General features: G+C 61.7%; 51 protein-coding genes and 9 pseudogenes (2 of these 60 only partly in view). 28 read left to right on the top strand and 32 right to left on the bottom strand.

From position 1 onward, the window contains the following. From MRBLPB4O_RS15650 to MRBLPB4O_RS15725, 16 genes and pseudogenes are all read right to left on the bottom strand, one after another. A protein-coding gene (locus MRBLPB4O_RS15650; RefSeq protein ID WP_020192855.1) for an outer membrane lipoprotein-sorting protein crosses the window boundary here: on the bottom strand, window positions 1-200 show its beginning. The gene continues 637 nt to the left of window position 1, outside the view; 200 of the gene's 837 nt are visible here — the first part of the coding sequence; the start codon lies at window positions 198-200; its stop codon lies beyond the left edge, outside the window. 50 nt (window positions 201-250) lie between these two features. After that, window positions 251-1,534: a hypothetical protein gene (locus MRBLPB4O_RS15655; RefSeq protein ID WP_341795797.1), complete on the bottom strand. Its 1,284-nt coding sequence runs from the start codon at window positions 1,532-1,534 to the stop codon at window positions 251-253. Between the two features lie 2 nt (window positions 1,535-1,536). Then, a complete protein-coding gene (locus MRBLPB4O_RS15660; RefSeq protein WP_341795798.1) occupies window positions 1,537-2,301 on the bottom strand; it encodes an SDR family NAD(P)-dependent oxidoreductase in 765 nt (254 codons plus the stop codon). Further along, complete coding sequence (locus tag MRBLPB4O_RS15665) at window positions 2,298-3,035, bottom strand: 3-oxoacyl-ACP reductase family protein (protein WP_341795799.1); 738 nt, start codon at window positions 3,033-3,035, stop codon at window positions 2,298-2,300. Before MRBLPB4O_RS15665 ends, MRBLPB4O_RS15660 begins: the two co-directional genes overlap by 4 nt. A gap of 9 nt (window positions 3,036-3,044) precedes the next feature. After that, window positions 3,045-5,915, bottom strand: a complete 2,871-nt coding sequence (locus MRBLPB4O_RS15670; protein WP_341795800.1) for an aminotransferase class III-fold pyridoxal phosphate-dependent enzyme — start codon at window positions 5,913-5,915, stop codon at window positions 3,045-3,047. Window positions 5,916-5,953: 38 nt separating this feature from the next. Next, on the bottom strand, window positions 5,954-7,165 hold the full coding sequence (locus tag MRBLPB4O_RS15675) for a beta-ketoacyl synthase N-terminal-like domain-containing protein (protein ID WP_341795801.1): 1,212 nt from the start codon (window positions 7,163-7,165) through the stop codon (window positions 5,954-5,956). Continuing rightward, window positions 7,162-8,460 carry a beta-ketoacyl-[acyl-carrier-protein] synthase family protein gene (locus tag MRBLPB4O_RS15680; protein ID WP_341795802.1) on the bottom strand — a complete coding sequence of 433 codons (1,299 nt, stop codon included), beginning with the start codon at window positions 8,458-8,460 and terminating at the stop codon, window positions 7,162-7,164. Before MRBLPB4O_RS15680 ends, MRBLPB4O_RS15675 begins: the two co-directional genes overlap by 4 nt. Next, window positions 8,457-9,371, bottom strand: coding sequence for a beta-ketoacyl synthase (locus MRBLPB4O_RS15685; protein ID WP_341798893.1), 915 nt, complete (start codon window positions 9,369-9,371; stop codon window positions 8,457-8,459). The genes MRBLPB4O_RS15680 and MRBLPB4O_RS15685 overlap by 4 nt, the downstream gene beginning before the upstream one ends. 169 nt (window positions 9,372-9,540) lie before the next feature. After that, window positions 9,541-10,815 carry a beta-ketoacyl-[acyl-carrier-protein] synthase family protein gene (locus MRBLPB4O_RS15690; protein ID WP_341795803.1) on the bottom strand — a complete coding sequence of 425 codons (1,275 nt, stop codon included), beginning with the start codon at window positions 10,813-10,815 and terminating at the stop codon, window positions 9,541-9,543. Between the two features lie 11 nt (window positions 10,816-10,826). Continuing rightward, window positions 10,827-11,396, bottom strand: coding sequence for an acyl carrier protein (locus tag MRBLPB4O_RS15695; RefSeq protein WP_341795804.1), 570 nt, complete (start codon window positions 11,394-11,396; stop codon window positions 10,827-10,829). Window positions 11,397-11,688: 292 nt separating this feature from the next. Next, entirely contained in the window at window positions 11,689-12,993 is a 1,305-nt protein-coding gene (locus tag MRBLPB4O_RS15700) for a citrate:proton symporter (protein WP_341795805.1), read from the bottom strand. Between the two features lie 118 nt (window positions 12,994-13,111). Next, window positions 13,112-13,285: pseudogene (locus MRBLPB4O_RS15705) on the bottom strand (dicarboxylate/amino acid:cation symporter); the annotation flags it as partial. Window positions 13,286-13,314: 29 nt separating this feature from the next. Next, window positions 13,315-14,493, bottom strand: coding sequence for a tricarballylate utilization 4Fe-4S protein TcuB (tcuB, locus tag MRBLPB4O_RS15710; RefSeq protein ID WP_239607484.1), 1,179 nt, complete (start codon window positions 14,491-14,493; stop codon window positions 13,315-13,317). Then, window positions 14,474-15,928, bottom strand: a complete 1,455-nt coding sequence (gene tcuA / locus MRBLPB4O_RS15715; RefSeq protein ID WP_341795806.1) for an FAD-dependent tricarballylate dehydrogenase TcuA — start codon at window positions 15,926-15,928, stop codon at window positions 14,474-14,476. The genes tcuB and tcuA overlap by 20 nt, the downstream gene beginning before the upstream one ends. 140 nt (window positions 15,929-16,068) lie before the next feature. Continuing rightward, window positions 16,069-16,989 carry a LysR substrate-binding domain-containing protein gene (locus tag MRBLPB4O_RS15720; RefSeq protein ID WP_341795807.1) on the bottom strand — a complete coding sequence of 307 codons (921 nt, stop codon included), beginning with the start codon at window positions 16,987-16,989 and terminating at the stop codon, window positions 16,069-16,071. A 43-nt stretch (window positions 16,990-17,032) separates the two neighbouring features. Continuing rightward, window positions 17,033-17,490, bottom strand: a pseudogene (locus tag MRBLPB4O_RS15725) (helix-turn-helix domain-containing protein). A gap of 96 nt (window positions 17,491-17,586) precedes the next feature. Here MRBLPB4O_RS15725 and MRBLPB4O_RS15730 point away from each other — a divergent pair. The 3 genes and pseudogenes from MRBLPB4O_RS15730 to MRBLPB4O_RS15740 form a co-directional block, all read left to right on the top strand. Then, window positions 17,587-17,903 (top strand): annotated as a pseudogene (locus MRBLPB4O_RS15730) (aromatic alcohol reductase); the annotation flags it as partial. Window positions 17,904-17,911: 8 nt separating this feature from the next. Then, a pseudogene (locus MRBLPB4O_RS15735) lies at window positions 17,912-18,340 on the top strand (oxidoreductase); the annotation flags it as partial. Beyond that, a complete protein-coding gene (locus MRBLPB4O_RS15740) occupies window positions 18,333-18,737 on the top strand; it encodes a dienelactone hydrolase family protein (protein ID WP_341795808.1) in 405 nt (134 codons plus the stop codon). The pseudogene MRBLPB4O_RS15735 and the gene MRBLPB4O_RS15740, both read left to right, overlap by 8 nt. Window positions 18,738-18,792: 55 nt before the next feature. Here MRBLPB4O_RS15740 and MRBLPB4O_RS15745 read toward each other — a convergent pair whose 3' ends face one another. Continuing rightward, window positions 18,793-19,734, bottom strand: a complete 942-nt coding sequence (locus MRBLPB4O_RS15745) for an AraC family transcriptional regulator (RefSeq protein ID WP_341795809.1) — start codon at window positions 19,732-19,734, stop codon at window positions 18,793-18,795. A gap of 521 nt (window positions 19,735-20,255) precedes the next feature. On the opposite strand from MRBLPB4O_RS15745, the gene MRBLPB4O_RS15750 reads away from it, so the two are divergent. The 8 genes from MRBLPB4O_RS15750 (at window position 20,256) to MRBLPB4O_RS15785 (ending at window position 28,445) form a co-directional block, all read left to right on the top strand. After that, complete coding sequence (locus MRBLPB4O_RS15750; RefSeq protein ID WP_341795810.1) at window positions 20,256-21,314, top strand: phenylacetaldoxime dehydratase family protein; 1,059 nt, start codon at window positions 20,256-20,258, stop codon at window positions 21,312-21,314. Between the two features lie 92 nt (window positions 21,315-21,406). Then, window positions 21,407-22,273, top strand: coding sequence for a transporter (locus MRBLPB4O_RS15755; RefSeq protein ID WP_341795811.1), 867 nt, complete (start codon window positions 21,407-21,409; stop codon window positions 22,271-22,273). Window positions 22,274-22,311: 38 nt separating this feature from the next. Next, window positions 22,312-22,836, top strand: coding sequence for a group 1 truncated hemoglobin (locus tag MRBLPB4O_RS15760; protein ID WP_341795812.1), 525 nt, complete (start codon window positions 22,312-22,314; stop codon window positions 22,834-22,836). 170 nt (window positions 22,837-23,006) lie between these two features. Next, window positions 23,007-24,521 carry an amidase gene (locus MRBLPB4O_RS15765; RefSeq protein ID WP_341795813.1) on the top strand — a complete coding sequence of 505 codons (1,515 nt, stop codon included), beginning with the start codon at window positions 23,007-23,009 and terminating at the stop codon, window positions 24,519-24,521. A gap of 74 nt (window positions 24,522-24,595) precedes the next feature. Then, window positions 24,596-25,177 (top strand): nitrile hydratase subunit alpha, encoded by a 582-nt coding sequence (gene nthA, locus MRBLPB4O_RS15770; RefSeq protein WP_341795814.1) that lies wholly within the window; start codon window positions 24,596-24,598, stop codon window positions 25,175-25,177. A gap of 40 nt (window positions 25,178-25,217) precedes the next feature. Beyond that, window positions 25,218-25,880 carry a nitrile hydratase subunit beta gene (nthB, locus tag MRBLPB4O_RS15775; protein WP_341795815.1) on the top strand — a complete coding sequence of 221 codons (663 nt, stop codon included), beginning with the start codon at window positions 25,218-25,220 and terminating at the stop codon, window positions 25,878-25,880. Beyond that, on the top strand, window positions 25,877-27,166 hold the full coding sequence (locus MRBLPB4O_RS15780) for a GTP-binding protein (protein WP_341795816.1): 1,290 nt from the start codon (window positions 25,877-25,879) through the stop codon (window positions 27,164-27,166). The genes nthB and MRBLPB4O_RS15780 overlap by 4 nt, the downstream gene beginning before the upstream one ends. Further along, window positions 27,153-28,445, top strand: coding sequence for a PAS domain-containing protein (locus tag MRBLPB4O_RS15785; RefSeq protein ID WP_341795817.1), 1,293 nt, complete (start codon window positions 27,153-27,155; stop codon window positions 28,443-28,445). Before MRBLPB4O_RS15780 ends, MRBLPB4O_RS15785 begins: the two co-directional genes overlap by 14 nt. Before the next feature lie 173 nt (window positions 28,446-28,618). On the opposite strand, the gene MRBLPB4O_RS15790 is transcribed toward MRBLPB4O_RS15785, so the two are convergent. Further along, complete coding sequence (locus MRBLPB4O_RS15790; protein ID WP_341795818.1) at window positions 28,619-28,909, bottom strand: hypothetical protein; 291 nt, start codon at window positions 28,907-28,909, stop codon at window positions 28,619-28,621. Between the two features lie 471 nt (window positions 28,910-29,380). On the opposite strand from MRBLPB4O_RS15790, the pseudogene MRBLPB4O_RS15795 reads away from it, so the two are divergent. The 3 genes and pseudogenes from MRBLPB4O_RS15795 to MRBLPB4O_RS15805 form a co-directional block, all read left to right on the top strand. Further along, a pseudogene (locus MRBLPB4O_RS15795) lies at window positions 29,381-29,647 on the top strand (alcohol dehydrogenase catalytic domain-containing protein); the annotation flags it as partial. A gap of 31 nt (window positions 29,648-29,678) precedes the next feature. Continuing rightward, entirely contained in the window at window positions 29,679-29,912 is a 234-nt protein-coding gene (locus tag MRBLPB4O_RS15800; protein ID WP_341795819.1) for a PLD nuclease N-terminal domain-containing protein, read from the top strand. Window positions 29,913-29,944: 32 nt separating this feature from the next. Continuing rightward, window positions 29,945-31,264, top strand: a complete 1,320-nt coding sequence (locus tag MRBLPB4O_RS15805) for an SDR family oxidoreductase (RefSeq protein WP_341795820.1) — start codon at window positions 29,945-29,947, stop codon at window positions 31,262-31,264. Window positions 31,265-31,452: 188 nt separating this feature from the next. On the opposite strand, the gene xth is transcribed toward MRBLPB4O_RS15805, so the two are convergent. Then, window positions 31,453-32,250 (bottom strand): exodeoxyribonuclease III, encoded by a 798-nt coding sequence (gene xth, locus MRBLPB4O_RS15810; protein WP_341795821.1) that lies wholly within the window; start codon window positions 32,248-32,250, stop codon window positions 31,453-31,455. Next, entirely contained in the window at window positions 32,247-32,489 is a 243-nt protein-coding gene (locus MRBLPB4O_RS15815) for a hypothetical protein (protein WP_341795822.1), read from the bottom strand. The genes xth and MRBLPB4O_RS15815 overlap by 4 nt, the downstream gene beginning before the upstream one ends. A 17-nt stretch (window positions 32,490-32,506) precedes the next feature. On the opposite strand from MRBLPB4O_RS15815, the pseudogene MRBLPB4O_RS15820 reads away from it, so the two are divergent. The 4 genes and pseudogenes from MRBLPB4O_RS15820 to MRBLPB4O_RS15835 form a co-directional block, all read left to right on the top strand. After that, window positions 32,507-32,695 (top strand): annotated as a pseudogene (locus MRBLPB4O_RS15820) (hypothetical protein); the annotation flags it as partial. A 129-nt stretch (window positions 32,696-32,824) separates the two neighbouring features. Beyond that, on the top strand, window positions 32,825-33,736 hold the full coding sequence (locus tag MRBLPB4O_RS15825) for a DUF72 domain-containing protein (RefSeq protein ID WP_341795823.1): 912 nt from the start codon (window positions 32,825-32,827) through the stop codon (window positions 33,734-33,736). A gap of 19 nt (window positions 33,737-33,755) precedes the next feature. Continuing rightward, window positions 33,756-33,914: pseudogene (locus MRBLPB4O_RS15830) on the top strand (EEP domain-containing protein); the annotation flags it as partial. Beyond that, a pseudogene (locus MRBLPB4O_RS15835) lies at window positions 33,888-34,250 on the top strand (phospholipase D-like domain-containing protein); the annotation flags it as partial. The pseudogenes MRBLPB4O_RS15830 and MRBLPB4O_RS15835, both read left to right, overlap by 27 nt. Here the strand turns inward: MRBLPB4O_RS15835 and MRBLPB4O_RS15840 are convergent. From MRBLPB4O_RS15840 to MRBLPB4O_RS15850, 3 genes are all read right to left on the bottom strand, one after another. Next, the gene (locus tag MRBLPB4O_RS15840) at window positions 34,181-34,411 is read right to left on the bottom strand and encodes a metallothionein (protein ID WP_341795824.1); all 231 of its coding nucleotides are present in this window, start codon (window positions 34,409-34,411) and stop codon (window positions 34,181-34,183) included. The pseudogene MRBLPB4O_RS15835 and the gene MRBLPB4O_RS15840 overlap by 70 nt on opposite strands. Beyond that, complete coding sequence (locus MRBLPB4O_RS15845; RefSeq protein WP_341795825.1) at window positions 34,411-34,869, bottom strand: phosphotransferase system, HPr-related protein; 459 nt, start codon at window positions 34,867-34,869, stop codon at window positions 34,411-34,413. The genes MRBLPB4O_RS15840 and MRBLPB4O_RS15845 overlap by 1 nt, the downstream gene beginning before the upstream one ends. Window positions 34,870-35,456: 587 nt before the next feature. After that, entirely contained in the window at window positions 35,457-35,981 is a 525-nt protein-coding gene (locus MRBLPB4O_RS15850) for a cupin (protein WP_341798894.1), read from the bottom strand. Window positions 35,982-36,127: 146 nt separating this feature from the next. Here MRBLPB4O_RS15850 and MRBLPB4O_RS15855 point away from each other — a divergent pair, with 146 nt between their 5' ends. Together MRBLPB4O_RS15855 and MRBLPB4O_RS15860 are read left to right on the top strand one after the other, a co-directional pair. Continuing rightward, on the top strand, window positions 36,128-37,915 hold the full coding sequence (locus tag MRBLPB4O_RS15855) for a thiamine pyrophosphate-requiring protein (protein WP_341795826.1): 1,788 nt from the start codon (window positions 36,128-36,130) through the stop codon (window positions 37,913-37,915). A gap of 105 nt (window positions 37,916-38,020) precedes the next feature. Beyond that, window positions 38,021-38,233: pseudogene (locus tag MRBLPB4O_RS15860) on the top strand (ATP-binding protein); the annotation flags it as partial. 127 nt (window positions 38,234-38,360) lie between these two features. Here the strand turns inward: MRBLPB4O_RS15860 and MRBLPB4O_RS15865 are convergent. From MRBLPB4O_RS15865 to MRBLPB4O_RS15875, 3 genes are read right to left on the bottom strand one after another with little or no spacing between them, the layout of a single operon-like run. Then, complete coding sequence (locus tag MRBLPB4O_RS15865) at window positions 38,361-39,167, bottom strand: DUF3618 domain-containing protein (protein ID WP_341795827.1); 807 nt, start codon at window positions 39,165-39,167, stop codon at window positions 38,361-38,363. Next, window positions 39,164-39,592 carry a phage holin family protein gene (locus MRBLPB4O_RS15870; RefSeq protein ID WP_197897593.1) on the bottom strand — a complete coding sequence of 143 codons (429 nt, stop codon included), beginning with the start codon at window positions 39,590-39,592 and terminating at the stop codon, window positions 39,164-39,166. Before MRBLPB4O_RS15870 ends, MRBLPB4O_RS15865 begins: the two co-directional genes overlap by 4 nt. Continuing rightward, window positions 39,592-40,188 carry a hypothetical protein gene (locus MRBLPB4O_RS15875; RefSeq protein ID WP_341795828.1) on the bottom strand — a complete coding sequence of 199 codons (597 nt, stop codon included), beginning with the start codon at window positions 40,186-40,188 and terminating at the stop codon, window positions 39,592-39,594. The genes MRBLPB4O_RS15870 and MRBLPB4O_RS15875 overlap by 1 nt, the downstream gene beginning before the upstream one ends. A gap of 306 nt (window positions 40,189-40,494) precedes the next feature. Here MRBLPB4O_RS15875 and MRBLPB4O_RS15880 point away from each other — a divergent pair, with 306 nt between their 5' ends. From MRBLPB4O_RS15880 to MRBLPB4O_RS15900, 5 genes are all read left to right on the top strand, one after another. Continuing rightward, a complete protein-coding gene (locus MRBLPB4O_RS15880) occupies window positions 40,495-41,025 on the top strand; it encodes a (2Fe-2S)-binding protein (protein ID WP_341795829.1) in 531 nt (176 codons plus the stop codon). Beyond that, window positions 41,022-42,023 carry a xanthine dehydrogenase family protein subunit M gene (locus MRBLPB4O_RS15885; protein WP_341795830.1) on the top strand — a complete coding sequence of 334 codons (1,002 nt, stop codon included), beginning with the start codon at window positions 41,022-41,024 and terminating at the stop codon, window positions 42,021-42,023. Before MRBLPB4O_RS15880 ends, MRBLPB4O_RS15885 begins: the two co-directional genes overlap by 4 nt. Beyond that, entirely contained in the window at window positions 42,020-44,218 is a 2,199-nt protein-coding gene (locus tag MRBLPB4O_RS15890; protein ID WP_341795831.1) for a xanthine dehydrogenase family protein molybdopterin-binding subunit, read from the top strand. Before MRBLPB4O_RS15885 ends, MRBLPB4O_RS15890 begins: the two co-directional genes overlap by 4 nt. Window positions 44,219-44,376: 158 nt before the next feature. Beyond that, on the top strand, window positions 44,377-45,579 hold the full coding sequence (locus tag MRBLPB4O_RS15895; RefSeq protein WP_341795832.1) for a zinc-dependent alcohol dehydrogenase: 1,203 nt from the start codon (window positions 44,377-44,379) through the stop codon (window positions 45,577-45,579). 139 nt (window positions 45,580-45,718) lie between these two features. Further along, window positions 45,719-46,258 carry a type 1 glutamine amidotransferase domain-containing protein gene (locus MRBLPB4O_RS15900; protein ID WP_341795833.1) on the top strand — a complete coding sequence of 180 codons (540 nt, stop codon included), beginning with the start codon at window positions 45,719-45,721 and terminating at the stop codon, window positions 46,256-46,258. A gap of 56 nt (window positions 46,259-46,314) precedes the next feature. On the opposite strand, the gene MRBLPB4O_RS15905 is transcribed toward MRBLPB4O_RS15900, so the two are convergent. Continuing rightward, window positions 46,315-46,839 carry a hypothetical protein gene (locus tag MRBLPB4O_RS15905; RefSeq protein WP_341795834.1) on the bottom strand — a complete coding sequence of 175 codons (525 nt, stop codon included), beginning with the start codon at window positions 46,837-46,839 and terminating at the stop codon, window positions 46,315-46,317. A gap of 196 nt (window positions 46,840-47,035) precedes the next feature. Between MRBLPB4O_RS15905 and MRBLPB4O_RS15910 the strand changes: the two genes are divergently transcribed. Further along, window positions 47,036-47,893, top strand: a complete 858-nt coding sequence (locus tag MRBLPB4O_RS15910; RefSeq protein WP_341795835.1) for an SDR family oxidoreductase — start codon at window positions 47,036-47,038, stop codon at window positions 47,891-47,893. A 139-nt stretch (window positions 47,894-48,032) separates the two neighbouring features. Beyond that, window positions 48,033-48,497, top strand: a complete 465-nt coding sequence (locus MRBLPB4O_RS15915) for a hemerythrin domain-containing protein (protein WP_341795836.1) — start codon at window positions 48,033-48,035, stop codon at window positions 48,495-48,497. A gap of 68 nt (window positions 48,498-48,565) precedes the next feature. Here MRBLPB4O_RS15915 and MRBLPB4O_RS15920 read toward each other — a convergent pair whose 3' ends face one another. After that, entirely contained in the window at window positions 48,566-48,838 is a 273-nt protein-coding gene (locus MRBLPB4O_RS15920; protein ID WP_341795837.1) for a PepSY domain-containing protein, read from the bottom strand. Window positions 48,839-49,024: 186 nt separating this feature from the next. Here MRBLPB4O_RS15920 and MRBLPB4O_RS15925 point away from each other — a divergent pair, with 186 nt between their 5' ends. After that, the gene (locus MRBLPB4O_RS15925; protein ID WP_341795838.1) at window positions 49,025-49,261 is read left to right on the top strand and encodes a hypothetical protein; all 237 of its coding nucleotides are present in this window, start codon (window positions 49,025-49,027) and stop codon (window positions 49,259-49,261) included. 37 nt (window positions 49,262-49,298) lie between these two features. On the opposite strand, the gene MRBLPB4O_RS15930 is transcribed toward MRBLPB4O_RS15925, so the two are convergent. The 4 genes from MRBLPB4O_RS15930 to MRBLPB4O_RS15945 all read right to left on the bottom strand — a co-directional run. Next, window positions 49,299-50,642 (bottom strand): cation:proton antiporter, encoded by a 1,344-nt coding sequence (locus tag MRBLPB4O_RS15930; protein WP_341795839.1) that lies wholly within the window; start codon window positions 50,640-50,642, stop codon window positions 49,299-49,301. Window positions 50,643-50,792: 150 nt separating this feature from the next. After that, window positions 50,793-52,739: a response regulator gene (locus MRBLPB4O_RS15935; RefSeq protein WP_341795840.1), complete on the bottom strand. Its 1,947-nt coding sequence runs from the start codon at window positions 52,737-52,739 to the stop codon at window positions 50,793-50,795. Further along, window positions 52,729-53,601, bottom strand: coding sequence for an ATP-binding protein (locus MRBLPB4O_RS15940; RefSeq protein ID WP_341795841.1), 873 nt, complete (start codon window positions 53,599-53,601; stop codon window positions 52,729-52,731). The genes MRBLPB4O_RS15935 and MRBLPB4O_RS15940 overlap by 11 nt, the downstream gene beginning before the upstream one ends. Then, window positions 53,594-54,574, bottom strand: partial view of an ATP-binding protein gene (locus tag MRBLPB4O_RS15945; protein ID WP_341795842.1) — the 3' portion only. Its footprint extends 36 nt past the window's final position; only the last 981 of its 1,017 coding nucleotides appear in the window; its start codon lies off the right edge, out of view — the gene reads right to left on this strand; it ends in the stop codon at window positions 53,594-53,596. Before MRBLPB4O_RS15945 ends, MRBLPB4O_RS15940 begins: the two co-directional genes overlap by 8 nt.

Below are 54,574 nucleotides of genomic sequence, written 5' to 3' on the forward strand. Positions count from 1 at the left end.
AGGTAGCTGAACTCGCGAATGCGGCTGTTACCTTGCTTGTCGATCAGGATCAGGGACACCTGGGACATGAAGCTCTTGCCGTCGTCGCGGTCCCGGGCCTGGCGAATGATGTCGTCGGCCGTGCGTGTTTCAGCTGCCATGGCGGCAGCGGCGCTCAGCAGCAGTGCGCTTACAGTCAGGGTCTTGAAGATGGGCAACATGGCGATTTCCTTTTCATTGTTTGAGTGGTTCGCACACCGCACCGGTGTGGTCAGAACAGATAACCGGCGGACAAGCGCACCTGGTCGCGGTTGTCGTACGCACCGAACTGGCGGTCGGGCTTGCCGAAGAACACATCGACTTCGAGCCCCAACTTGAGCCAGTCCACCGGTTTGTAGGTGAAGATCCCCTGAACGAAACTGTCGTCCTGCGCTGGCGGCGACATGCCGAAAACCAGACGGGTCTTGAGGCGATCCTGGAACTGCGAGCCTTCGGCAGACACGGTGAACAGGTCGTCGCGTTTGTCCTGGACCATGCCGGGCTGCCAGTCGAGCAGCCGCTGATGTTGCCACTGCGTCGAGATCAGCCAGTCCCGCAAGAGGTAATCGACGCCCAGCAGCGACTTGGTCATCGCCGTCTGGTCGCTGCCGTAAGCGCGGTAAGGATTGGTGACGCGCCAATTGTCGAAGTAGGCGACTTCACTGCGCACCACGATGCTGTGGCCGGCATCGATGGCCACACCGGCGCCGCCCATGGAATAGCGCGGGAATTGCCGTTCGAGGCGAATCAGGCCCTCTTCGGTCTGGCCTTCGACGGCGTAAACCGGGTCCTGTTGGCGGGCGTTGAGGGCAACGAAGCTGACATCCACCGTGCCGACCCGGCCGTTGGCACTGGCGCCGTAACCGAAGCCACTGTGACCGTCATACCCGGGCCGCGAATCGACCACAAACATCTGCGGATCGGGTGTGGCAAAGATCGGTGCATCGAACTCGCTGCCGACGGCCGGCGCCTGGTTTTTCACGAAATCAGTGATCACCAGCGCTTCCAGCTCCCACTCGGCGACCGGCTGCACCAGGCGAATCATCGGCACGGCGATGCGGCTGTCTTCCAACAGACCGATCACACCCTCGCGATAATCCAGCGGGTTGATCTGATCGAGTACCCGTAATTCATCTGCTCGCCCCCACACCACCTGCTGCCAGCCCACCGTCAGCTCGCCGTCACCGACGTAGAGCCCCCAGTAAAGGTGCCGCCAATCGGCAGTGGCCCGATAATCGTCCCGGGCTTGCGCGCTGTATGGGTTGTTGCCGTCATAACGAGAGTCGTAACGTGCTCGACCCTTGGCCTTGTAGTAGCCGCTGTCCCAGGCATCCTCCAGGCTGAACTTGAGGTACACGGCCTTTTGCGTGACCTGGTCGTCACCGTGCAGACGCACGGCCGTGGCAACGCCGATCTCCGCTTCATGATGCTCCGGCCACCACTCGGCGATCGCCGCTGGCGAGCCGAGGCTGACCAGCGCGGCCAAAAGGCCGCGGTTCAATCCCAGTCGAGCCATGGCTACATTCCCAACCCGGCACCGCCGTCGATCATCAGGCTTTGCGCCGTGACACCACTCGCCTGCGGGCTCGCCAGATAACGAACCATGGCCGCCACTTCGTCGCCCTGAATGAAGCGCCGCAGCGGCAACTTCTTCTTGGCATTGCGCAGGATTTGCTCGTGGGTGATCCCGGCGATGCGCGCTTGAGCCGCCAATTCGCCTTGCAGCATCGGTGTGTCGATCCAGGCGGGCAGGATGGCATTGACGGTGATTCGCCGTGGCGCCAGGTCCAGCGCCAAGGCTTTGGTCATGCCGATGATGCCGTGCTTGGAGGCGCAGTAAGCGGTGTTGCGGACCTTGCCCGCTCGGCCGAGGATCGACGACATGTTGACGATCCGCCCACCCTCCGCCATCAGTGGCAGGCACAACGAGGTGACGTAAAAGGTGCCGTTGAGGTTGATCGAAATGACCTTGTGCCAGTTGTCGAGGTCTTCGGGTTCGTTCTCGTCGCAGACCCCGGCGCTGTTGACCAGCACATCGACAAAGCCGACCCGGTTGGCCAGGCCCTTGAACAGAAGTTGCAGGCTGGCGAGATCGGCGATGTTCGCTTGATGGGTTTCGATGCGAGCGGCAAATTCGCCCTCAGTGACCCACCTCCGCAAGGTTGCCAGATCCCGATCGAGCAAGATCAAAAGGTGCTCGGCCTGGGCTGCAAAGTTTTCCGCGACGGCGCGGCCAATACCATTGGCCGCGCCAGTAATCACAATCGTGCGTGCCTGGCTCATAGCATTTTCAATCCGCCGTTGACGGACAAGACTTCGCCCGTGACGTACAGGCCGCGCTCGGCCAGATAAAGCACCGCGTCGGCAATTTCTTCAGGCCGGGCGAACCGTTTGATCAACAGCCGCGACTGGATTTCCTGCTCATGGGCGCCGACCAGGGCTTGGCTCATGTCGGTGCTGACGATGCCGGGCGCCACCGCGTTGACCCGGATGTTACGCGGCGCCAACTCCACCGCCAGTGCGCGTGTCAATGCTTCTACACCGCCTTTGGCGGCGGCGTAGTTGCTCTGGCCCTTGCCGGGCTTTTGCGCGGCCACCGAACTGAGGTTGACGATGCACCCGCTGCGTTGGCGCATCATGCAGGGCAGCACCTGCTGACAGCACAACAGCGTGCCGACCAGGTTGGTCTGGATGACCTCGGTGATGTCACTCAACGATTGCGTGGCGAGCAAACCGTCACGGGTAACACCGGCGTTGTTGACCAACAAGTCGATACGCTCGAAACGTTCCTCGACCCGTTCAAAAAACGCCTGAATGCTCTGCGCATCCTTGACATCACACCGCACGGCGAGGCACTCCCGGCCGAGCCCTTCGACCTGCGCCTGCAAGGCAGCGGCTGACGCCTCGTCACGGACATAACTGAAGGCAACCTGATAACCCGCGCCGGCCAGGGCCAGCACGATGGACTTGCCAATGCCGCGACTGCCGCCGGTCACGACGGCTATTTTCTGAGTCATGACCGCTCCTTAAAGTGAGTTATGAGTTTTGAATTGCGCGAGGGTGAAGCCGTGTGTCGCGGCCAGTGCGCGGACCTGCTGCACTTGCTCACGGCTGATATCGCCGTAGGAGCCGTGCTGGCTCATGCCAGACAAGCCCATCAACACCGACTCGGCCATGCACGCATACAGCTGACCTTTTTTCAGATAGGCCCGCACGTTGGGCGCCAGGCCGTCGTCGAACGGCGTCTGGACGATGCCGCCGTGCATGTAGAGCACGTCTTCGCGTTGGCTCGGCAGGTCTTGATGGACGTTCAGCGGCACGGCGATATCGCAAATCACGCTGCGCTCGGCGAAATGTTCGGCACCGAGGAACGGCTGAGGCGCATTGGCAGCGCACAGGACAATCCGTGCGCCCTTGATGGCGTCGAGATCGTTGGTGACCGTGATGAAGGCGTTCGCGCCAAGGCGCTCATCCACCAGACGGGCGATGTGCAAACCGAGGTCGGCTTTTTGGCCATGTGAGTGCAACAAGTCACAACAACCATCAAGGGTCAGCAGTCGCTGCGCCAACCGGTCGTGTTCGGCTGTGCCTTTGAGGATCGAACGGGCCGCGTCGGCGTAAATCTGTTGCGCGGTTTTCTCCAGGCGCCGAACCGAGCCGTCACGACCGCTGCCAATCAGAATCAGGTGATCTACGGTGGCGGACAGCACCGAGGCATAGGTCGAAGCAACGTTACCGGCGGCACCGACAACGGCAGCGGTTTGCTCGCGCAGTGCCAGACCTTGCTGTACACAGCCTTGCTCGATGGCTTCGAGGCCCATGCCGATGGTTAGGGCATTGCCGGACGTCAGCGCCATGTCGGCAATCTTCAGCGCCTGACAATTGTTGGTGACGATCGAGGTGTACATCCCGAGGCCGGCGATGTTGCAGCCATCGGCGCGGGCATCGGTGACACGCCTGCCGACTTCTTCGCGGATGCTGTCCAGGTCACCGCTGAGGATGTACTCGGCCATGGCATCCGAATCCATGCACAGCGGGTACAACGTGAACTCTACCGCCATGCCGAGGCGCGACCGAATGATCACCGGGCCGACTGGCACAGCGCGGCGTTCAGGCTTGGTGCGATTGATGAACGTGCGTTTTTGTTCCGGGCTCAGGGCTGCCAGCGAGGGATCGACGTCACCGAGGATATCGGCATCGATCAGGTGGTTGATGAACGCTACCCGAGCGACGATTTCGACCTTGGCATCGATGTTTTCAACGGGCTCGGCCACCCGAAAATCGTCCTGACGGGCTGGCACGGTGGGCATCGAGTCCGCGCAGATACCCGCCGCCAACGGCAACGCATCGCCACGGCGCAGCATGTCGCAGACCCGTTGCAGGGCAGCGATCAGCCCGTCGATTTCGCCCAGGGTGATACAGGCTGGCGGCTCCAGGCGAATCACGTTGGAGTTGCTGCCCGACGGTGCTACCCGCAACGCTTCGAATTGCAACAGGTAACCGGCGATCAAGTAACCCAAGGCATCGTTGTACTGGGCCGACGCCTGTACCAGCGAGCTGCTGACACTCAAGTCGTGCAATTCCAGACCCACCAGCAAGCCACGCCCGCGCACATCGGCGATCACATCCGGATAGGCCATCTTCAGTTCATTGAGCGAGGCTTTGAGGTAGGCGCCCTTGGTGCGTATGTCTTTGAGCATCGCGTCGTCATTGGCGAACAACCGGCGCAATGCCGACAGCGCGATATGGCAGGACGGGTCGTCCTCGGCGAAGGTCGAGCTGTGGATGTAGCTGAACTCGCCTTCGTAGTGGCTGCTGCGGATCACCGTCGCGGCGATTTTCATCAAGCCGCCGCCGAGGGCCTTGGACAGGCAGTAATAGTCGCCTTGCAGGTTGAACTGGCTGCTGGCAAGAAACGTCCCGGCGCGCCCAAAACCCGACTGTACTTCATCGACTACCAGCGGGCATTGTTGCTCGTTACACAGCTTGCGCAGCCCCAGATAGAACTCGGCCGCGAACTCGTTGATACCGCCTTCGCCCTGAATCGGCTCCATCAACACGGCGGTAATCGCACTGAACGGCAGTTGCAGTACGTTCAGGTGTTCGCCGTCCCATTGCAGGCTCAACCAGTGGTGCGTGTGCCGGGCCGGCAATTCCTGCAACTGATGGGGCTGCTGTGGGTCGATGAACTCGACGTTCAGACCAAAACGGGCAAACGGCGCGCGGTACTGACGGCCATAGGTCAGTTGCACGGTATTGACCAATTTGCCGTGGAAGCTGCCGCGCAGGGCGACGAATACCGGCTCGATGTGCAACTGCGCCAGGTTGTGTTGGCGAACGGCTTCAACCACCTGACGCAAGGTCACGCTGTTCAGGGTGGCTGGCAGGACACCTGCAGGCAGGTCGAGGTCGCCCACATCCAGCTCGCGGTAAGCGTGTTCGCTGGCGGTCAGGCTGGCCAGGGTGAAATCGATGTCGTCGAACTGCTTCTGCAGGCTCTTCTGGCGACGGAACTCCGCGTGCTTGACGGCAATTTCCACCGCCTCCGCGCCACTGTTGGAGAAAGTCGAAATATAACGTTCGGTGTTCTTCAGTTCGCGATTGAAGGCGTCACTGAGCGCTCGCCCCAATTGCCCGGCCGCACCGCGGATCGACATTTGTGCGTTGAACGGCACGTCGCTGCGCAGCAGCGCACATAGCTGATCGACAAACTGTGGGTCGTTGTGGCCGAACAGTGCCGCACCGTAACCGCCGAGAAAGTCGGTGACCGTGACCATATCGCCCTTGGGGTTGCGGTAGAACAACTGGCTACCGAGGGCGCGCTCAAATTGACACTCCAGGCCCAATGCCTGGAGCAGGCCGACGAATTTGGGCCGAACGAAATCGCGATAATCCATGACAGTCATATCCCTTGAAAGTAAAAAAGAGGCGGTAGTCAGCGGCAGTCCTGAGTGGCCTTTGCGCTGTAGAGCACTTGATAGGCGGCGCTGAATCCGTTGTCGTCGCGGTTCAGCACCAGGCAATGCGCAAGGCTCGCAGCGTGGGGCGCGCCCTGAATGAACGGCAGGTTCGCCACTGGCTGCCGCAAACCGGCAATCGGCGGTACGCTTTGGGCCTGCAATGCGCAACGCGCAAGCATCAGATCCACCAGGCTCGGTGCCGCGCTGAGAATGCCGTTGATCGCCAACCCGCTGGTGATGTGCGAGGCGCGCGCAAGGGCCAGCGTCTGGCACAACACGCGGTCTTTGTGCGCATCGCCGGTGCCGCTGCACACCAACACATCGGTTGGGCTGTCGGGCAGGCTCAAGCGACCGAGGGTGGCATGGGCCGTCATGTCGGCGAGGCACGCCTGAGGACCGGCCGGCAGGTCTTCGCGCCGGCGCAGCACCAACGCTGCCGCGCCCTCCCCGGCAATGCCGCCGGTGCCCCGAAGGTCAAACGGCAGCAGCGTGTTCGAGCCGTTGGCGCTGATGACACCCGCCTGGACCAACCCGGACAGCGCCAAGGCATCCAGCTCGCTGCCCGCACCGACAACGATTGCCGCGTCAATTCGGCCATCCTGCAAAGCGGCCGTAGCCTCACGCAAGGCTGCCAGGTTGCCGGCGACACCTTGCATATAGGCGTTGCACTCGCCCACCAGTTTCAGCGCCAGGCTGGTGACACCCAGCAAGCAGTTGCTCAAGCCTTTAAGCACCAGAAAAGGGTCCTGGGCACGGTCTTGCAGGATCCGTTTGGCGAACGCCGCCATGTCGGCGACGCCGTCCTGCCGACAGCCGAGCAACAACTCGGCATAGGATTCCAGAGACGGATGGGTGTAGCCGCCCTGACAGCAATACAAACCAAAACGGACATCCGGTTGCTCACCGGCCAGGCCGGCTTCTTCCAGCGCCTGACGTACCGCGCTGACACCCCAGATCACTGCCGGCGTGCAGTAACGCTGGAGGTTTTGCGCAAGGTCTTGTCGGCTGCGTTGGTGGTCCTGATCCTGAATTTGCCCGAACGCCACTACGCGTTCGCTGCTGAACCATCGGGCGTTCAGCGCCGTAATTGCACTGCGCCCTTCGGTTGCGGCCGCCCAGAAAGGCTCGACACCCCAACCGCTGGGCAACACGCAACCCGCACCGGCAATCGCGACCGCCTGTTTCATCGCGGCGCCTCCCGGTACTTGCCCAGCGCCAGTGAAGTGTTGAGGCCGCCGAAACCGAAGGAGTTGCTCAGGGCAACGTCGACCTTGCGCTTGACCGCTTGAAGGGCGCAGTAGTCGAGGTCGCATTGTTCGTCGGCATCCTGCAGGTTCAGGGTCGGCGTAACCCGATCATCCCGGCAGGCCAGGGCCGTGAGCATGAACTCCGGTGCTCCGGCGGCCGCAATCAGGTGGCCGAACTGGGATTTGTTGGCCGTCACCAGCAACCGCCGATAATGTTCGCGCTCGGCGAACAGGGTCTTGATCGCCAGGGTTTCGGCGGCATCGTTGAGGGGTGTCGAGGTACCGTGGGCATTGATCAGGTCGACCTGTTGCGGCGCCAGCCCGGCATCCGTCAGGGCCGCCTGCATCGCCAGCACCGCGCCCCGGCCCTGCGGGTCGGGTGCGGTGATTTTGTAGGCATCCAGGCTGCTGCCGAAACCCAGCACTTCGGCGTACGGCGTTGCCCCTCGGGCGAGCGCCCGTTCGAGGGTTTCGAGCACTACAAAACCACCACCTTCACCCGCAATCAAGCCACTGCGATGGCGGTCGAACGGCCGACATAGGTCGGTGCCCCAACGCTGTTCACTGCTGGCGGCGCCGAGCAGATACAGCGCGGTCATGGTGTCCAGGCTCAGCACCGAATCGGCGCCCCCGGCAATGGCCAGCTCGACCTCGCCGCGACGGATCATCTGGAATGCATTGCCGATGGCCTGGGACGCTCCCGCGCAGGCGCTGCTGATATTGATCACCGGGCCTTCACTGCCGATGCCATCGGCAATCACCCGCGCAAGGCGGTCGTTGCTCTGACACAGTGAACTGTCAGGATCGACCTGCGCCTGTCGCGCCATCAATTGAGCCCAGGACGGCGCCTGCGCCGGGTTATCCGCCAGGCTGAGCAGCATGTCCTGCAAACGATGAGCAGGTGCGCCGGACGCTGACAATACCGCCGCGCCACGCAACTGTTCGGGGCTCAGACCACTATCGGCAATGGCTTGGGTGGCCGCGACCCAACCAAAGCGGGTGCGTTTCTCCAGCGACAACCCCCAAGCCGGATGGTCTTTCAAGTGTGCCGGCATCAAGCCCATATCCACGGGCGCTGCGTAACGCACGGGGAACGCACCCGCCTCGACGCCTTCCGGTTGCCATGGCCGAATGCAATGCTCGCCGGCCAACATTCTTCGCCACATGGACTGCCACTCGAAACCGAAGCCGGTAACGGCGCCCATGCCCGTGATCACGATCCGTGTGGGGCTCATGGGTAACTCTCCATTGTCTCTGTGTCCGACGACGTTCTGGCCAGCAGCACCGCGCCCCAATGTCCGCCTCGGCTGTGTTCGAGCAACAGCGTGTAACGGCTGCAATCCAGTGCCCAGGTCACAGCGATTTCACTGAGCAAGGCGCTGGCGCCCAAGTCACCTAGCAACGCCTTGGAGTGTTCGAGGGTATGCCCCGATGGGGTAAACAACGCGGCAATCTGCGGATCCTGTGCATCGGCGACGACTTGCCCGACATCGCTGAGGCACAGTTTTTCGTTGCTCAAAGCGCGCTCGATGACGTCGCGACCAACCGCCAGTCCACGCTCGGGTTGCGCGCTGTAACCACGGGCAAACCCGGCAATACGCAACGCAGATCGAGCACCGCTGCCTGGGTTGGTCGTCAGCAACAGTGCCGCAGCACCTTCGCCGAAAACCCACGGGCCGGGGTTCACAGGTGGGTGAGTAGCGTCGCGCAGGTACAACGCCGGGGTGATGTTCGGACTGCTACTGACGACCACGGCAGCATCGGCACGGCCTTCGCTCAGATGGGCAGCGGCCTCCATCAAAGCATCCAGCCCCGCATTGCCCTGGGAGCAAAAACCGCCCATGGGCCCCTTGCAACGCAAGGCCTCAGCCGCGTGGGCCATGACGCTGCTATTGAGCATCATCAGCGCGTGCAGCGGCGGTGTGTGGGCAAAGAATTGCCCCAACAGATCTGCCGGTTGTGCGCCAATGGCCTGCACTGCATCCCAGCACGAGCTGGGGCCATCCACTTCCGGAATGGCAGCGGTCAATGCGATCCGCTCGTCGGGCAGTTCCAGCCCACGCAAGGTCTCGGCGAGACGGCCGGCGCAATACAGCAGGCGCGCGCCCTGAGGCTCAAGGCTACGGGACAGTCTGCGGTCGTACACACCCGCCGGCAAGGCGGGCGCTGCAACACAATGGGCCAGACGTGCCGGGTCGAAATCCAGCGGTTTCGCGGCCAGAGGTTGACTGTCACGAGGCGTACATTCAGTACCGGCGGCGTTGAGTACCGACGCCGCAGTGATATAAACAGCGGTTGAATTGGATCTGGTCATGTCATGCCCTGCCCAGCACCAACGAACTGTTCACGCCACCAAACCCGAAGGAATTGGAGAGCACGACATTGATCGGTTGCTGCAACGGTTCGCAAAGGAATTTCAACGCCGGAAATTCGGATTTTTCCGGCTGAAAGTTGAGGGTCGGCAAGGCCACGCCCAACTGAATGCTCATCAACGACAGCACCGCCTCAATGGCACCACTGCCGGCCAACGAATGCCCTACGGCAGATTTGTTGGCGGTGAACGTCATCTGCTCCAGGGTTTCGCCGAAGACCTGCGCCAGGCCCAGGGCCTCGCAACGGTCATTGGCCTGTGTCGACGTACCGTGAACATTCACATGGTCCACAGCCGCACTGGTCAGTTCGGCATCGGCCAGGGCCGCCGTCATGCAGGCAGCATACTTGCTGCCGTCGCGGCTGCTGGAGGTGATTTTCTCTGCCTCGCACAGATTCGCGTAACCCAGCACCCGGCCCAGCGGACAGGCCTGACGACGCTCGGCATGCGCGCGGGATTCCAGCACCAACAGCGCCGCCCCTTCACTCAGCACAAAACCGCAGCGGTCCGGCATGAACGGCCGGCTCTGTTCTTGTGGGGAAAAGTCCACGCGCTGGCAGAGTGCGCCCAGCCCATCAAAGCTGTAGTAGGACAATTCATGGGCCATCAACTCCACCGCGCCACACAATGCCAGGTCGATCTCGCCACGGGCGATCGCTCGATAGGCGCTGCCGATGGCCATGGTGCCGGCGGCACAGGCATCGGAATGCGTGGAGATATGGTCACGGACACCCAGCCATTCGGCGAGATGGCGGGTTTGCTGATCAACCCGCCGGGCAAACGCCCCACCGCTGAGGGTGTGGTTATCCAGGTACTGGTCGAGATCGACCCGCCCCTGATCGTCCATGTAACGGCTGGCGTCCCGCAAATCACCGCTCACGCAATGTTTGTTGGCCCCGACGAAAATACCGCTGGCGACTCGGGCAAATGCGCCGTCGGCCAACCCGGCATGGGCCAGCGCCTGACGGGCCACGTAATGCGCCAGCCATTCCTGGCGGGAGGTGGTCTGCAGGTCGCCCGGAAAGGCCGCCGCGATGACCTGCCATTGTTGCTCATCGATAAATCCGGCCGCCGGGTTCGCAAACCCCAGTTCGACAAACGCCGGGTGCTGGCCAATGCAGGAACGGTTTTCGCTGATCATCGTGAACAGCGAGGCCGCATCCAGTGTCGTGGGAGCCACCAGGCCATAGCCGGTGACCAGAACCTCTCGGGCCTGCATCAAGGCACCCTCTACGCCGAAGCCTTCAACTGGGCGGCCGCGTACTGCTCAACCAACAGACGCGAGATCGAGTCACCGTCCAGAGGGGTCAGGCGAGCACTGCAACCGCCACACACCACTTGTTGGCGCTCATTGAGTTGGGCATGAACCGCGCCACACTCAGGGCAAGTCTCGGGGAGGTAGTTGAAAACGTTATGGCATTGCTGCGCCCAGTTACGCACGGTGGTGGCCGAGAAGACATCGCCCGGCTGCATGCCCACGTGCAACTGGCCCGGCGCATAAGCGCTGAGGCTCTGCTCCAGCAAGGCCACGCCGTCCTGCGTGATTCGGCCTTTTTCGACAAACCGGGTGGCATCGCCGAACACCGCTACCGCGTGATCCAGCACGCTGGTTTTCGGCAAAGTGCAACCGTACTGACGGCCCAGCTGGAAGCTCAGGTCGACGATGTCCAGCGAGTCGGCACTGAGGTCGTCAACGATACTGCTGTGCTCTGCCACGTCGCCCCTGTCCAACACCAGCAACTGCGCAAGAATCTCCTGTGTACTGCTGATAACGCTGTCCAATTCCAACGGATTATTCATTGATTGTTTCCCTACAAAAGCCGCATTGAATGAATAAAGGCATCGGGCCAAAAAAAACTGTTTTCAGGCCAGATCTATCGAGGGCCGGGAGTCTAAAGTCTCCCCCTAAGGGGAGAGTCAACGTGCCATCATTGCTTTTTGTGAGAAATCCCGAGGCGCCCTGAACCTTTGATTTATGCAGCTCAATGGGGCTTGGAGAGGAATCGTAAGAGGACAAAATCGATGGCTTGAAACAGCACGATAGTTCCAGAAGCGGGATATCACCGTACCCGCAAGCGGCGCCCTGGATGCTTCAAACCATGAGGGACAAGGCGCCCGTCAGCAGTGCCAGCGCAGTGATCACCAGAGAGGTGAGCACGGCCCACTTGAAGGTGGCTTTCTGGAAGTCGCCGATGTCGCGATCGACCATGCCCACCAGCAGCAGGGTGGAGGCTACCAATGGGCTCATCAGGTGCACCGGCTGGCCAAGCACCGAAGCTCGGGCGACCTCTACAGGGTCGATGCCGTAGGCGGCCGCGGCATTGGCCAGGATCGGCACAACGCCGAAGTAGTACGCGTCGTTGGACAGCACGAAGGTCAGCGGCATGCTGGTCAGCGCCACCACCAGCGGGAACCAGTGGCTCCACGCATCCGGAATCCAGTCCACCAGCGTCTGGGCCAATGCATCGACCATCTTGGTACCCGAGAAAATACCGGCAAAGATGCCTGCGGCGAACACCAGCAACACCACGGTCATGGCGTTGCCCGAATGGGCGAGGATGCGTTCTTTCTGCACATTCAGCTGCGGGTAGTTGATCATCAGTGCGGCGACGAAACCGATCATGAACAGGATGGCCGCATGCATCAGCCCCAGAACCAGCGCAGTCATGACGACAATCACCAGCACCAGGTTCACATAGGCAAGGCGCGGGCGCTTGTGCGGGCTGTCGCCGAGGATTTCCTTGATGTAGCAGTTGCCCCCTCCGGACTCCAGGGCAACATTGCCGATACGCCGGCGCTCGGCACGGCCCAGCAGGTAGGCGGTGAACACGACCCATGCCGCCCCACCGATGACGGTGGGCAACATCGGAATGAAGTATTCGGTCGCATCCAGGCCGAGCGCTGCAATGGCGCGGGTGGCGGGACCACCCCACGGGCTCATGCCGCTCATGATGCTCAATGACAGCATCGATACGGTCGCCAGGATCATCGGGTTCATGCCGATGCGCTTGTACAGCGGCAGCATGGCAGCGCAGGTAATCATGTAAGTCGTGGTGCCATCACCGTCCAGCGCCACCAGCAGCGACAGCAGAGCGGTGCCGATAGCGATCTTGATCGGGTCGCCATTCACCCGCTTGAGAATCTTGCGGATCAGCGGGTCGAACAGGCCGGCGTCGATCATCAGGCCGAAGAACAGGATGGCGAACAGCAACAGCGCTGCCGAGGGCGCCACCATTTTCAAGCCATCAAGCATCATCTTGCCCAGGTCTGGCGCGAAACCGCCAACAAGGGCGAAAACAATCGGCACGATGGTCAGCGCGACGATCGGGGACAGGCGTTTACTCATGATCAGGTAGGTGAAGGTCACCACCATGATCAGGCCCAGAAGTGCGAGCATGGCTTGTCCTCTTGTTTTTATTGTGCGTGGCTGGCCGACGGGAAGACGGCCCCCTTCCCCACCTGGCATCACTTGATGTCAGGTGGGCGTTTGTGTCAATGCGGGGTGTACAGTTAGGTCAGCCGTGGCGATGAGGTTCGGCGGACCAGTCGCCCTGGGCTGCGTCTGCTTCGGCCGCCGGTGCCGCTACCGGCGCACCATTCAGGCGGCGCAGCAGGGTTTCGCGCTCACAGGCACCCTCGGACAGCAGGATCACCACGGTGGCCAGTGCGTTGCTCGCCAGGCTGAACACACGGTGTCGCATCGCATCCCGTGCATGGTTCAGTCCCCGCCCAAGCCGTGAGGGTCGGGCCGGCGCTTTTCGATCGCAAACTTCAGCAGCGCGGCACTGCGGAACAGGCCATGGGCGAACTTGCCATAGGGCAAGGTCACGAACAGTGCCATGACGGTGCCCAGGTGCACGGCCAGCAGGATCGCCATCACCTCGGTGTCACGCAGGGCCAGCAACGCCATACCGGTCGTGCTGACCAACAGCAGAAGCAGGATGAACGCACGGTCCATGGGGCGCTGAGCGGCGTCGCCATGCTCTGGCGCGCGGCGCAGGTTCAACGCCAGCAGGCCCGCTGGCCCGACGATCAGGCCGATGCCGCCGAGGGTGCCGAGGACCACCGGCAGGCTGAGCAGCGGGTATGGCGCATGCAGGCCCAGCAGGTAGTGATAACCGGTGGCGACCACGGTGGCGGCAAAGCACAGCATGAAGCCGTAGAAGGTCAAATGATGATAGCGTCGACGCCACAGCGTGTAGCGATCGTCGGCGTTGTTGCAGCCTTGGCCATGGCCGCCATCCAAGTACTTGAGCGTCAGCACTGCGCTCGCTGCCTCCTGCAATGCACCGTTGGCCGGTTGCCGCGCTTGGGCGGGCGACACCGTGCGCCAGAAGCGTCTCAACGCCACGCCCAGGGCCACCCCGGCTGCGCTGAACACGCCACCGAACAAGAGCGCCAAGGTGTTGTGCGGGAACACAGCGTAGAAGTCTCCGGCCAGCCGCCCAGGCAGCAAAGTGCCGTTGACCTGCAAGGCCAGCAGCAAGAACAGCGACAGCGCCAGCGCCAACGCCACGGCGACGAAGGTGCCATTGCGCCGGTAGAGCTGACCGAAACGGGCCGGCCAAGCGTACTCAGCGTAGGTCTGCCCGCGCACCTTGGCCATGGCCTGCGGCACGTTCACCGCGAACGCATGCGGTGCGGCGTACTGACAAGCGTGCAAGCAGGCGCCACAGTTGTGGCAGAGGTTGGCCAGGTAGTGGATGTCGGCCTTGCCGAAGTCGAGTCGACGGGTCATCGCCGGGAACACGGCACAGAACCCCTCGCAATAACGGCAGGCGTTGCAGATGCGCATCTGCCGGTCCACCTCCTGCTCGTCCAGGTTCAGCAGCGGGATCAGTTCGGCCTGTGGCGGGGCGGGGTCGAACACGCGGGGGTCAGGCATTTGCACAGTCATGCTGGGCCTCCAGGGGGGAAACACAATGGCCGGCGGCAGCAGCCGCCTGGGTGCCGGCGATGCGGCCAAACGCGGTACCGATGGACATGCCGACACCGGCGGTGTAGCCCTTGCCCAGCACGTTGCCGGCCATCATCTCGCCGGCGACGAACAGGTTGGGGCTGGGCCGTCCAGCGAAATGCACGGCGGCCGTGGCATCGGTGCGCAGGCCGAGGTAAGTGAACGTCACCCCCGGACGCAGCGGGTAACCGAAGAACGGCGGCTTATCGATCGGCAAGGCCCAATGGCTCTTGACCGGTTGCACGCCGTCGGTGCGGCAATCGTCCAGCCGGGTGTGGTCGAACGTGCCGGGGCGGCATGCCTGGTTGTAGGCGCGCAGGGTCTCGAGAAACGCAGGCACCGGCAGCTCAAGGGCTACGGCCAAGGCCTCGAGACTGTCGGCGCGGGTGCCAGGGAACACCGGCGGCATGAAACGGCCCAGGGCCTTCTGGTCGATGATCGAGAACCCCACCTGACCAGGCTGCTGGGCCACCAGGCGCCCCCAGATGGCATAGCGCTTGGGCCAGAAATCCTCGCCTTCGTCGTAGAAACGCTGGCCGTCGCGGTTCACCACCACGCCAAGCGACACGCAGTCGATGCGCGTGCAGATACCGCCGTCGTACAGCGGTGCGCGGGCATCGATGGCGACCATGTGGGCCTGGGTCGGGTCGCCGATGGTGTCGGCACCCAGGTCGATCATGCGCCGCAGCAGCGCGCCATCGTTGAAGCGCGTGCCCCGCACCAGGAAGTTGTCCGCCGGCCACTCGCCGCGATCATTCTGCCCCCAGGCCTCGCGCAGCCATTGTCGATTAGACTCGAAGCCGCCGGCCGCCAGCACGCAACTGCGCGCCTCGATGCGCTCGGCGGGCAGGCGCCGCCCGTTGACGTCGCGGGCCGCCAGGTGGGCAGCGATGAAACGTCCATCGCGCAACTCCAGATCGCACACCGGGCTGTCGTAGCGCACCTGCACACCTAGCCGCTCGGCGCTGCGGTAATAAGCATTGACCAGGGCTTTGCCCCCGCCCATGAAGAAAGCGTTGGTCCGCGCAGTGTGCAGCGCACCCGACAACGAGGGCTGGAAGTGCACGCCGTGGCGGCGCATCCAGCCGCGGCAGTCGGACGAGGCACGAATCACCAGACGCGCCAGGGCCTCGTTGGTCTGGCCATCAGTAACCTTCAGCAGATCCTGCCAGAACTCTTCTTCGGGGTAAGCCTCCACCAGCACGTCCTGCGGGGCATCGTGCATGCACCGAAGGTTACGGGTGTGTTGGGAGTTGCCGCCTCGCCAGGCGCGGGGCGCGGCTTCCACCAGCATCACGCTGGCGCCGGCCTCGCGCGCCATCAGCGCGGCGCAGAGGGCAGCATTGCCGCCGCCAATGACAAGTACATCGATCATGTCGCCTCCAGGGAGCGAGAAGCCAGGGTTGGGCAGCTCCTCGCAGACCCCGGACTCTAGGGGTTCGCGTACCTTGGGCGAAACACGATTGCAGGGGGGAGGTCTTCAGTTTTTCTAAAGGGGCGGTCGTTCGCAGGCGCTCACAGCAAACGCGCCCCTGGCCAGCGATCCTGCTGCACCAATTCGCGGGACACTTCATGCAGCACGATTCGCGTGGCAAGTGCAGCAGGCGAGAGTTCATCATCGACCAGGCTCACCACCAAGTTGCGACGCTGAGCTTGCGGATCGTCGATCGAAAACACCCGCAAGCCTGCCTGCATGGCCCGCGCCACAGTGGCGCCGGGTTGAATCGTCGCGGCGTGACCTGCGCTGACGCAATCCATGAGAAGCGACAGGCCATCAACCTCCATGACGATATTCGCGTCCAGTCCGACGCGCTCAAGGATGACGCGTAACGTGGCGCGAAGACCGTGCTGGGCACTGGGCATGACCAAGGGCAGCGAGGCGATCTGCTGCAACGTCAGCGACGTCCCCCAGTCAGCCTTGACCAAGGCTACCGGAACCAATGCGAACAGCCGCTCCTCCAGCAGCGGCCGCGCATCCAGCCGAATGCCAGCCTCCAGCTTAAACAACACCGCCAAATCCAGGTGCCGAGTATTGAGCTGGTTCACCAGGTAGCCCGACAGCATTTCCACCAAATGAAGACGGATATCAGGGTAGCGCTCGCGCATCCTAGCGATCAGCGCCAGCCCCAACACCGAAGCCGTGGTGGGTGCCATACCGACGCTGGCGTACCCGCTCATACGCCCACTGCGTGCAGCCAACATGGCGTAATCGGCCTGGCGCAGCGTCAGGCGCGCATGGTATTCGAATGCCAAGCCTGCCGCGGTGGGCGTGACGCCAACGCTAGAGCGTGTCAGCAGGCGGGTACTCAACTCACTTTCGAGCTTCGTGAGTTGCTGGCTCAACGCAGATACCCCAACGCCCGTTTCGAGCGCGGCTCTGCCGAGGCTGCCACACTCCAGCACACTCAGAAAGTAACGAAGCTGGCGTAACTCCATCAAAGGCATCTCCTATTCAGCAATGTCGGCGGCTCATATACATTCAGTCATCCGCGTCTGATGGGAATGGTGTTGATGCAGGTATTTGCCACGCTGGCTTCTTGTCATCCTGACTGTCGAAAATACGCCGCGCCTTGCGGAAGTCCTCAACGTTCTCGACAACCCAAGTCCAGACAGGTGACATGCGGATCAACAGCCCCATACCCAGTGGCGTGAGCTCATACTCGACACGTGGCGGAATCTCTCCGAACTCCCGCCGAAGCACCAGGCCATCCCGCTCCATGGAGCGCAGCGTCTTGGTTAAAATTCGCTGAGTCACCCCAGTCATCTGCCTTTTTATTTCGGCATGGCGCATCGTGCCGTACACCCCAGAGCATGCAGAATACCTAACGACCAGCGACTGCCTGCGTGAGCGAGCACTTCTCGCCTGACGCCATCATCGTCTTCTCTAAGCGTTCGGCAAATTGTCTCTGCCTGGCTTAGCGCCTCCTGATCAGTCATTGCTTTCTCAAGTATCACAGGTGTGCCTTCTTACGAACGTTGCCTAATCGTGCAAGCATTTGTTCATCTTACAGGCAGCAGGTCTCAGGCGAAATCATGACCGAAGTGAGCCAGTTCCCCCCCAATCCATTCTCGTGCTAGGCGCCGGTGAGCTTGGGCTGCCGGTTCTACGCAATCTTGCGCGTTTAGCAAAACGCACGCCCGGTTCCACAATCAGCGTCCTGCTCAGAGATTCGACCATTAATACTCAAGTGCCCGAGAAAAAGGTCAAAATCGATGAGCTTCGGCGCTGCGGCATCCAGATGGTGGCCGCTGACCTCGTGACTGACTCAATCGATCAGCTGGCTGAAGTATTCGCACGTTTCGATACCGTAATAGGCTGTGCAGGCATGGTCGCAGGCCTGGAAACCCCGGAGCCGCTTATCTGCAAAGCCTGGGGGCGACAACCACCATCGATCGCGCCGAACTTTCAGGCCCCGGGCGTCCGTTGGCAAAAGAAAAATGGGCGGGAGTGATCGACTCGGTCGGCAGCCATACGCTGGCCAATGCGTGCGCAAGCACAATGTCTGAAGGCTTAGTAGCTGCATGTGGATTGGCCCAGGGAATGGATTTCCCGGCAACCGTTGCACCTTTCATCCTTCGAGGGGTAAGCCTGCTCGGCATCAACAGCGTCACTCAGCCCTTCGAGCGACGCGTCGAGGCTTGGCAAAGGCTCTGCGATCAGTTGAACCTCGACACACTATCGCTGATGGCCCGAGACGTTGGCCTGGAGGGCGCGCTTGCAGCCGCCTCCGAGATGATTGACGGGAAGATCAGTGGCCGGGTGATTGTGGACGTGTGGGATGCTTGAACCACGCCCACTACCCTCAGGCTCATCTGCAGGAACCAAGAACGCTCTTTCCGTGACGGCGTTAGGGTTTGATCGTGCAGCGGTCCAGCGTTTGATTGGGTGCCATTGGCCCAACTCAAACCAGCGACCGCCAGCCTCTTGCGCCAAAGCTAGCAAGAACGTTACCGGCGTGGGCGGAGATCCGCTCTTTTTGCTGCTCCAGATGCGGATAGTTATTCAATTAAAGGAAGCACTGGAAACCGCTAACGTTTCACCCCACCTTATTGTCTATCCCGATGTTGGCCACCGTTTCATCTGCCACCACGACAGCGCGATCACTCATGAAATCAATCTAAAAGCCCTAAACACCACAATTCAATTTTTCGACCCTCGCGCCTTCAAGTCCAACCTGGCATGACCGAGTTTAAAGGCTGATAATACGGAGCTTGGTCTCTAACTTGAGGGCGCCGGACTTACCCCCTACTCCGCCGCAACAACGAATGCGGCGCCTCTCCAAAAGCCTTCCGAAACGCATGGCTGAAATGCGAGAAATCGGAGAACCCGAATTCCAGCGCGGCCTGGGAAACACTTCTTACCTGGCCGCGTTCGATCGCTGCGCGGCTGGCGTTGAGCCGTTCCTTCCAGATTTCGGCGACCGGGGATTTCTGATGCCGGGCAAACGCCCGGGTCACCGTGCGCTTCGATACGTGATGGGCCACGGCAATCGATTCGATCGACAGCTCCGGCTCGGCCAAGTGCCGCTGAATGTAGTTCATGATCCGCCCGTAAAGATCAAGTTCTTGGTGGGTAGTCTTCAGGTCCTGCAGCTCCAGGCTGAGCACCAGGAGGTCGATGATGGTGCTGGAGTAGCGCCGGGCGATGCCTTCGTTTTGCAGCAACGCAGCGGAACTTACTGCTTGGCCGATCATCTGCCGCAGCGGGATCAACCCGGGGCGGGATTCGTCCAGCACCAGCGCGGTGAGGTCGGTGATACGCGGCAGACGGTGCGCGAGCAGCGGTCGCGGGACGCGGATCAGGTGGTTTTCGGTACCACCCAGGCTGAAGCGGAACGGTTGGGTTGCGTCGTAAAGAAACACACTGCCGGTCGTCAGGCTGGCCTTGCGGGTGTGTTGTTCGATTTCGCCATAACCGTCGAGGGTGTAACCCAGCCAGATATCTTCGGCGGGGTCGCCGCGCAGGTGATGCTCGGAACGCATCCAGTGATGCAGTGGCGAAGACAGGGTGGTGATGTCCAAGGGGCCAATTCCGTTGACCTGTAGCGCACCCTCGAAATTGCTCTGCAACGAGGATTTGCTGTCTGCCGACAGGCAATGTCGGCAGACCACTTCCCGCCAGTAGTCGAAGCGACGGGCCGGCGAAACGGTAAGGGTGGAATAGTGATTGGTCTCAGCCATGATGGCGCTCACCTTGATGCAACTAATTGAGTAAACGAAACACTGTTACCGAGGTTCCGACAGGCAATATCCACGCCAGCGTGAAGCATTGGCGCGGACCTTGGCCAACACGGCCTGCGGCTTGAGTTCAGCGGCGGCGTCCGTCCAAAAGGCACCCATCACTCCTGCCCATTTCGGGGCAAAACCCCTCTTTGTCCCTATACAACGCACCACCGCGGTTCGTGTCCGGGCGGGTGTTTCAGCGCTGTCTTTACCAACCAAACGGTTGTCCTGACGAACAAAGCGACGCTGTTGTGGCGTGCCTAACTTTGACCTCACGGCATTTCCAGCGACCTGCGCCGATGAGGTAAGCCCATGCGAGTTCAACAACAGCGAATGGCCGACGAGTTCAGGTGGCTGCATATGCGCGACCTGGCGCCCGAAGAGTTTATGTCGTGGCTGATCGAGTGGGCAGCGTGCGCTTGGCGTGCCCGTGGTAAAGCCGAGCGTGTGTCCGAAGCCAAAATAACAAGGAGCCTGTGATGGAGTCCGCAATCGACAAACACCTCAAGTGCCCGCGCACCTTATCGCGCCGGGTGCCTGACGATTACCAGCCGCCGTTCCCGATGTGGGTCGGTCGCGCTGACGAGCAGTTGACCCAGGTGGTGATGGCCTACCTGGGTGTGCAGTACCACGGCGATGGCCAGCGCGAGCGGGCCTTGCAGGCGTTGCGCGAGATCGTCGTTAGCTTCAGCCTGGCCGACGGCCCGCTGACCCACGACCTGACGCATCATGTCGATAGTAGCGGCTACGACAACCTGATGGTGGTGGGCTACTGGAAAGACGCCAGGGCGTATTGCCGCTGGATGCACTCGGCCGAGGTGGATGGCTGGTGGAGTTCGCCGCAACGCTTGAACGATGGCCTGGGTTACTACCGCGAGATCAGTGCGCCGCGGGCCGAGCAGTTCGAGACCTTGTATGCATTCCAGAGCGATCTGCCCGGGGTCGGGGCGGTCATGGACGGCATCAGCGGCGAGATCGAGGAGCACGGTTACTGGGGCTCGATGCGCGACCGCTTCCCGGTGTCGCAAACCGACTGGATGAACCCGGACGGCGAGCTGCGGGTGGTGTCCGGCGATCCGGCCAAGGGCGGGCGGGTGGTGGTGGTCGGCCACGACAATATCGCCTTGATTCGCTCGGGCCAGGACTGGGCCGCGGCTGAACAGGCCGAGCGCTCGCTGTACCTGGACGAGATCCTGCCGACCTTGCAGGACGGCATGGATTTCTTGCGCGATAACGGCCAGCCGCTGGGCTGCTACAGCAACCGCTTCGTGCGCAATATAGATGCCGACGGCAACCTGCTCGACAAGAGCTACAACATCGGCCACTGGCGTTCGGTGGAAAAGCTCGAACGCTGGGCGGAATCCCACCCGACCCATCTGCGTATCTTCGTCACTTTCTTCCGGGTGGCTGCGGGGCTGCAGAAGTTGCGGCTTTACCACGAAGTGTCGGTGTCGGATGCGAGCAGCCAGGTGTTCGAATACATCAACTGCCACCCGCACACCGGCATGTTGCGCGACGCCCAAGTAAGCGCCAACTAACCAACGAACTCCACGTTTAGCCCTACACCTGTCGTTGTTACGGCAGCGGGGCTCTTTTTGCCCGCGTTTTGCCACCAAGAAGGACTTGGTCCATGAAACAACTCCGTTACCTGATGGTTGCAGCGGCCGCGCCGTGCCTGTCTGCGCAGGCAGTTGAAGTTTCGCCGGGGGATTATGAAGTGCTGCCGGCGGGCAAAACCATCGGTGTGGTCTATTACCAGCACTCCACTACCGACAGTGCCTACGCCCAGGGCCACAAGGTCAGCTCCGACTTCAACCTGACCTCCAATATCGGCATCCTGCGTTTGCTGCATGTCTATAAATTGACCGATCGGCTGACCGTCGAGCCGCAGTTTCTGCTGCCGTTCGGCCATGTTTCCAGCGGCGGTGACGCCTCGGCCCTGGGCAGCGCCAGCGGCATCGGCGACCTCATTCTCACCGCGCCGCTCAAGTACCGCCTCAACGAGGCCAACGACACGCTCGGCGCCACGGTCTACCTGGTGGCACCGACCGGCAACTACGACCGCAAGGACGCGCTGAACCTAGGCGAGAACCGCTGGAAGGTGGATCTTCAGGCCGCGTACATCAAGCACTTCGGCGAGAAGTGGGCTCTCGACCTGGTCGGCGATACGATCTGGTACGGCGACAACGACGACTTCGGCGCCAACTCGTTACGCCGCGAACAGGAGACGTCCTACGCCGCGCAACTGATGGGGCGCTACATCATCGACCCGGGTACGTCCCTGGCAGTCGGTTTTGGCCACACCTGGGGTGGGGAAAGCCGGGTAGACGGCACCTCCCAGGATGACCGCGGCAAAACCACCAACTTCCGCCTCACCGCCACCAAGTTCTTTACCGCCCAGGACCAGTTGCAGATGCAACTGGGGCGTGACCTCGCGGTAGAAAACGGGCCGAAGGAAAACTTCCGACTGAACCTCAGGTACGTCCGGGTCTTTTAACCGCCTGCACATTCCCAGCTGAAACGGAGCATTCGAACATGACTGAGCAAAACGCTTCCACCGAGCAACAACCTTCGCTGTATACCCGCCTGGGTGGCTACGACGCCATTTATCAGTTCGCCGGCGCGGTATTGCGCAAGACCATGGCCCACCCGGCAATCGGGCATATCTGGGCGCATATGTCCGAGTCGACCTTCCAGAAGGAACACATCAACTTCGTCGATTTCCTCGCGCAACACTGGGGTGGCAGCGCCAAGTACCGCGGCAGGGACATGGTCACGGCACACCGCGGCATGGGGCTGACCGAGGTGCACTGGCAAGCCACGCTGGATTGCCTGGAGGAGTGCTACGACGACTACAACCTGGCGCCGGAGCTGCGCAAGGAGGTCAACGAGTTCCTGGTCAAGTTCAAGCCCGCCGTGATCGGCAGCCCGTCCTACCGCGACGTGGTGCTGGCCAACCCGACGATGGACCCGGCCAAGGGCATGAAGAGCGTCGGCGTGGTCTGGCCCGCACGCGGCGATGCGGCCGGGCAGGCCGGGGTGCCCAAGCTGGAGCAGTAAGCCTGCGACCTGGCCCAACGCAGTCCTGCTCAACACAGCGACTGTCCTGCTCAACCAAGTAGGCTCCCCGCGCTGGCGCTAGGTTAGTACCAGGCCCAACCGCGGCGAGCCTCACGAACAGCTAATTGCCAGCCCCTTGGTCCGGCACCGGAAAGGAAAAAGGACACCCCATGGCCATCACCCGCCCAACGCTCGAACAACTGCAGGCGCTCGCCAGCCGCCTGCACATGCAACTGACGCCCGAGCAAGCCAGCGAGTACCTGGCGCTCATGCAGGGCAGCCTCGACGCCTACGACCTGGTCGACGAACTACCGGACTTCACGCCGCTGGTGCGCTACGAGCGCACGGCGGGTTATCGCCCCTCCAGCGCTGAGAACCCGCTGAACGCCTGGTACTACCGCACCGAGGTGATGGGCGCCAGCACCGGTAAACTGCTCGGCAGGACGGTCGCGCTCAAGGACAACATCTCGCTGGCAGGTGTGCCGATGATGAACGGCGCCTCGCCACTGGCCGGTTTCGTGCCGTCGTTCGATGCCACCGTGGTGACGCGTTTGCTCGACGCTGGAGTAACCATCCTTGGCAAGGCCACCTGCGAACACTATTGCCTGTCCGGCGCCAGCCACACCTCCGACCCGGCGCCCGTGCACAATCCGATGCGTCCTGGCTTCAGTACCGGCGGCTCGTCGTCGGGCAGCGCGGCGCTGGTCGCGGCGGGCGAAGTTGACCTGGCGGTGGGTGGCGACCAGGGCGGGTCGGTGCGTATTCCCGCGGCCTGGTGTGGCATCTACGGTATGAAGCCGACCTTCGGGCTGGTGCCCTATACCGGGGTGATGGCCATCGAGGCCACCTTCGACCATGTCGGCCCGATGACCTGCAGTGTGCGCGACAACGCGCTGATGCTCGAAGTCATGGCCGGTACCGACGGGCTTGACCCGCGCCAAGGTGCGCCGGAGGTCGATAGCTACAGCAACTACGTTGGGCGCGGTGTCAGCGGGCTGCGCATCGGCATCCTCCAGGAAGGTTTCCAGCTCGCCAACCTTGATCCGCGGGTTGCCGAAACGGTACGCAGCGCCATCGCCCGGCTCGAGGCGTTGGGCGCGGTGGTCGAGGAGGTGTCGGTGCCCGAACACACGCTGGCGGGCTCGTTGTGGAACCCGATCGGCTGCGAAGGGCTGACCATGCAGATGATGCACGGCAACGGCGCGGGCTTTAACTGGAAAGGCCTGTACGACGTCGGCCTGCTCGACAAGCAGGCCGGCTGGCGGACCCAGGCCGACGCCCTGTCTCCTTCGCTCAAGCTGTGCATGCTGGTTGGCCAGTTCGGCCTTGAGCACTACCACGGCCGTTACTACGCCAAGGCCCAGAACCTCGCGCGCTTTGCCCGTGCCGGCTACGACAAGGCACTGCAGCGCTACGACCTGCTGGTGATGCCGACCGTGCCCATTGTCGCCCAGCCGCTGCCGGCGCCGGATTGCTCGATCACCGAGAACGTCTCGCGCGCACTGGAGATGCTCGGCAACACCGCCGCACAGGACATCACTGGCCACCCGGCCATGTCCATCCCTTGTGGCCTGGTCGACGGCCTGCCGGTCGGGCTGATGCTGGTCGGCAAGCATTACGCCGAAGGCACGATTTACCAGGCCGCGGCAGCCTTCGAAAACGCAGTGGACTGGCGCACGCTGTAGGCGCTGCGCCTCTGCAAAAAACAACCAGAACAGCAATACCATCAACAACCGCGTCGAACGAGAGGAGTAATCCCATGACGGCAACCTCAACCCCTGGCGAGCGGGCGCGGGCACTGTTTGCAGTGCTCAAGAACAAGGACCTTATCCCCGAGGGCTACATCGAACAGCTCACCGAACTCATGGAACATGGCTGGAGCCCGGAAAACGGCGCGCGCATCGTCGCCAGGGCCTGGGTCGACCCGCAGTTCCGCGAACTGCTGCTCAAGGACGGTACCGCCGCCTGCGCCCAGTTCGGTTTCACCGGCCCGCAGGGCGAATACATCATCGCCCTGGAAGACACCCCGCAGGTGAAGAACGTGATCGTCTGCAGCCTGTGTTCCTGCACCAACTGGCCGGTGCTGGGCCTGCCGCCGGAGTGGTACAAGGGCTTCGAGTTCCGTGCGCGGCTGGTCCGGGAGGGGCGTACGGTACTGCGCGAGCTGGGCACCGAGTTGCCCGACGACGTGGTGGTGAAGGTTTGGGACACCAGCGCCGAAAGCCGTTACCTGGTGCTCCCGCAACGGCCCGCCGGCTCGGAGGACATGAGCGAAGAGCAGTTGCGGCAACTGGTCACCAAGGACGTGCTCATCGGTGTCGCCGTGCCCCGGGTCGGTTGAGTCGGTCCATCCACTTCATTCACCTTCCGGAGTATTCAATATGGATGGCTTCCACGATCTCGGCGGTTTCCAGGGCTTTGGCAAAGTGCCCCATCGCATCAACACCCTGAGCTACAAGCAGGTATTCAAGCAGGACTGGGAACACCTGGCCTACAGCCTGATGTTCATCGGCGCCGATCACTTGAAGAAGTTCAGCGTCGACGAAATACGTCACGCCGTCGAACGCATCGATGTGCGCCAGCATGTCGGCACCGAGTACTACGAGCGTTATGTGATCGCCACCGCCACGCTGCTGGTCGAAACCGGCGTCATCACCCAGGCCGAACTGGACGAAGCACTGGGTTCGCATTTCAAGCTGGCCAACCCCGCCCATGCGAAAGGGCGTGCGGCAATCACCGGGCGAGCGCCTTTCGAAGTGGGCGACCGGGTCATCGTGCGCGATGAATACGTGGCCGGGCATGTGCGCATGCCGGGTTATGTGCGCGGCAAGCAAGGCGTTGTGCTGCACCGGACCACCGAACAGTGGCCGTTCCCGGATGCGATCGGGCATGGCGACCAGAGCGCTGCGCACCAACCGACCTACCATGTCGAGTTTCGCGTGCGAGACCTGTGGGGCGATGCCGCAGACGATGGGCTGGTGGTGGTAGACCTGTTCGAAAGCTACCTGGACAAGATCGAAGGTTCGGGAGCGGCGCGCCCATGAGCAATAGCGCCCAGGCGGGCCGACTGCCGGTGACGGTCCTTTCGGGCTTCCTCGGCGCAGGCAAGACGACCTTGCTCAATCATATCCTGCGCAACCGCCAGGGTCTGAAGGTGGCGGTTATCGTCAATGACATGAGCGAGGTCAACATCGATGCCTCCGAGGTGCAGCGCGAGGTTGCGCTGCACCGTGGCGAGGATGAATTGATCGAGATGAGCAACGGCTGTATCTGCTGCACCCTGCGTGCCGACCTGCTCGAGCAGATCAGCGCGTTGGCGCGCCAGCAGCGCTTCGATTATCTGTTGATCGAGTCCACCGGGATTTCCGAGCCGATGCCGGTCGCCGAGACCTTTGCCTTTCTCGACACCAACGGCTTCAGCCTTAGCGAACTGGCGCGCCTGGATACCCTGGTGACGGTGGTCGATGCCAGCCAGTTCATGGCCTTGCTCGATTCACCCGAAACCGTCGCCCGTGCCGATGCCACCAGCGATACCCCCAGGCGTCCGCTGGCCGACCTGCTGATCGAGCAGGTCGAGTACGCCAACGTGATCCTGGTCAACAAGCGCGACCTGGTCGATGAGGCCGGCTACCAGGCGCTGCGGTCGATTCTGGCCGGACTTAATCCGGGGGCGCAGATCCTGCCGATGGTCGCCGGCAACGTAGCGCTGTCGAGCATCCTTGGCACCGGGCTGTTCGATCTGCCCAGCCTTGCCGCAGCGCCCGGCTGGATGAAGCGGATAGACGCGCACGACACACCGGCTGCCGAGTCGGACACCTATGGCGTGGTGTCGTGGGTGTATCGCGAGCGCGCCCCGTTCCATCCGCAACGCTTGTTCGAATTTCTTGCCCGTCCCTGGCGCAACGGTCGGTTGCTGCGCAGCAAAGGCTATTTCTGGCTTGCCAGTCGCCACCGCGAAACCGCGCTGCTGGTGCACAGCGGCAAGCAATTCCAGTGGGACTACGTAGGGCATTGGTGGCGCTTCATCGACCCCTCGCAATGGCCGCAAGACAAATATGGCCTGCAGGGCATCACGGCCAAGTGGGACAGCATCGTCGGCGATTGCCGCCAGGAACTGGTGTTCATCGGCCAGGACCTGGACACCCAGGCACTGCAACGCGAGCTCGACCACTGTCTGTTGAGCCCGCAGGAAATCGCCAGCGGCCCGTCGGCCTGGCCAGCGTTGCCGGGGGCGGCCGACTTCGACAGCCAGACCGTGTCAGTCCGGCAGGCGCAGTCATCGTCGGCTGATGCCGCCATGCAACCGGAGGTGTCGCATGCTGTTGTTTAATCGTACCAGCCGCTGGGTTTTGGCCCCGCTGGCCGACCGCCTGGAGCAGCCCGACCAGCCGAGCGCGCCATTGTCTTCGGCCAATCCGCTGTTGCGGCGCATCCTGGCAGGCGTGGAGCGCGTGCTGCAGGAGCGGCGCGAGTTCAACGAGCAGGCTCGTGTGCTTGCTTTGCAGGTCAGCCAGCTGGAGCAGCGCCTGGCTGAGCGCGAGGCACTCGCGCAGCAACTGGAGGCGCGCTGGACGCTGGTCACCCAGGGCGCGGATGAGCTGTTCTGGCAACTGCATCCAACGACCGCCGCCACCCCAGCGCCGGACTGTGCGATGCAGTGGACAGGCTCGGCCTCGCTACAGGCGCCGCGCCTGACCCGGTTGGGGCAGTGGAGCGAGCAACTGCACCCTGCCGACCGACAACCCCACATGCAGGCACTGGCCCGGCACTTGGCCGATCGCAGCGGGCGCACGCCGTTTGCGCTGGACGTGCGGATGAAACCAGCGGCCGGCGGTGACTATCGCTGGTGCCGGATCAGCGGCAGTTCGCAGCGCGACGCCCACGGTGTCGCGGTGGCCACGGCCGGCACCCTGCGCGACATCCACGAGCAGTACCTGCGTATTCAGGAATTGGAGCTGGCCGCCGAACGTTTCGATATTTCCCGCGAGATGCTTCACGACGGCCTGTGGGATATCGAAGTGGTGGCGGGCGATCCGGCTAACCCGGGCAACACCATATGGTGGTCATCGCAGATGCGCAGGCTGCTGGGCTGCAGCACCGTCGAGGAGTTTCCCAACACCTTGGAAAGCTGGACCTCGCGCCTGCATCCCGACGACAGCGAGCGCGCCATCGCGGCATTCGTCGCTCATGTGGAGGACCACAGCGGCAATACCCCGTTTGATGTGGAGTACCGGCTCAGGCACCAGAGCGGCGCCTACCGCTGGTTCCGCGGCCGCGGGCAAACCCGCCGGGGTCAGGATGGGGCCCCGCTGCGGGTAGTCGGGGCTATCACCGATATCCATGCCCGCCATGAGGAAAGCACCATTCGCGAGGCCCAGGCGCAACAGCACCAGGTGATGCAGGAGACCCTCGGCAAGCTTACCCATATCGTCGCCACCATCCAGGGTATCGCCAGCCAGACCAACCTGCTGGCCTTGAATGCCGCCATCGAGGCAGCGCGGGCAGGTGAGGCCGGACGCGGGTTCGCCGTGGTCGCCGACGAGGTGCGCAAGCTGGCCACGCGCACCAGCCAGGCCACTCAGCAAGCGGCGCAGATGATCGACAACTGACCGAGCGCGATGGACCAGTAACGGTCCTTCGTGATCGGCTGTAGCCTGCCAATAGCAGACAACCCGAAAGCCCTTGTTTCTTCACCCGCCCGGAGTTTAGATGGAGCGGTTTGCATTGAGCAGTTGGCCGTCAGCACCTGCGTCTAACGACCAACCTCGAACTACACAGTGTCCTAGGCCACCTGCTTCGCTTCTGGCCGTTGATCTGTAGCCAGACGCCTGGCTCTACCAACACCCCAGGCCAGAGCTCGAGTCATGGATTCGCCTGGGCGAGAATCGAATGTTTCTTCATGCAATGCCATTCCACATCCAGCGTACACACCGATGAACATTTGCGTCTGACCGGTGCGCGAGAGCCTGACCTGGACATCAATCGTGGTGCCGTCATCAAGCTCTTCGTCATGGACACGATGATGAAGCACTGGATCCGCCCAATCCCAAAACACATCACCTCGAATACGCATGCCGCCCTCCTACGACTTTAGTCTTATATGGAACCCTCACCATAGCAATGCAATGAGGCAGTTCAATCACTTAGGCGGTAGAAACATGAGTATCAGACGACCGGCCCCAATTCCGATACAAGAAAATTTTCTTGTACAACTTTCTGGTCAAGTGGACAGAGCAGGCGTCCGCGTTGCCAAGAGGTGCATAAGCGGTTCGAAGCGGCTCCCCGTTAGCTGCCGACTCAACTGGCGACACGGCTTTGCTTTCACAGTCAGCTCCGGTACCTACTACACAATGGTTAGAACTGCAGCTTCCAAGCATTTCGGCTTCCGCGATACCTTCCTGGTCGTCACACTTCGTTCGCTCCTGCAGCGGAAAACAGTCTGCCCCCTTCAAGCATTACCACTGAATCTGTTGTTTTGAACTTTGCATGGCCTGCAAGCTTCCCCTGCATACCCCCACGATTTTGTGATGCAGGAGCGAGGCGTATGCGAGCACTGACTTACCACGGAGCAAACGAAGTAAGGGTCGATAACGTTCCTGATCCCCTCATCGTTCAAGAAGACGACATCATCCTCAAGGTGACTTCCACGGCCATTTGCGGCTCCGACTTGCACCTCTATCGAGGCAAAATTCCAGAAACCGAAGCAGGCGATATCTTTGGCCATGAGTTCATGGGCATCGTCGAAGACACCGGGCGTGCAGTCAACAATCTCCAGATCGGCGACCGCGTGGTGATTCCCTACCGCTTGGCCTACGCCCACTACGTGTAGAGGAGGCAAAGTCATGAACGGGGTCGCCAGCTACTTCTGGATTGCCGTAACGGCAATTCTTCTACTCATCGACCTGTGGGCCATCGTCAGCGTGTTCCGAAGCGACAAGACCGATACGGTCAAAGCGGCCTGGGCCCTGCTGATCGTCGCGCTACCGCTGGTTGGCCTGGGTATCTGGGGCGTTGCTGGCCCGCGTGGTATCAAGCGAGGTACCGGGCCCACTTCCGACGAGCACAGCAAAGGCTGACATTTCCGAGCTCCACTTACAGGGGTTTCAACATGATCGATCAAGCAACAGGCATGAAATCAGGCGAACGCTATCGCGTGGAAAACGTGGAGCGCGCTCATCAGTTTCCAGGCTTCTTTCAAGACGGGAAGTATTATCTCGGCCCCGAACTTCTCACCGCCGTGGGCTGGCTTGAGGGTACACGCTTCATCTACGACAGCCTGGATGCCGCAGGTGAACCCGTTTTTCCAAACCGAGAGGCAGGCACGGTCGAAGGGCTGACGTTGACCCTGGTCGATGGCACCGCGCTTGAACTCTCGCGGATCGAGGCCAGCGAAACCGTTGCCCCCCTTGACCACAGTGCCTCGGGTACAGAACGAGAAGCGCCTAACAGTGGCGCTTCGGTCAAAGGGCCTCTGCGCGGTAAGGTCGTGGTGGTCACTGGCGCTTCCAGCGGTATTGGCCGAGCCGCGGCGCATGCGTTTGCGTGCAAAGGTGCTCGCTTGGTGCTCGCCGCACGCGACGAAGAGGCGTTGTTCGATGTCCTGGATGAATGCACCGATTGCGGAACCGACGCCATAGCGGTCACGACCGATGTCACCCGCAACGACCAGGTTCAAGCGCTGGCGGCGCAGGCCGCAGAGTTTGGCCATGGGCGAATCGATGTCTGGGTCAACAACGCCGGAGTTGGTGCGGTCGGCCACTTCGAGGACACCCCATTGGAGGCACACGAACAGGTCATCCAGACCGACCTGCTCGGTTACCTGCGAGGTGCCTACGTCGCCCTTCCCTTCTTCAAGGCGCAGGGCAGCGGCCTTCTGATCAACACGCTGTCGCTGGGCAGCTGGGTGGCCCAGCCCTATGCCGCCGCTTACTCGGCGAGCAAGTTCGGCTTGCGTGGACTGACCGAGGCATTGCGGGGCGAATTGACGGCGTTTCCCGACATCCATGTCTGCGATATCTATCCTGCAGTTATGGACACACCGGGCTTCCGGGATGGGGGCAACTACACCGGGCATGCGTTGACACCACCAGGCCCCATATACGATCCCGAAATGGTGGCAAAGGCTATGGTGGCCTGCGCAATCTCGCCTCGGGCTCACACCACGGTTGGCGCTGCGGCGCGCCTCGCGCATCTGGCCAGCTACCTGATACCCGGGCTGCCTCGGTTGTCAGGGAGGCTGACGCGCTGGGGGATAAATCGCAGCCCCATAGCCGAAGCCTCATCTGGCAACCTTTTTGAGCCTCCAAGTGGCAGGAGGGGTATCGACGGAGGCAGGAGGAAGCCAAAAGACAAAACGCCGCTGCTGATAGGCGCAGCGGCGCTGGGAATCCTTGTGGGTCTTACACTCACACATTCACGACGCAGGTAACCAAGAGCAGTCTGCGCACTGAGCAATGAGCGTGGTCTCATTGCGAGATCACGTGCGCTTTCCCAACCAGCGTAGCCGACGCTGATCACTGAAGATGAATGCGATGAGGGGAAGTGCGTGAAACTTTGCCGATGGGTGCCCAGACGCCTATCCTGCCCACACGCTCCAGGGAACAGCCGCCCTGCCAGCTAGCGTTGCTGGCGGCGCGAGCCCAACTGGATCCAGACCGGCGCATGATCACTGGCCTTGGCTTCGTTGCGCACCCAGGCATCCACGCCCGCCTGCTTCAGATAAGGGCTGAGACTGAGGTTGAGCAGCAGGTGATCAATACGGAGCCCGGCATTACGCGCCCAATGATTGCGAAAATAATCCCAGAACGTGTAGATGCGCTGCTCGGGATACAGGTGGCGAACAGCATCGACCCAGCCCTGCGCCAGTAACTGTTGGAAATACGCCCGCGATTCAGGTTGCAGCAGCGCGTCCTTGAGCCATGAGCGCGGGTTGTAGATGTCCAGATCGGTCGGCACAACATTGAAATCGCCGGCCAACACCGCAGGATGGCCGCTGCCATGCAGTGTTTGGGCATGCTTGATCAGGCACTCGAACCAACGGAGTTTGTAATCGAACTTCGGGCCGGGTTGCGGGTTGCCATTGGGCAAGTACAAACAGCCCACCAGCACGCCGTGCACCGCAGCTTCCAGATAGCGGCTTTGCTGATCGTCCTGCATGCCAGGCAGCCCGCGACGTACCTCCAGCGGCTCGCTATCACGCGCCAGGATAGCCACGCCGTTCCATGAGGGTTGCCCTTGGTAAAGGCAACCATAACCTGCCGCTTCGATGGCCTGGCGAGGAAACTGCTGGTCGGCCGCCTTTAGTTCCTGCAAGCAGGCAATGTCCGGCTGCTCCCGTTCCAGCCAGGCCAACAGCGTGGGCAGGCGGCTGCGGATGCCATTGATATTGAAGGTGGCGATCTTCAGCGCTTTCATGCGTGAGGGTCACTCACATGAGCCTGCACGGCATCTTCCAGTGCCCGGATATGTGCCTCATCGGCCAGTGCCTTCAGCGCCAACCAGTCATCCCAGTCAATCGCACCATCGTCCCGCAGCGCCTCGGCGGTGCGTACCAGTTCATGGTGGTAGGCATCCGGCGATTTGCGCCGGTAGCTGATGTCGTCGTACTGCGCGTACCAGGCTTCAAGTTCAGGAATGCTGCGTTCGATACTCATGACGGCCGCCTCGTTCTATCCCTGCTAGTCAGAGCCCAAGAGCCGCGCAACGTTCAACCGCAACAGTCAGTTGGGCAAAACTGGGTGGCAAGCGCGTAGCCTTTCTGGTCACCGATGGCTTCGAACAAGTGGAGTTGACGGGACCTCGTGAAGCCTTGCAGAAAAACGGGGCAGTGGTCGACATTCTAAGTGATAACGAAGGCAGCAGGTGGCCACTGGGAAACGATTGCAGCACCGGTAACGTTCCTTTTTCCATGCCAGCCACTCGTCAATCCTGTTGAATCCTCTTGTCCTGCTGCCTGTCGCTACTGTTAAGTACAGGACCGCAGGGGACTATGGTGAGCGAGATCCGCATTGGAATTTCCGGTTGGCGCTATGGCCCATGGCGCAAGGACTTCTACCCCGAGGGACTGCGCCAGAGCGACGAGCTGGCGTTTGCCTCGCGGGCAGTCAACAGTATCGAAATCAACGGTTCGTTCTACGCACTGCAAACCCCCGAACGCTATGGCAAGTGGCGTGACGAGACACCGCAGGGGTTCGTGTTCTCGGTCAAGGCGCCGCGGTACATCACCCACGTACGCAGGCTCCGCGAAATCGACGAGGCGCTTGCCAACTTCTTCGCATCGGGCCCCTTGCTGCTGGGTGACAAACTCGGCCCCTTCCTGTGGCAGTTTCCCCCAAACCTGAAATTCGACGCGCAGCGCTTCAGCGACTTCCTGGCCAAGCTGCCACGTGACCGCAAAGCCGCCCGCAGCCTTGCGCGCCACGCCGCTGAACGCCTGCAAGGCAACGGCGGCACTGCCGTGCCGGGTAATGCGCGCCTGCGCCACGCCGTGGAAATCCGCCACCCCAGCTTCCTCTGTGACACCTTCATCAACCTGCTACGCAAGCACAAGGTTGCCCTGGTGGTCGCCGACAGCGCCGGCAAATGGCCCTATGTCGAAGAGGTCACGGCCGATTTCGTGTACTTGCGCCTGCATGGTGATGTCGAGCTGTACAGTAGCGGCTACACGGCCAAGGCGTTGCGGCGCTGGCGCCTGCGCATACAAGCCTGGGCTGCAGGCAGCCAGCCTGAGGATGCTCAGCGTGTGATGCGCCGCGCCCCGGCAAAACGCACCTCCCGCGACGTGTACTGCTACTTCGACAACGACCAGAAAGTCCATGCCCCTTACGATGCCCGCCGCCTGCTGGACAAGCTAGGGCTTGACGGCGAGCTGGTGACCGAACCAGGCGTCGAGCCGCAGTAGCCGCTATGAACCTGAGAGCCTGCCACCGGACGAGCCGGTCATCGTCGCCGGCGACTTCAACGACTGGCGCCTGAAAGCAAATGCGCGGTTATCGGGCTACTTGGTGGAAGCTGTCGGCAAGCCGACACGCAGCTTTTCCGCGCCCCTGCCGATGCTGCGCCTGGACCGTATCTACCTGCGCAATGCCCACGACAAGATCGGTCAACCCTTGCGCCACGCCCTGATCGATGCTGCGCGGCGCGGGGTGCGGGTCGAGGTGACGCTAATCCTCCAGGGGCAACCGGACATGCGCTGGGTACGCGCGCTCTCGCGCCGGCTCTACAACTACCTGTTGCGCGACCACGTGCGCATCCATGAGTACTGCCAACGGCCGCTCCATGGCAAGGTTGCGTTGGTGGATAACGACTGGTCCACCGTTGGTCTCACATCTGGCAGCAACTGGCATCATGGCGAAATCGGATCACTCGCCGGAAATGTTTCATCCAGTGCATTATCGACATTGGACTCTTTCGTGTGAGACAACTCACCACACTTGCAGTCGCTCATTCGACAGGGTTCGCCATTGCGATGGCCATTCGCACAGGCCTCGCAGCAATAGGCCTTGCCATCCTGGATCACAGCGTTGGCATCCACGGTGCAAGAACAATGGGTGCAGGAACAACGTTGTTCATTCATCACGGCTCTCTCCCTTCGTCATCGGGCACCACGTCATCGGTCCACGGCTCGCCGTCCAGCGGCGCGGAGCGGGCCAGTTCGGCCTCGTCCAGGCCGAAACCGCCACCGATCTCGTGGGCATCTACCTGGCGCAAGGCCTTGTCCGCCGGGCCGCCGCTGCCAGGCTCATCCGGATCGCGGGCACCGGTCTCATCGAGCAGCGTATCGGGGCTCAGGTCATCGAGGGTGACGTTGTCCTCGTGCAGGCTGTCGCTCAACGCCTCGCCGCCGGTCATGCCGCTTTCAGCAACACGCCGGGGCGGGTAATCCTCGGCGATCTCCCGCGCCGGACGCTCGTCGCCGACACGTCCCTGGCGTTCATCGCGGCGTTCGCTGAAATCCAGCTCGTGGACGCTGCCCATGCGGTCCTCGGTGTCGTCGATCTCAATGGGCGGTCTTGGGTCATGAGGTGTGGACATGAACGCTCTCCATCTGTGGGCTTCACCCGGTCGACCCTCCCCGGCGGCAAATGATTCAGAGTTTCTGCCAGCCCCCACCCCTCGCATTTTTGAACTCCTCACGCCACCGCGCCTTCCGTCGCTCAGCAGGCACCCTCCCGCGAGCGGCAGGCCGAACAGTAGGTGAACAACCCTGAAAGGAGTTTCACCATGACACCCACAAAACCCTCTGCGTTTGTGCTTACCCTGTGCCTGGGCTTGGCTGCACCACTTGCCCTGGCTGCCACAGACCTGAACGATCAGCGCGCCCCGGGCATGCAACCGCACGACAATGGTCAAATGAACGGCCAAGGCGGTGCCACGGGCTCAGGAACACCAGGCGATGGCATGGGTACGGGTAATGGCGGTACTGATGACAATGGGACGGACAACACGGGCGGTGACGGTACCAACAGTGGTTCGGGCACCGGGGGTAATGGCTCTGGTGGCAGCGGTACAGGCTCGGGCAGTGGTGGCGGAGGCTCATCTGGTAGTGGATCCGGCGCAGGTTCCGGCAGTTAGGTGAAATGGCCGATGGCAATGGACCACTCGGCCTGACTGCAGCGCACTCAGCGCCAATGCGTCATCAACGCACCCCGCATGCCGCCGACCGGATCTTGCTGAGGTAGCGGTACTTTGGCGATGCGCGCAACGGCACGCTGGTGCGCTGCTCTGTCGGGACGCTGGATGTCGTAGTTTTCCTGCCCGTAGGGATAGGCGCCGACCACCAGAAACTTATAGCTGCACTCGATGCAGCGATGGCCCGTACCAGCTGGCAGCACCAGCACATCGCCCCGCTCCACGCTAACGATCTGCCCTGATTCCCCGCCAAGCGTCAATCGCGCCTGCCCCCAGGCAATGCCCAGCGCCTCATGAGCGTTAGGGTGAAAGTGGTGATAATCGAAGATTCCGTCGCGCCTCAGCGGGGTCCATTGGTGAGCCGTAAACAGCGCTTCGAATGCGCTGGCATTGTCCCCCGACGGATCGAGCTTCAACCGGTAGAACAGTACGGGAAAACGGCTGTTCGGCGTGGCGCCGTCGTCTTCGAAATACAAGGCCTGCACGCTGGCATCTTCTGTATTCATGAGCGTCATGATGGGCACCCTGGCGGTCATCGATTCACCTTCGAACCCGTCGGCTGTTGCGAGGTTCCAGCCGGCAGACTGGTGAACATACCGTTGAAACTTTCCCGACACGTGCCAAGTCCAGACACCTATCAATGACAGAACGGGAGCAGGCAATGACCGGTACGGTAGGCGACTTTCTGGTGGAACGTTTGTATCAATGGGGAGTACGGCGCATCTTCGGTTACCCCGGCGACGGCATCAATGGGGTGTTCGGCGCGCTGAGCCGGGCCAAGGGCAAGATTGAATTCATCCAGGCCCGCCATGAGGAAATGGCCGCCTTCATGGCCAGCGCACATGCCAAGTTCACCGGCGAACTCGGTGTTTGCATGGCCACCTCCGGCCCAGGCGCCTCGCACCTGCTCACCGGCCTGTACGACGCACGCATGGACCACCAGCCGGTGCTGGCCATTGTCGGTCAACAGGCCCGTGCGGCACTGGGCGGGCACTACCAGCAGGAGCTGGACCTGCTGTCGATGTTCAAGGACGTGGCCGGTGCGTTCGTCCAGCAGGCATCGACACCGGAGCAGGTGCGCCACCTGCTCGACCGTGCGGTGCGCACGGCCGTCGGCGAGCGCCGCGTTACCGCCATCATCCTGCCCAATGATCTGCAGGACCTGCCCTACAACGAACCGCCGAGGGCTCACGGTACGGTGCATTCCGGCATCGGCTACAGCAAGCCCAGGGTGTTGCCGTTCGACGAAGACCTGCAGCGCGCCGCCGATGTACTCAACGCCGGGCACAAGGTGGCGATACTGGTAGGTGCCGGCGCACTGCAGGCAACAGAGCAGGTGATTGCAATTGCCGAAATACTCGGCGCCGGGGTGGCCAAAGCGCTGTTGGGCAAGGCTGTGTTGCCGGACGACCTCCCGTGGGTCACCGGGTCGATCGGCCTGCTTGGCACCGAACCCAGTTATCAGCTGATGACCGAGTGCGACACCTTGCTGATGATTGGCTCCGGCTTTCCCTATTCCGAGTTTCTGCCCAAGGAAGGCCAGGCGCGCGGCGTGCAGATAGACCTGCAACCCGACATGCTCAGCCTGCGCTACCCGATGGAGGTCAACCTGGTCGGCGACGCCAGCGAAACACTGCGCACATTGTTGCCGTTGCTTGAGCACAAGACCGACCGGCGCTGGCGCGACAAGGTGGAAACCTGGCGTGCGCAGTGGGACAAGACCGTGGCCAAGCGCGCGCTGGCCAAGGCTGACCCGATTAACCCGCAACGCGTGGTCCATGAGCTGTCCCCTCGCCTGCCCGACCACGCCATCATCACCAGCGATTCCGGCTCCTGTGCCAACTGGTTTGCCCGCGACCTGCAGATTCGCCAGGGTATGCAGTGTTCGCTGTCCGGCGGCCTGGCTTGCATGGGCGCAGCCGTGCCCTATGCCATTGCAGCCAAATTCGCCCACCCGCAACGGGCAGTGGTTGCTTTGGTGGGCGATGGCGCGATGCAGATGAACAACCTCGCCGAACTGATCACCGTGGCCAAGTACTGGCAGCAGTGGGACAACCCACAATGGATCTGTGCCGTGTTCAACAATGAAGACCTCAACCAGGTGACTTGGGAGCAACGGGTGATGGAGGGCGACCCCAAGTTCGAAGCTTCGCAGTCGATCCCTGACGTGCCCTACCATTTGTTCGCCATTTCCATTGGCCTGCAAGGTATCTACGTAGATCGCGAAGAGGACGTTGCCGCTGCGTGGGAGCGCGCGCTGGCTGCTGATCGGCCAGTACTGATCGAGTTCAAGACCGACCCGAACGTGCCGCCCCTGCCACCCCACATCAAGCTGGAGCAGGCGAAGAAGTTCGCCACTACCTTGCTCAAGGGCGACCCGGACCAGGCGGGCATCATCGTGCAGACAGCCAAGCAGGTGCTCAGCTCGGTGCTGCCTGGCAAGAAGTGATAGCCACCTCTGCTGTTCGCCTGCAACGGGCTCCTGCCCTGCCAGGCGTGTCAGCAGAGGCACTCAACATCGTGATTCACAAGCAGGAAGGCGCAGGTATGGGGGGGCACAGCCATATCCGAATCTTCGTTAGGTAACCTCTTTGAGCCAATGACCAGAGTGAGCGAGCTGGACACTGACCTGAGAAGCGTAGGTCTTGGCCTTTTCATTGTTCGGGAAATAGCCAGGGCCCGTGGCGGCGATGTGGCAGTGAGTTCCACGAACGAAACGGGTACATCATTCTGTGTGAGTTTCACCCGTACCGGTACCGTGAGGTGACAGCGCTGGCGGCGCCCGAGCTCAATTGCTGCCAGCGGCAACCCGGTCCGGCCCCTGCTTAGCGGTCAGGGCCATCCTCGTGAGGGACGGCCCCACCCATGGAGCGGCCTGTGAACATCCATCAGGCTCAAGGCGTGAAGCCAAGCCCGTCGGAAAGGTCGGTGCCTTCCGGTTTGCCCCCTGCCCGCGCCGATGCGTTGCCACCCGCCTGATCCATCGATTCTTCGACCGACGTCTTCAACTCGCTACCTTTGGCCTTGAGCGCGTCGGTCAACCGGTCACTACTGGCGCCCATCAGCTCATCTTCCTTGCGGGTACTGGGCAACGCCGCCCCCAATGCCGCGCCCAGCGCTATCCCCAAGGCGGCCAATACCATCGGTTGCTCGTGGAGCATCTGATCGAACTGCCCTTTCAGCGCCGTGGTCTGGTCTGCGACCTTGTGCGCTGAGTGACGCAGGTTATCTGCAGAAGCACCCATCGAGTCCCGCGCACTGCTGCCAAGTTCACCTGCCCGGTCACGCACGTCATGGGCTTTCATGCGCACCGCCTGGCTGGCATCGTGCACCGCCTCCCCTGCATGGGCAAAGGCATCCTTCACCGTGTCCACTGCGTCTGCGATCTTCTCACCCAACCCAGGCCCCTGATGCGCGGGCCCGGGGTTGAAGGGGCGGTTCTGGTTCAAGCCCAGCCAGGCCAGGCCCAGTACGGTGAGGGTAGCGGGTACGGGGTTGTTCTTGAGCGTGGTGCCAAGGTTCTGGAAGAACTCACCGCCATTGCCCTTTGCATAGGCCAATAGCCGATCGACCATCTGGCCAGGGCTCAGGCGCTGTTCGAGGGCATCCACCAGATCGCTGATGTGCTCGCGCCTGGCGTTGATTTCCTGCTCGAGCAGGTCCGGGTCTTTGTGCGCGTCATGTTCGAAGGAAGTGGTCATGGCAGTTTCCTCTTCAACGTATCCTTGTCCTGTTGCATGGCATGCAAGGTGCGATCAGGTGCCAGATGCGCGGGCTCGAACTGCTTCTTGCCCGACTGCAGCATGATGAAACCGATCACCACGGTAATTGCGCCGACGATCAACGCAGCCAACCAGGGCTCGACCACCATTGCCAGGGCATAGACTGCCGCCAGCAACAGGATGATGAAACCCGCCAGAATCACCACAGCCCCCGCTGCAACGGCCGCCGTCCCGGCTTTCAGGGTAGCCAGGTTGTGCTGAAGCTCGGCCTTTGCCAACGCCAGTTCCTTGGTGAACAGCTCCGGTACTTCCCGCATCAGCTGACGCAGCAGGCCACCGACACCGACCGCGTCTTCGTCCGCCGAGCGTAATCCCGGGGTGGTTTGCAAGGGGTCCTTGTTCATCATTCACCTCCTTTGAGTGGATCACGCTCGAACGGGCTACCACTGACCGGCGTACCGGCGCCTGGCCCGATCGGGTCGATGGGGGTGTAAGGTTTGCGGGTGGATACGTCGCTACCGCGATCCGGCGTCACAGGCTGCGCAGGCCGGGGGTGGCGCCAATCGTCCGATGACGCAGCGGTAGCCTGACCATGAGTAGCGCTGGCCCGCATGAACCGCGACACGGCAAAGCCAAGTGCGACGCTACCGGCCAAAAACAGCGCCGGGTTGCTCCGTGCCAACTGGGCACCGCGCTGCAGCAGGCTCTCGGCGTTTTCATGACGCAGCTGCGCGGCCAAGTCGCCCACGCACCCAGCTGCCTGGCTCAGGTACTGCGATAACCCGAAGGTGTCGTTTTCTTGCAGTGCTTGCGCGGCTGAGCGTGCGCCTTGCTCAAGCGAATCAAGCTGATCGGCTGCGGTATCGCGGTAGTGCTCGAATTGCTCGCTGCCTTTCTGCCTGGCTTCACCTAGCAGCGCACCGGCCTCATCGGTGATGGCCTGCGCGTGATCCTGAGTGCTGCCGGGTGAAGACGTCGAGCCTTGATCGGTCTTGTCCATCGTTACGCCCTCGTAACTGAGTAATGAGCGAATGCCCTCATTACTGGGCATTCATTCGGAGGACGCAGGCGGGACGGCGGTAGTTCAGCGTGTGTGATCTATGACGCTTACCTGGCGATCAAAATGAAACGGCACGATCAACCCCAGCCACTGAACCCGGGGCCGAGGCTTGGGCCGCAATGGTAATCAGCGCGAGAGAGGGTGCTGCGCTGCAGCCTGGCAAGTCGGCTGAACGTTTTTCCGGCCCGGCCGGTCGCACGACAGAGACACAGCCAACTGTGCGAACCCTGACCGTGAGGACCTTCCATGAGCGCAACCGCCCCCGTGGGTGCCGAAGAGCACCGCATTGGCCTGACCATCAATGGTCAGCCCCGATCACTGCTGGTCCTTCCCTGGACAACATTGCTCGACCTGCTGCGTGAGCAGTTGGACCTGATAGACACCAAGAAAGGCTGCGACCACGGCCAGTGTGGGGCCTGCACGGTATTGCGTGATGGCAAGCGCATCAATGCATGCCTCACCCTCGCCGTCATGTGCGAAGGCGCCCACCTGGTGACTATCGAAGGGCTGGCTAGCGGCGGCGAACTGCACCCCCTGCAACGCGCCTTCATCCGCCATGATGCCTTCCAGTGCGGCTACTGCACCCCGGGCCAGATCTGCTCCGCAGTGGGCCTGGCAAACGAAGGCCATGCCAATACCCCCCAGGCCATTCGCGAACAGATGAGCGGCAACCTGTGCCGCTGCGGTGCCTACAGCAACATCGTCGCTGCAGTGGAGGAAGCCCTGCCGTCAATGAACGACCGGCCCCAAGCCACCCAGGGAGGGACGAACCCATGACGCCTTTCAGCTACCACAAGCCTGCATCGGTCAGCGAGGCAATCAGCCTGGCAGACCCCAGCTCGCGCTTCATTGCCGGTGGTACCAACCTCGTCGACCTGATGAAGCAGACCGTGGTTCGGCCCGAACGGCTGATCGACATCTCAGGCATTGGGCTGAACGGTATCCACGCCACCGCCAACGCGGGCGTGCTGATCGGCGCATTGGTCAGCAACGCCGACCTGGCCTGGCATCCGATGATCCAGCAGCGCTATCCACTGCTGTCAGAAGCCATCCTGGCAGGGGCATCCCCGCAGTTGAGAAACATGGCAAGCACCGGTGGCAACCTGCTGCAACGTACCCGGTGCTACTACTTCTATGACACCGGCACCCCCTGCAACAAACGTGAACCCGGCAGCGGATGCCCCGCGCGTGATGGCCTGAACCGTATCCATGCCATTCTTGGCGCCAGCGCTGCCTGCGTCGCGACCCACCCCTCGGACATGTGCGTGGCATTGGCAGCGCTCGAAGCCGTGGTGCATGTACAAGGGCCGTCCGGTGAACGCCAGATACCCTTCGCAGATTTCCATCGCCTGCCCGAGGACACCCCCGAGCGCGACAATCAGCTGGCAGTCGATGAACTGGTGACAGGCATCGAGCTGCCGCCCCCGCTATTTGAGCACCACTACCGATACCTGAAAATTCGGGACCGGGCATCCTATGCATTCGCGCTGGTGTCGGTTGCCGCTGCCCTGCGCTTCGATGGCGAGGTGATACAGCAGGCTCGCCTGGCCCTGGGCGGTGTTGCCCACAAGCCTTGGCGAGTTCCGGATGTGGAGCGCATGCTGATCGGCCAGGTGCCTTGCGAAGCGCTTTTCACCCAGGCCGCGCAAATGCTGCTGCAAGGTGCACAGCCCCTGAGCCACAACGGTTTCAAGGTAACGCTCGCGCAGCGGGCTAGCGTGCGGGCATTGAACGAGGCGGCGCTGGGCGCTGCAGGCAGGGAGGCACGACCATGAACAGAACCACACCGTTGGTCGGCACGCCCCTGGACCGCGTGGACGGCGTGGCCAAGGTAACCGGGCAGGCACGCTATGCGGGTGAGTACCCCGAGGCCGGGCTGCTTCATGGCAGTGTCGTGTCCAGCACCATCGCCCGAGGCCGGGTACTCAAGATCGACAGTACCCTGGCAACCCGCGTGCCCGGGGTGATCGCCGTGCTCGACCATCGCCACCGGCCGCACATTTCCGGTTACGACGACGACTACAGTGACGCCGACTCGGCCGAGGGGTCGCCGTTTCGGCCGCTGTTCAACGACCGCGTGCTCTACAGCGGGCAACCGTTGGCCCTGGTGGTGGCTGACACCTTGCAACTGGCGCGGTATGCAGGGTCGCTGATCAATATCGAGTATGAAGAAGAGGCCCACCAGACAGACCTGGGTGCCAGCCCGCAATCGCATGAAGCACCGGCCGAGACACCGGCACCGCGTGGCGACTTTGTCGCGCAATTCGCCGGTGCACCGCTGCAGGTAGATGCCACTTACCTGACCGCTAATGAGCATCACAACCCGATGGAGCCACATGCGTCGACCGTGCTCTACAAAATGGACGGCACCCTGGAAATCCACGACAAGACCCAGGGTACGCAAAACTGCCAGGACTATCTGCACAAAGTGTTCGGCCTGCCAAAGGCCGACATCAGGGTGCGTGCGGCATTTGTCGGTGGTGCCTTCGGCTCGGGCTTGCGCCCGCAGTACCAGCTGCCGTTGGCAGTGATGGCGGCATTGCACCTGCAACGCTCGGTGCGCGTCACGCTGACGCGCCAGCAGATGTTCACCTTCGGCTACCGGCCCCGCACCGAACAGCGGCTGCGCCTGGGCGCAGACGCGCACGGCCGGCTGCTGGCAATTGCCCACGATGCACTTGGCCAGACATCCCGCTTCGAGGACTTCACCGAGCATCTGGTGGAATGGAGCGGCATGCTCTACCAGTGTGACAACGTTGCGCTCAGCTATCGCTTGGCCCCACTGGATGTGTACACCCCGCTGGACATGCGCGCACCCGGCGCTGCCTCCGGGATGATAGCGCTGGAATGCGCCATGGATGAACTCGCCTGCGCAGCGCAGATCGACCCGCTCGACTTGCGCCGGCGCAACTTCGCCGCCAACAATGCCAACGAGGGCAAGCCCTATTCCAGCAAGGAGTTGCTGGCGTGTTACCAGCAAGGCGCCGACCGTTTCGGCTGGGTAAACCGCAACCCGCAGCCTCGCAGCATGCGCAATGGCCATCAGTTGGTGGGTTGGGGCATGGCTGGCGGCGTCTGGGAAGCGATGCAGATGAAAGCCAGCGCCAAGGCCCGCATCGATGCACAGGGCCAGCTGACTGTCAGCAGCGCCACCACCGACATTGGAACCGGCACCTACACCGTCATGACTCAGATCGCCGCCGACGCTGCCGGGGTCAGGGTGCAGGATATCACCTTCGTGCTGGGCGACTCCTCGCTGCCCACTGCGCCACTTCAGGGCGGATCGTTCACCGTGTCGTCAGTGGGTTCGGCCGTGCGTCAAGCCTGCCTTGTGCTACGCAGCAAAGTGCTGGAACACGCGCGCAACACATACCCAGAGCTCGCCAATACACCCACGGAGCAGATCGTTTTCGCTGATGGCTACCTGTACGCCGGCAGCCTTCGCCTGGCCTTGGGAGACATCGTCGCCAGAGCCGCGGGTGCTGGTTTCGAAGTGCAGATCGATGCCGAGCCAGGCGCCAGGCGCCAACTGTTCTCCACCGCCACTCATTCGGCGGTGTTCGTGGAAGTCCACGTTGACGAGGACCTCGGCACCATCAAGGTGACCCGGGTGGTCAGCGCCGTGGCGGCAGGACGGGTGGTCAACCCAAAGACTGCAACCAGCCAGATCCTGGGAGGCGTGGTGTGGGGTGTGGGCATGGCCCTTCACGAAGAGGCGTTAGCCGACCATCGGCTGGGCCGCATCGTCAACCACGACCTGGCGCAATACCACATCCCGGTCAACGCAGACATTGGGGATATCGAGGTGATCTTCGTTGAAGAGAACGATGACATCGTTAATGAACTGGGCTCCAAGGGCGTGGGTGAAATCGGCGTTGTCGGGGTGGCTGCCGCGGTGGCCAACGCTGTCTACCATGCTACGGGCAAGCGTGTAAGGGCGTTACCGATCACACTCGACAAAGTGCTGTGATCCGGCGGGGGCTCGGAACCAGGCGTCCTGGTGGCCAGTATCGAACTCAACCCCCTCAGCTTTCATACCGTCGGACTTGTTGGTGTGAACTTTGATGCCCCACATGGCTTCCCTTGCATACCCGCCCAGAAACCTTACGGCTGCAGGAGCTGACGTCCATGAGAGCGCTGACCTACCACGGAGCAAACGACGTCAGGGTCGATAACGTCCCTGATCCCATTATCAAGGAAGCAGACGACATCATCCTCAGGGTCACCGCCACAGCGATCTGCGGTTCTGACCTACATCTGTATCGAGGAAAAATTCCGGAGACCGAAGCCGGGGATATCTTCGGCCATGAGTTCATGGGAATCGTCGAGGACACCGGAAGTGCAGTTACAAATCTGCAGATTGGCGACCGGGTAGTAATTCCCTTTGTTATCGCCTGCGGCAGTTGTTTCTTCTGTCAGCACGATCTGTTTGCCGCCTGCGAAACCACCAACACCGGGCGCGGCTCAATCGTCAACAAGAAGGGCATTCCTCCGGGCGCGGCACTGTTTGGATACAGTCATTTATATGGCGGCATCCCTGGCGGTCAAGCTGACTACGTCCGGGTACCCAAAGGTAACGTCGGCCCTTTCAAGGTCCCCACCGACCTGGCCGATGACAAGGTCCTTTTCCTGTCCGATATTCTGCCGACCGCGTGGCAGGCGGTCATCAATGCCGAGATTGGCCAGGGTTCATCGGTTGCCATCTACGGCGCCGGGCCAGTGGGGTTGCTGAGTGCCGCCTGTGCACGAATGCTCGGTGCCCAGACCATCTTCATGGTCGATGACAACGATTACCGCCTGGCGTATGCCCAGAAAGCTTACGGTGTTGTCCCCATCAACTTTGAGCAGGACGACGATCCCGCTGACAGCATCATCCGTCACACGTCAGGCATGCGTGGCGTTGATGCGGTAATCGATGCGGTTGGCTTTGAAGCCAAAGGCAGCACTGCCGAAACAGTAATGACGGCACTGAAGATCGAAGGTAGCAGCGGCAAGGCGCTGCGCCAGAGCATTGCTGCAGTGCGTCGCGGCGGCGTTGTCAGCGTCCCAGGTGTTTACGCCGGCTTCATCCATGCCTTCATGTTCGGCGACGCCTTCGACAAAGGTCTGACTTTCAAGATGGGCCAGACCCATGTCCAGAAATACCTACCGGAGCTGCTGGAGCACATCCAGGCAGGACGCCTGCAACCGGAACTGATCGTCACCCACCGCCTGGCACTCGAAGAAGCGGCCATGGGCTACAAGATGTTCGATCAGAAGCAGGACGACTGCCGCAAGGTCATCCTCGTACCAGGCGCTGCGGCGGGCACCCTGGGCCCTGACCACATATGAAGGGGACATGGCCTCGAAGTTTTTTCATCACCCGCTCGCAACGCATGCACCGCTGATGTGAGCCGCTGAGCACCGCGCTGGAACTTTACCTCGCCGTGCCGGCCCCTATCTGAGGTCTATAGGTAAAAGGAGCTAAACGATGAGTGCACAACTGAACGGCAAACGCGTGGCGTTTCTGGTCACTGATGGCTTCGAGCAGGTGGAACTGACCGGCCCGCGCGAGGCACTGGAAAACAACGGTGCGGTGGTTGATATTCTGGGCGAAAAAGAAGGTACGGTCATGGGCTGGAACCATGACAAGCCCGCCGACGCCTTCACCGTAGATGCGACGTTCGAGGGCGCCGACCTCGACCTCTACGACGCCTTGGTGCTGCCTGGCGGCGTGCAGAACTCCGACACCATCCGCATCATTTCTGCCGCGCAGAATCTGGTAAAAAGCCATGACGCGGCTGGCAAGCCGCTGGCCGTCATCTGCCACGGTGCCTGGTTGCTGGTGTCCAGTGGCTTGGCCAAAGGCAAGCGCATGACCAGCTACAAGACACTGCAGGACGACATCCGCAACGCGGGTGGCACGTGGGTAGATGAACAGGTGGTGGTGGACGGCAACCTGATCACCAGCCGCCAGCCAGATGATATCCCCGCCTTCAATGAGCAATTGATCAAGGCACTGGCAAGCTGAGTGTGCTTCTTTCCAGCGCCCCCTGGTCGCATTTGACGCCGACCAGAAGGCGCTGGTCATGCCAGCTGGATATAAACCGAATAGCTGCCCAGCAAAATCCAGAAGCACAGGAAGATCCAGGGCGTGCGCAGGGAAAACAGCAGTGATTTGCGGTGCCCCGCCTGAGAGGTTTCTGCCTCGCAGAACAACGGCGACTCGTCATAGGCCAGGCCCATCATCGGCTCGCTGCGCAGCAAGTGGCTCTGTTTCATCTGCCAGTGCTCGATGATCCGGAAGGCGGCACGGATGCCTGGCCAGGCATTCAACGTACTTAGCACGCCAAGCAGTGCGAGAAAAGCCGGCACCATCAAGGTGAACATTTCGCCCCAGCTCTGGTTCAGGTTGCTCATCGATGATACGAACGCGATCACCAGGAACGACTGGGCAGCGAGATAAGCGTCAGTGCGGTTGGCCAGAATGGTGGTTTCATACTGGATTTCGCGCCGATAGAAATCCAGCCGCTCTTTCGGCGTACCGAACAGCTTCGCATTCCTTTGGTCGATTTCGTGTTCCGGCGTGGTGGGCGTGATGATTCGAGGCACGTGGATACTCCTGGATATCGTATGCCTCGCCCATTACAGCGCAAGACCCGTCAGGGATAGAGTACTCTGCTGACCGAAAATTCATTGGGAATGCGCTTGCCAACCGCTCGTCGCGTAGACCGATGACCCACCTAAACGCTGGCTTCGCGCACGCTTCGAACGGTAATGACCGTTCCCAACTGCAGGAGCATCTTCCATGATCGACTACCCTACCCCTCCATTCCCGTCCCAACCACAAAGCGTGCCGGGCTCACAACGCAAAATGGAACCGTATCCGGATTGTGGTGAGCAAACCTACACCGGCCACAACCGCCTGGAAGGCAAAATCGCCTTGATCACCGGCGCCGACAGCGGGATCGGGCGTGCAGTAGCGATTGCCTACGCTCGCGAAGGTGCTGACGTTGCCATTGCCTATCTGAATGAGCACGAAGATGCGCAGGAGACGGCGCGCTGGGTCGAAGCCGCTGGCCGCCAATGCCTGCTGCTGCCAGGCGACCTTGCGCAGAAACAGCACTGCTACGACATCGTCGACAAGACCGTGGCGCAGTTCGGTCGTATCGATATTCTGGTCAACAACGCCGCGTTCCAGATGGCTCATGAGGGCTTGGACGAGATTGACGATGATGAATGGGTGAAGACCTTCGATACCAACATCACCGCCATTTTCCGCATCTGCCAGCGGGCGTTGCCCTCGATGCCAAGAGGCGGTTCGATCATCAACACCAGCTCGGTCAACTCTGACGATCCGTCACCCAGCCTGCTGGCGTATGCCGCCACCAAAGGCGCCATTGCCAACTTCACCGCAGGCCTTGCCCAACTGTTGGGCAAGAAAGGCATTCGGGTCAACAGCGTAGCACCCGGCCCGATCTGGACGCCGCTGATTCCTGCCACCATGCCCGATGAAGCCGTCAGAAACTTCGGTTCGAGCTACCCGATGGGGCGGCCTGGGCAACCGGTGGAAGTAGCCCCGATCTACGTCTTGTTGGGCTCTGATGAAGCGAGTTACATCTCGGGCTCACGGTACGGAGTAACCGGCGGGAAACCCATCCTCTGATGACAATACCGAGGCCAGCTGTGGCTGGCCTCGAAACAGATCGGCCCTACGCCAATCATCATCCTTGTTGAACCCTGCCGCTGTCGGCCACTCAACTCCTGGGAAGCCAGTATTTATCCGCCCGTGACGAGGTACCTCCATGAATGCCATCGATCTGCTGATTCAAGATCATAAAGTGGTCAAGAAACTGCTGGAAGAACTCTCATCGACCACTGAACGTGCTGTAAAAAAACGCGCTGACTTGCTGCACCGCATTGAGCAGGAACTGCAAGTCCACACCGCGTTGGAAGAGGACATTCTCTATCCAGCGATCAAGCAAGCCGGTGGTAAAGAGGAGGCCAAGATGTATTACGAGGCCAAAGAAGAACACCGGACAGTTGACGCACTGGTACTCCCTGACCTGCTTCAAACCCAGACCGGCACGCTCGAATTCGCAGGTCGAGTGAAGGTGATGAAAGAGCTGCTTGAGCATCACATCGAGGAAGAGGAAGGCGAGCTCTTCCCCACCGCGAAGAAGCTGCTCGGTAAAGATCAATTAGAGGCGCTGGGGCGCGCCATGGAGACCCAGAAAAAAGTGCTCAAGAGCGAGCGGCCCGCCGCTTGAATCAAACACGCCTAGCCGGATCAGCGATCTGGCTAGGCGAGCGCGGGCAACCCTTCACCACCAGGCGATCAGTTATCCAGTTCATCCTTGATGATCTTGCCGTCGTGCGGATCAACCTGGAATTCGTACTGCTTGCCGTCAGCCTTCATGCCTTCACCTTCCCAGTGGCCGTCGTCGGCTTCGATCTTGGTAATTTGCGTGTAGCCGGCGCCTTTCAACGTGGCTTCAGCCTGATCCTTGCTGACCTTCCAGTCAGCATCGGGCGTATCAGCCCACGCGCAAGAAGCACCCATGGCACCTACCAATGCCAAGCCAGTGAACAGTCGAGTCATCGCTTTCATCGCCAACTTCCTTTTGCTGTGAATGTGAACATGCGACCCGGCCGACACGATGCAGGTTCAGTCGGAGCGCTATTCCCAGGCAGTTCTGTTCCAGCGCTAGTCGATAATTACGGGGCCACTGAACCTTACTGTCAGTACAACACTCTGTTCTTGTCAGGTACCGCTTGAATCCACGGAGCGACTTTCATGACTGATCCGATCATGCAACTGGACGCAGAGCTCGAATGGCTCGGCGAGATCGCCGATGAGCTCGAACGCCAGGTGGCGCCCTGCCCCCTTACCCGGGTATTGCTGGTCGCCTGGTTGACGGAGTGGGTACCCACCGCTCAAGGGCGGACAGCGATGAAGCGGGAACTGCCTCACCTCCCACAAGCATTGAAGTCGGCATATGCAGTGTGGATTAACGCCGGTGGCGCTCGCTGATATTACTGCCAGCGCCGACCCGGCACTGTCCATGTCCTCATGACGCCCGCTTCTTCCATGCTTCGTATCGGGCAAGCAGCGGCTGAACGCTCAACCCGTGCAGCAGGATGCTCAACGCCACCACTGACAACACCAGGTTGGTGCTCAGTACCGCATAGCCTGGGAGCAGCCCATGGTTAAGGGCATGGAAAAGGTAGTAGAAACTGCCGATACCGCGGATGCCAAACCATCCAAGCAGCCCACGTTGCCGAATATCCACCAGCCCCCGAATGGGGAACAGGGCAATGCTGAAGGGACGAATCAGCAGGAACAACGCACCGGCGACCAGTAACGCCCGCCAGTCCCAATGCTCTATCAGCACCACCCCGAGCAAGGTCACGAGGAACACCTCCATTGCTCGCTCGATCAGGCTTCCGAAGGCCAGCATGTCCCCCAGCATGATCCCCGCTGCAACCTGAGAATCGTCCAGCCCTTTCACATCACCTGTCACGGCCAACTCCGGCGCTACATGCTGATGGCCTACCACCGGCTGCACAAGGTGTTCGGCGGCCGGCTGTTGTGGGCTGCTGGACGTGTGAACCTCCGCCTGGCGCAAGCCCAGCCCCGCAGCAAACACCGCGAGAAACCCGTAGGCCTGAATCGATTCGGCGAGCACATAGGCCAGCGCGATCAATGCCAAGGCCAGGTAATCATTGGGCGATACGGTACTGTCGTCGTTGCGCAGCCGCAGGAACAGCGTAAGTTTGCCCAGCCCGCGCCCCATCCAGTAGCCAAGAAGCAAACCAGCAGTTACTGCCCATAGCATGTCCTTCATCAACCAGTCAGCGAGCCAGGCCTGCCCGGTGTTCTGTTGCAGGAACAACCCAAGGATGACAAAGGGAAAGGCCACTCCATCGTTCAGGCCCGCCTCCCCGGACAAGCTGAAACGCACAGGATCTTCGTCCTGTGCATCGGCCACCTGCACCAGTGTCGCAAGCACTGGGTCTGTGGGTGCGAGGATCGCCCCGATCAGCACCGAAACACCCCATTCCAGGTGCAGGCCGTAGTGCAACACCAGCGTTACGCCACCGATGCACATCATCATCACAGGCCCTGCCAGGTAAAACGCGGCCAACCATCGGCGGTCATGCAAGGGCAGGCGCAGCTTCAAACCGCTGAAGAACAGCGAAAAAAGCACTGCGACCTCGGTCAGGTGCTCCATCCACTCACTGGACTTGCTGACATCCAGATGAAGAAAGCCCAGCCCGGACGATCCGAGCCCGACGCCCAGGGCAAGGCACACCACAGAGGATGTCACCGGCATCCAGCGTAGATAGGAGGATGAAAGCGCGAGTAGCAGCAAGACCATGCCCAGCATGGCGAACCAGACGATGAAGGTCATCTGCGCAGGTGGCCTGGTAGAGTTGTCGATCAGCTTTTGACTTTCCGTTGCGACGCGTCGTTCCACTGCGATAACCCGACTCGGGCTGGCCGGTATTCGCAGCTTGCGCTCACACAGTCGAAGCAACGCCGAAACAATCAGCCATGCCCTTCATGTCGCCTGATCAAGTGCCCGGCGTACCTTGGCGAGCAGTTCGCTGATCTGGAACGGCTTGATCAGCATGTCCATCCCACTGCCCAGAAACGCCTGGCGGTCCAGGGCCGTCTCCGCATAGCCGGTCATGAACAGCACCGGTAACCTTGGGCGATAGGCCCGCGCCATATCGGCAAGCTCGCGCCCACTGATCCCAGGCAGGCCGACATCGGTGAGCAGCAACTGAATGCCGGCCTCTTCACGCAGATGGTCAAGTGCCTGCTCGATGGTTTCGGCCAAGGTGCACCGGTACCCGGCATCGGCCAGCACTTCTGCCACTGACAGGCGTACCGAGGCCATGTCCTCCACCACCAGCACATGTTCACCGGCCCCTTGCTGATCGGCTTGCGGCATGCGCTGCTCGCAGGATTCCTGCTGGTTGCTGGCGGGCAGCATGAGGATGACTTCAGTGCCCCGCCCCGGCACGCTGTGGATCGCCACGTGTCCGCCCGACTGGCGAGCAAAACCGTAGATGGTCGACAGCCCAAGCCCGGTACCCTGCCCTAACGGCTTGGTGGTGAAAAACGGGTCGAATACCTTTTCCAGCAGCTCTGGCGCGATGCCACAGCCATCATCGCGTACCGTCACCGCAACATAAGGGCCGTCCTGCAGGTTGGGGTCGCCGAGTGAGAAGCTCGCCGCCGTATTCACCCAGATATGCCCGCCCTTGGCCAAGGCATCGCGGGCATTGATCACCAGGTTGAGCACCGCGCTTTCCAGCTGGATCGGGTCTACCAGTGCGATCGTCGGCTCACGGGACAGCTCCAGTTTCAGCACGATTCTCTCACCGATGGTGCGGTTGATCAGTTCTTCCAGCGAGCGTACCCGCTCGTTGATGTCCACCGGCCGCGTGTCCAGAGGCTGCTGCCGTGCGAAGGCGAGCAGCCGATGGGTCAGCGAGGCAGCGCTCATGGCAGAGCTCAGGGCCGCGTCGGCGTATGCAGGGACCTTTTCGATACGGCTCTCTGCCACCCGTTTGCGAATCAGCTCCAGGCTGGTGATGATGCCGGTCAACAGGTTGTTGAAGTCATGGGCGATGCCACCAGTAAGACTGCCCAGGGCATCCATCTTCTGCAGTTGCAGCAGCTGCGCCTCGGTCTGTTCGCGCTGGGCCGTTTCCCGGGCCAACTGGGTGTTGGCGTCCTCAAGGCGCGCCAGGTGCGAGCGCTCGCGGTGGCGATGCTCGGTGACGTCTTCGACGAACACCAGGCACAACCCAGGCGCCCGGTAGGGCGATAGCTGCCATTCGGTATCCCTGGGCATGCCGCCCACGTGCATGGCCAACGTGCCACGCCAGCGCTGCCCCGCCAGCAGGTGCTGACGCAACTCGGCGATGACGGTTTGCTGGTCTTCGGCAAAGCATTGCTGCAGCGCCTCGGGGTTGTGATTGTCCTGGGTCAGCTGCTCGAAGGCATGGTTGCATTCATGCACCTTCAGCCTGTCGTCAATTACGGCGATCGGGGCTGACACATTGGTGAAGATTTCCCGAAAACTGGCCTCGCTGTCCCGCAAGGCCCGCTCGGTGTCGCGCACCCGCAGCAAGGTACGCAGCGTGGCCACCAGCACATCGGCATCCACGGGGTGAACCAGGTAGGCATCGGCGCCTGCGTCTAGCCCGGTAATGATGTCACCCGTCTGGATCGACGCCGCCGACACGTGGATCACCGGCAGCAAGGCGGTCTCGGGCTTGGCACGCAGCAGGCGGACGATATCGAAGCCGCTCATGTCCGGCAGGTTGACGTCCAGGATCAGGGCATCGAAATGCTCGCTACCGATCAGCGCCAGCCCCGCGCCACCGGTGCCTGCCTCCGTCACGGTATATCCATGCAATGCCAGCCGGCGACGCAGCGCATAGCGTGTGGCGACATTGTCGTCAACGATCAGCAGGCGGATGTCAGCGTTCATCAGCGCTCTCCTGAGCCAGCGCCATAGGCAGGATGACAAAGAACGATGATCCGCTGCCGGGCGTACTTTCAACTCCCACCTCGCCGCCCAGCAGCGCCGCAAAACGCTTGCACAGCGACAGCCCCAGCCCCGTGCCACGCAAGCGTTTCTGTAGCGGCGAGTCAATCTGGGCGAAATCTTCGAACAAACCACCGAGCAGCTCGGGGGCAATCCCGATACCCGTATCGCTCACGGCAAAACGCACCTGGTCGCTACCCACCAGCTGCGCCGACACACGCACCTCGCCACAGGTGGTGAATTTCAGGGCGTTGGAAATGAAGTTGCGCAGGATCTGCGCCAGCTTCTTGTCATCGGTATACATCTTCGGCAGGCCTTGCGGCTCTTCGAAGATCAGGTCCACCGCGCCGGTGTCGACGATCGGGCGGAACATGCCGCGCAAAGCCGCAAACAGGTCGAGCATATCGAACCAGGCAGGCGAAATGGTAATGCGGCCAGCTTCGATCTTGGCAAGGTCAAGCAGGTCGTCGACCATGTCGCCCAGCTCTCGCGTTGCCGTGCTGATGAACGCCACCTGCAACTGCTGCTCCTTGCTCAACGGCCCGTCCACCTCGTCGGCGAGCAGGCTGGTGATGCTCAGGATCGAACCCAGCGGCGTGCGGAACTCGTGGCTCATGTAGGAAAGGAAGCGGCTTTTCAGGTCCGAAGCCTGGCGCAGTTGCTCAGCCTGGGTGTCCAGCTCGGCATACAGCGCCAGCACTCCCTGGTTGGTGTCCTCCAGTTCGGCGCGCAGCGCCTGGTTTTCCGCCTGCAACCGGGCGATGAGGTCGGCCTGCTCGACACTGTTGCTGGATGATTCAGCCATGCACGGTCTCCAGGTCGATGACCAACACCGTCACATCGTCCCGCCCACGGCAGAAATCGCGATGCAACACGGCAGCGATGACCGCCGGGTGGCGGTGCACGAGGCCGGGGTAGGTTTGCAGGCTCCAACGCGACTGCAGGCCGTCACTGAACATGATCAACAGATTTCCTTTCACGTGAGCGTAGTCGAACACCTGGCCCTTGCGGTATTGCCCACCGACGATGCCGGGGTGCGAGGCCAGGCCGCGCGGCCGTTCGCGGCCGACCAAGGTTGCGCCGATATTGCCGATGCCGATGAACGACAGGTGGTCAACAGCACCATCGTACCGGGCGATGGCAACCGCACCGCCGCGGGTGCCGGCCATGGCATGGTGCAGTTCGCCAAGCAACTGCTCCGGCGCGCTGAAGGGCGCCAGGGTAAAGGCCTGCACACCCGCCTTGGCCGCACGCTCGGCCTCCTCGCCATGGCCAAGCCCATCGATCAGTACTGCGCTGATACGTTGTTCGGCCAGCGTCACATGCCAGCTATCACCGCAGGCCGGGTCATCGTGCAGCGAATGCTGGGTCACGCCAATGCGTATGTCCCTGCCCGTATGGCCCTGCCGGTAGAGGCGCGCCAGTACCACCGCGCCCTTCGCGTCCGCATGCACATCGAATACCTGCGCCAGGCGGCTGACCGCCCCCAGCCCGATGCCTTGGGTGCCGCCGGTGGAGTAGCCATCGGCCAGGCAGTTGGCCAGGTCGAACCCTTGTGCACGGTCCACCGCCACCAGTTCCATACCCGGGTGGGCGTCATGCGCAAGAACGCGAAGATGCAATTCACCACGCTCGGCGTGCTTGAGCACATTGCTGGCAAGCTCAGTGGCGACAATGGCCGCCCGGCCGGCGTCGGCGGCAGTGAAACCAAGCTGCTCGGCCAGCCTCTGGGCAACACGCCGGGCATGGCCGACCTGGCTGGGGTCATCAAGGCGCAG

This window comes from Pseudomonas sp. LPB4.O (assembly GCF_038383825.1).
In the GTDB taxonomy this organism is placed as follows: domain Bacteria; phylum Pseudomonadota; class Gammaproteobacteria; order Pseudomonadales; family Pseudomonadaceae; genus Aquipseudomonas; species Aquipseudomonas putida.

What these genes read in the sequence shown, in the direction of transcription:
- MRBLPB4O_RS15885 (WP_341795830.1), top strand. Translation starts at nt 41,022, where the DNA reads ATGACGCCTTTCAGCTACCACAAGCCTGCATCGGTCAGCGAGGCAATC.
- MRBLPB4O_RS15920 (WP_341795837.1), bottom strand. Translation starts at nt 48,838, where the DNA reads ATGAAAGCGATGACTCGACTGTTCACTGGCTTGGCATTGGTAGGTGCC.
- MRBLPB4O_RS15690 (WP_341795803.1), bottom strand. Translation starts at nt 10,815, where the DNA reads ATGCAGGCCCGAGAGGTTCTGGTCACCGGCTATGGCCTGGTGGCTCCC.
- MRBLPB4O_RS15855 (WP_341795826.1), top strand. Translation starts at nt 36,128, where the DNA reads ATGACCGGTACGGTAGGCGACTTTCTGGTGGAACGTTTGTATCAATGG.
- MRBLPB4O_RS15765 (WP_341795813.1), top strand. Translation starts at nt 23,007, where the DNA reads ATGGCCATCACCCGCCCAACGCTCGAACAACTGCAGGCGCTCGCCAGC.
- MRBLPB4O_RS15785 (WP_341795817.1), top strand. Translation starts at nt 27,153, where the DNA reads ATGCTGTTGTTTAATCGTACCAGCCGCTGGGTTTTGGCCCCGCTGGCC.
- MRBLPB4O_RS15655 (WP_341795797.1), bottom strand. Translation starts at nt 1,534, where the DNA reads ATGGCTCGACTGGGATTGAACCGCGGCCTTTTGGCCGCGCTGGTCAGC.
- MRBLPB4O_RS15890 (WP_341795831.1), top strand. Translation starts at nt 42,020, where the DNA reads ATGAACAGAACCACACCGTTGGTCGGCACGCCCCTGGACCGCGTGGAC.
- MRBLPB4O_RS15680 (WP_341795802.1), bottom strand. Translation starts at nt 8,460, where the DNA reads ATGAGCCCCACACGGATCGTGATCACGGGCATGGGCGCCGTTACCGGC.
- MRBLPB4O_RS15660 (WP_341795798.1), bottom strand. Translation starts at nt 2,301, where the DNA reads ATGAGCCAGGCACGCACGATTGTGATTACTGGCGCGGCCAATGGTATT.
- xth (WP_341795821.1), bottom strand. Translation starts at nt 32,250, where the DNA reads ATGAAAGCGCTGAAGATCGCCACCTTCAATATCAATGGCATCCGCAGC.
- MRBLPB4O_RS15720 (WP_341795807.1), bottom strand. Translation starts at nt 16,989, where the DNA reads ATGGAGTTACGCCAGCTTCGTTACTTTCTGAGTGTGCTGGAGTGTGGC.
- MRBLPB4O_RS15870 (WP_197897593.1), bottom strand. Translation starts at nt 39,592, where the DNA reads ATGAACAAGGACCCCTTGCAAACCACCCCGGGATTACGCTCGGCGGAC.
- MRBLPB4O_RS15665 (WP_341795799.1), bottom strand. Translation starts at nt 3,035, where the DNA reads ATGACTCAGAAAATAGCCGTCGTGACCGGCGGCAGTCGCGGCATTGGC.
- MRBLPB4O_RS15935 (WP_341795840.1), bottom strand. Translation starts at nt 52,739, where the DNA reads ATGAACGCTGACATCCGCCTGCTGATCGTTGACGACAATGTCGCCACA.
- MRBLPB4O_RS15790 (WP_341795818.1), bottom strand. Translation starts at nt 28,909, where the DNA reads ATGCGTATTCGAGGTGATGTGTTTTGGGATTGGGCGGATCCAGTGCTT.
- MRBLPB4O_RS15845 (WP_341795825.1), bottom strand. Translation starts at nt 34,869, where the DNA reads ATGTCCACACCTCATGACCCAAGACCGCCCATTGAGATCGACGACACC.
- MRBLPB4O_RS15760 (WP_341795812.1), top strand. Translation starts at nt 22,312, where the DNA reads ATGACTGAGCAAAACGCTTCCACCGAGCAACAACCTTCGCTGTATACC.
- tcuB (WP_239607484.1), bottom strand. Translation starts at nt 14,493, where the DNA reads ATGACTGTGCAAATGCCTGACCCCCGCGTGTTCGACCCCGCCCCGCCA.
- MRBLPB4O_RS15840 (WP_341795824.1), bottom strand. Translation starts at nt 34,411, where the DNA reads ATGAATGAACAACGTTGTTCCTGCACCCATTGTTCTTGCACCGTGGAT.
- tcuA (WP_341795806.1), bottom strand. Translation starts at nt 15,928, where the DNA reads ATGATCGATGTACTTGTCATTGGCGGCGGCAATGCTGCCCTCTGCGCC.
- MRBLPB4O_RS15800 (WP_341795819.1), top strand. Translation starts at nt 29,679, where the DNA reads ATGAACGGGGTCGCCAGCTACTTCTGGATTGCCGTAACGGCAATTCTT.
- MRBLPB4O_RS15805 (WP_341795820.1), top strand. Translation starts at nt 29,945, where the DNA reads ATGATCGATCAAGCAACAGGCATGAAATCAGGCGAACGCTATCGCGTG.
- nthA (WP_341795814.1), top strand. Translation starts at nt 24,596, where the DNA reads ATGACGGCAACCTCAACCCCTGGCGAGCGGGCGCGGGCACTGTTTGCA.
- MRBLPB4O_RS15875 (WP_341795828.1), bottom strand. Translation starts at nt 40,188, where the DNA reads ATGGACAAGACCGATCAAGGCTCGACGTCTTCACCCGGCAGCACTCAG.
- MRBLPB4O_RS15695 (WP_341795804.1), bottom strand. Translation starts at nt 11,396, where the DNA reads ATGAATAATCCGTTGGAATTGGACAGCGTTATCAGCAGTACACAGGAG.
- MRBLPB4O_RS15880 (WP_341795829.1), top strand. Translation starts at nt 40,495, where the DNA reads ATGAGCGCAACCGCCCCCGTGGGTGCCGAAGAGCACCGCATTGGCCTG.
- MRBLPB4O_RS15930 (WP_341795839.1), bottom strand. Translation starts at nt 50,642, where the DNA reads ATGACCTTCATCGTCTGGTTCGCCATGCTGGGCATGGTCTTGCTGCTA.
- MRBLPB4O_RS15825 (WP_341795823.1), top strand. Translation starts at nt 32,825, where the DNA reads ATGGTGAGCGAGATCCGCATTGGAATTTCCGGTTGGCGCTATGGCCCA.
- MRBLPB4O_RS15755 (WP_341795811.1), top strand. Translation starts at nt 21,407, where the DNA reads ATGAAACAACTCCGTTACCTGATGGTTGCAGCGGCCGCGCCGTGCCTG.
- MRBLPB4O_RS15900 (WP_341795833.1), top strand. Translation starts at nt 45,719, where the DNA reads ATGAGTGCACAACTGAACGGCAAACGCGTGGCGTTTCTGGTCACTGAT.
- MRBLPB4O_RS15780 (WP_341795816.1), top strand. Translation starts at nt 25,877, where the DNA reads ATGAGCAATAGCGCCCAGGCGGGCCGACTGCCGGTGACGGTCCTTTCG.
- MRBLPB4O_RS15815 (WP_341795822.1), bottom strand. Translation starts at nt 32,489, where the DNA reads ATGAGTATCGAACGCAGCATTCCTGAACTTGAAGCCTGGTACGCGCAG.
- MRBLPB4O_RS15675 (WP_341795801.1), bottom strand. Translation starts at nt 7,165, where the DNA reads ATGAAACAGGCGGTCGCGATTGCCGGTGCGGGTTGCGTGTTGCCCAGC.
- nthB (WP_341795815.1), top strand. Translation starts at nt 25,218, where the DNA reads ATGGATGGCTTCCACGATCTCGGCGGTTTCCAGGGCTTTGGCAAAGTG.
- MRBLPB4O_RS15700 (WP_341795805.1), bottom strand. Translation starts at nt 12,993, where the DNA reads ATGCTCGCACTTCTGGGCCTGATCATGGTGGTGACCTTCACCTACCTG.
- MRBLPB4O_RS15910 (WP_341795835.1), top strand. Translation starts at nt 47,036, where the DNA reads ATGATCGACTACCCTACCCCTCCATTCCCGTCCCAACCACAAAGCGTG.
- MRBLPB4O_RS15745 (WP_341795809.1), bottom strand. Translation starts at nt 19,734, where the DNA reads ATGGCTGAGACCAATCACTATTCCACCCTTACCGTTTCGCCGGCCCGT.
- MRBLPB4O_RS15865 (WP_341795827.1), bottom strand. Translation starts at nt 39,167, where the DNA reads ATGACCACTTCCTTCGAACATGACGCGCACAAAGACCCGGACCTGCTC.
- MRBLPB4O_RS15895 (WP_341795832.1), top strand. Translation starts at nt 44,377, where the DNA reads ATGAGAGCGCTGACCTACCACGGAGCAAACGACGTCAGGGTCGATAAC.
- MRBLPB4O_RS15850 (WP_341798894.1), bottom strand. Translation starts at nt 35,981, where the DNA reads ATGACGCTCATGAATACAGAAGATGCCAGCGTGCAGGCCTTGTATTTC.
- MRBLPB4O_RS15740 (WP_341795808.1), top strand. Translation starts at nt 18,333, where the DNA reads ATGCTTGAACCACGCCCACTACCCTCAGGCTCATCTGCAGGAACCAAG.
- MRBLPB4O_RS15670 (WP_341795800.1), bottom strand. Translation starts at nt 5,915, where the DNA reads ATGGATTATCGCGATTTCGTTCGGCCCAAATTCGTCGGCCTGCTCCAG.
- MRBLPB4O_RS15925 (WP_341795838.1), top strand. Translation starts at nt 49,025, where the DNA reads ATGACTGATCCGATCATGCAACTGGACGCAGAGCTCGAATGGCTCGGC.
- MRBLPB4O_RS15915 (WP_341795836.1), top strand. Translation starts at nt 48,033, where the DNA reads ATGAATGCCATCGATCTGCTGATTCAAGATCATAAAGTGGTCAAGAAA.
- MRBLPB4O_RS15750 (WP_341795810.1), top strand. Translation starts at nt 20,256, where the DNA reads ATGGAGTCCGCAATCGACAAACACCTCAAGTGCCCGCGCACCTTATCG.
- MRBLPB4O_RS15940 (WP_341795841.1), bottom strand. Translation starts at nt 53,601, where the DNA reads ATGGCTGAATCATCCAGCAACAGTGTCGAGCAGGCCGACCTCATCGCC.